This is a genomic window from Dorea chungnamensis (assembly GCF_039832125.1).
In the GTDB taxonomy this organism is placed as follows: Bacteria; Bacillota; Clostridia; order Lachnospirales; family Lachnospiraceae; genus JAFBIX01.
In genome coordinates this window covers 1-57,671 of sequence record NZ_JBDOHT010000016.1, presented here as the reverse complement: position 1 = coordinate 57,671, position 57,671 = coordinate 1, and the positions used below count along the sequence as shown (strand labels likewise).

The following is a 57,671-nucleotide window of genomic DNA, read 5'->3' as shown; positions in this document are numbered from 1 at the left end:
AAGTAATCTTGGGGCCTTTAAGGAATGTATTCAGAATAATGTGACGGGAATTTTGTGTGAGACATTGGAAGAGTGGAATGAAGCACTTGTTACTTTGATAGAAGAGCCGGACAAAAGGGAAAAAATTGCATTACAAGCATATGAGCATTGCAAAAAGAATTGTGTTTCTTATACAAATGGATATGGTTTATCCCAGTTTTTGAAAAATCATTGTAAGAAAAATATTTTGTTCGTATTGCCTTCTTTGCAGATAAGTGGGGGAGTAATGGTTGCGGTTAAACATGCTTGTGTATTACAAAAGAAAGGATATGATGTTTCTTTAGCTTGTATGAATGCTTCTGTTAATTGGGAAAAATGTGATGGACAAGAATTACCTGTATTAATGCTTAATAGAGGAATGATAAAAGGAAGTTGGGATATTGCTGTAGCCACTATGTGGACAACTCTCTCTTACTTATTGTCATACGAAAAAATAAAAAGAAGATTATATTTGGTTCAAAATTATGAAACTGATTTTTATAAAGCAGGAAATGAATTGAGGTTAAAAGCAAATGTCACGTATGCTGTAGAATCAGGTGTAAATTATATAACTATTTCGAAATGGTGCCGAAAATGGTTGAATTCACAATTTGGTCAAAATGCAAAATATGCACCCAATGGTATATCTTTTAGACAATTTAATCTTGGCTCTAATGAAAGAGAATTTAAAGGGAAAATTAAAATTTTAATTGAGGGGGACTGCGCTTCGTATTATAAAAATGTGGATGAAAGTTTTTTGATTACAAATAGACTAAATTCAGAGAATTTTGAAATTTGGTATTTATCATATAATGCTGAACCTAAGGCATGGTATCATGTTGATAAGTTTTTTCATAAAATACCATATGAAGAAGTGGCGGGAATATATCGAAAATGTGATATTTTGTTGAAAACAAGTATATTAGAGAGCTTTTCTTATCCACCATTGGAAATGATGGCTACGGGAGGGATGGTTGTAGCTGTCCAAAATGATGGGAATAGTGAATATTTAGTGAATGAAGACAATTGTTTGATATATGAGCAGGGATGTATAGATGATGCCGTCCAGAAAATTGAAAGAATATGTTCTGAAGAACAATTAAGACATAAACTATATCTTGGTGGAATAAGAACGGCTAAAATGAGAGATTGGAGTAATTTGGAGAATAAGATTGTTAATTTATATATGGAGGAAAAAGAATAATGGCACAGGTAGAATCATTAAACCAAAAGCTAGTTAGAATCATAAAAGAAGAAGGAGTAAAAACAGCAGTAGTAAAAGGGAAAAATTATATTAAAAGAGTGATTTCTGGAGATCCAATTAAATATTGTTTTAAAGATATTTTATTTATAAATGGTTGTTATTTACCACACCCAAGCAGGTATAGAGTTCAACATCAGATGGAGCAGTTACAAGCTTTTGGGTTGTATGTGGATAGTGTTTTTTATGAACGATTAAAACTAGATATGTTAAAATATTATCGTGGTTTTATTTTTTTTAGATGTCCAATTACTGGCGAGATTGAAAAGTTCATTGACCAAGCTAAATATTATAATAAACCTGTAATATTTGATATTGATGATCTTGTGATTGATAAAAAATATACAGATTTAATTCCTTATGTAAAAACAATGTCTGCAATAGATAGAAAAACTTATGATGATGGGGTGGAAAGAACTAGAAAAACTTTAGAAAAATGTGATTGTGCAATTACAACGACCAATGTATTAGCAAATGAATTAAGAAAATATGTAGCAGATGTATATGTTAATCGAAATGTAGCCTCTGAGAAAATGCTAAAATATTCTGAAAGAGCATATGGAAATATTAATAAAGATGAAACAAAGGTGATTTTGGGTTACTTTAGTGGAAGCATAACTCATAATTCGGATTTTAATATGATTCTTCCTGTTATTAAAAAAATTATGAGAAAAAATCCACAGGTATATTTAAAAGTCGTTGGGGAACTTGATATTCCAACAGAACTTCAAGATTATAAAGAACGTGTGATTTCAGTCCCTTTTGTAGAATGGAAAAAACTTCCTGAATTAATAGCATCTGTAGATATCAATCTTGCACCTTTGGAAAATAATATTTTTAATGCAGCTAAATCTGAGAATAAGTGGATGGAGGCAGGATTGGTTCATGTTCCGACTATAGCAAGTAAAGTCGGAGCATTTGAAGATGTGATTTGCCATAAAGAAGATGGTATTTTGTGCGAAACGGAGAAAGAATGGGAGAATGAACTTGAGAGTTTAATTATTGACCCTGAATATCGAAGAAGAATTGGACAAAATGCTTATGTAGTAGCTAAGAAAAAAGTTACAACATATACAGGAAGAGGATTGACAGAATATATTTTATCTAAAATGCCTAAAAATTTCGGATTTGTATTACCAACGACAAATATAAGTGGAGGAGTTAATGTAATAATAAAACATTGCAATATATTAAGAAATCATGGATATGATGTGTTTATAATTAATGAAGATCGAAATTCTAATGATATAGTAAATAAGGATGGTAGAGTGCCTGTTATACAGAAATATGATACAAGATTTGAAGCATATGTTGATACTTTAGTAGCTAGTTTGTGGAGTACGTTGGATTTTGTAAAAAGTTATTCCAATGTGTATCATCGTGCATATTTAGTTCAAAATTTTGAAACTAATTTTAATCCAGATGGATATTTTGAAAAAATATTAGCAAATGCTACATATAATGCACTCGTTCCGATTCATTATTTGACAATTTCTAAGTGGTGCCAAGAATGGCTGAGAGAAGAATTTGGAAAGAACAGTAAATATGTACCTAATGGGATTGATTTGAGTATTTTTAAATATTCTGAGAGAAAATTTGAGGGGAAAATTAAAATTTTAATTGAGGGCAATAGCGATGACCATTATAAAAATGTGGATGAAAGCTTTAAAATAGTAGAAAAGTTGGATAAAGAAAAATATGAAATATATTATTTATCATACCAAGGTGGTGCCAAGGAATGGTATTATGTTGATAAATTTCTACAAAGAGTGCCTCATGATAAGGTTGGAGAAATATATCAAAGTTGTGATATTTTGTTGAAAACCAGTATTTTAGAAAGTTTTTCTTATCCACCATTGGAGATGATGGCCACGGGAGGAATTGCTGTAGTTGCTCCAAATGGGGGGAATAAAGAATATCTAAGAGATGGGGAAAATTGCTTGTTATATAACTTAGGAGATATTGATGAGGCAGTTAATCAAATTGAAAAAGTTTCAAAAGATAAAAAATTGAGGGAGATTTTGCTAGAAGGCGGTTTGCAAACAGCAAAAAAAAGACAATGGAATGAAATTGAAGAGGATATTGTTGACATGTATATTAGTTTAAAGGAGACAGAAGATGAACAATAGTTCTATTGTAAAAAGATTTATCTATCTTTCTATAGTATTTGGAATGATTCTATTGGTGTTAACACCGCCGTTTCAAGCGCCTGATGAAGATAGCCATTTTAAAAAGGCGTATGTGATTTCAAAAGGAAATTTGTTCCCTGAAGTGCAAAACGGTAAAATAGGGTTTATGTTGCCAGAGGGATTGGTTAATTATATCGAAGAACAAACTAAAAAAGCAGGTGATTTAGATGAAACATTCGAGTATAAAGAGATATATCTTTCAGAACGATTACCTGGGGAATATGGAGCAGAAAAATTTTATAATTTTTCAACGGCAACGACAAATCCTTTAGCACATATTATCCCTGCTTCGGGAATTATATTTGGGGAGTTCATTGCAAAGATAATTCAAATTGGTTTGCCGTCTATTGTGTATTATTTATATTTCGCTAGAATGTTTAATCTGCTTTTTTATATTATAATAATTGCAATGAGTATTCATATTTCGCCTATTTTAAAAAGAACTATTGCGATGGTAGGATTAATGCCCATGGCTTTGTTTTTGGCTTCAACGGCTTCTTATGATACATTATTAATTGCTTTGGCTTTTTTGGCAACTGCAATAATATTTAGTTTATCATATGGAGAAACACAAAAAAAATTAACAATGCCATATATAGTTATTCTTGGGATAATTGCATATTTATTTATTGCAATTAAAATAGTATATTTACCATTATTTTTATTGATGCTGTTTTTGCCTAAAAGAGAATTAAGTAATATAAAAGAATATGTAAAGAAATTATTGATATTGTTTGCAATAGTTATAGGTATATATTTGGTTTTCCGTTTTATTACACCTTCTTTAGAAGCGGTAGATCCAAAAAATACGGATATTCTTGTTTCGAAGCAAATAGATTATGTTATTCATCATCCGGTACAGTATTGTAAGATCTTTTTTAATACCTTAAAGGAAACCCGACTTTATTTAGTATCATCAACAATAGGAGTATTTGGTTTATTAGATACAAATTTGTTTTGTGCATTTTTGGGCTTGTATTTAATTTGCATGCCAATATTGGGAATTTTTGAAATTAGTATTGATAAAGTAAAGGTAAAAATAATTGATAGAATGGTCGTGCTTATAAGCGTGATGGCATCAGTTTTTGGGTGTTATTTGGCTATGTATATTTACTGGACAATTAGCATAGATGGATATGGTGTAGGTGCACAGTCTATAACAGGGGTACAGGGGCGTTATTTTATTCCAATGATGCCGGTTTCTTTTTTAATATTTGCAAATTTGCGTTTACAGAAGAATGAAAAGTTAAGAAAGATAATGATAGGCATAGTTGATAATTATGCTCTGTTAAGCATTGTTATGTTAAGTGTTTCCTGTATAGTTATTTTGCTGCGATTCTGGTGTTAAATTAGTGAGAGGGAATGGGAATAGATGAAAGAAAAAGTTTGCATTTATACTTGTATAACAGGAAATTATGATGATTTACATGAAGTGGAAAAGGAAGAAGGAATAGACTATATTTGTTTTACTAATAATATTAATTTAAAATCTCAATCTTGGAAAATAGTATTTATCAAGGATGATAATGATTTGGGTAATATGATATTATCGAGGAAAATAAAGATATTAGGACATCCTTTAATTGAAAATAATTATGATATAAGTATATGGGTAGATGGAGCAATTCAAGTTAGGGGAAATATAAAGCAGTTTTTAAATGAATATTGCGCCTTGGATAAATATAGTATGGCATGTTTCAGACATCGATTGAGAGACTGTGTGTATGAAGAAGCAGCGGCATGTATTATTCATCGAAAGGAAGATGTTTGTTCTGTTAAGGAGTATTTAGAATTTATCGAGAATGAGAAGTTTCCCCATCATTATGGGTTAGCTGAATGCACAGTCTTAGTCCGTAGGCATGGTGATATAAAAGTAAAACAGACAATGCAATTATGGTTTGAGATGTTTCTTAGGTTTGCAAAACGTGATCAACTTACATTTCCATATACTTTATGGGAAACAGGATTAGGGGTCTTTTGGATTAATTTAAATGTGTTCGATAACCCATGGTTTTTTTGGCATACTCATAAACAAGAAAAAGAGACTTCGATTTGTAGAATCTTTTTTGGAGAGTACAAGGATGTATTTTTGGACAAGTATCTTGATAAAGAAATGGAATTTAATGAAGATAAAAGATGTAAAATACATTTTTTTACTCAAAAGGAATGTGACAATATAGCTATAAATCTTGGTAAACATTTTGGAAAAGTGTTAACGGATTTTCAAATTAATATATCGGATGTTTTAGTGTCTTTTTTTCCGGGAATAACAATATATGAAACGATTGTTTTTGATTATGATGATTTGGTTATTTATTTAAAAGGAAATTTTTATGAAAATCAAGAGATTATAGTATCGTTTGAAATGGATAGACCAACACAGATAGATAGTCAGGAATTTTTTGAAAGTATAATTGATAGATATTATTATGATAAACTAGTTCGGGATAATATGATTACTTATTTGAATCAAAGATGTGATTGGGCAGATAAAAAGTTCGATGAAATGAATCGGGAGTTGAAGAAGTATAATAAATTATTTGAAAAACAAGATTTGCTGACGAAAATAGTCAGAAGAATGTTCTTGAAAGTAATACATGAATAAAGATATTTCATTATAAATGTGAGGAGAAAAGAATATGTTTTCGGCGGATAAGAAATTGAAAATAATTAGGAAATTAAAAATAGAAAAGTATGTTCCTACAAGAATAATTCTTCCAATATATTATGAACACCATATGCATAGAAAATTGAATTTGAAAAATCCTAAGACTTTCAGTGAGAAATTACAGTGGTTGAAAATATATTATAAAGATCCAATTATGACTAAATTGGTCGATAAGATAGAAGTTAGAGAGTACATAAAAAAAACTTTGGGAGAAGAGTATTTGTTTCCGATTATTGGTATATATGATAAATTTGAGGATATAGACTTTAATTGTTTGCCACAAAAATTTGTAATGAAATGTAATCATGATAGTGGAAGTTATGTGATATGCGCGAATAAAGATACTTTTGATATTCAAAATGCGAAAAATAAAATTAATGAACATTTAAAACAAAATTATTATTATTATTGGAGAGAGTGGCCTTATAAAAAAATAAAACCTAAAATATTAATAGAAGAATATATGGAAGATATTTCATTGCATGATTGTACTGATTATAAATTTTTGTGTTTTGGAGGAAAAGTTGATAATGTATTAGTATGTTCAGAGCGTCAAAGAGGTGTAAAATTTCATTACTTTGATAAGCAGTGGAATTTTAAAAAATATAATTATGAGGGATTGAGGGAGACGGATGATTTTTCTATGCCAAAACCTGAAAAGTTTGATGAAATGATAGAAATTGCAGAAAAGCTGGCTGGAGATTTTCCTTGTATTCGTGTGGACTTATATTACATAAATCATAAAATATATTTTGGTGAATTAACGTTTTTTCCAAATGCAGGTTTTAATGCAGACTTGTTAGATGAGACAGATTATTTTTTTGGGGAAAAAATCAAACTAAAAAAGTACTATAAAGAAAAGTAATGTGTTAGAAAAGGGCTTTTATTAAATTATTATTTACAGGATAAGTAATTATGGGGCGGATTAATGTGTTTATGAGAAAAATGTTAAAAAAAATAAAAAAATTAGTTTTATGCATTAAACAATATGGAACAGTACAGGGATGGCGATATATTAGAAGAAAATATCAAACTATTGACAAAGAATATAAGGAGTGGTTTGAGTTCCATAAAATAGATGTTGAAATGTTAGATAATCAGAAAAAAGAGCGTTTCCTTTTCGAACCATTAATAAGTATTTTAGTACCAGTATACAATACACCGACTCTCTTCTTGAAAGAAATGTTAATGTCTGTTTGTTCACAAACATATGGTAATTGGGAGTTGTGTGTAGCAAACGCAAATCCAGATAATAGGATTGTAGAAGAAATATTGGAGAGTTTTGCAATAAAAGATGATAGAATTAAAATTTTAAAACTACAGAATAATTTAGGCATTGCCCAAAATACAAATGCTATACTTCAAATGGCAAATGGAGACTATATTGGTTTGCTGGATCATGATGATATGCTTGCTCCTGATGCATTATATCAAGTAGTTAAAGAATTGAATCAAGAAAATGTTCCGGAGATTATTTATTCTGATGAAGATAAGATAACAACAGATTCGCAAGAACATTTTCAGCCTCATTTTAAACCGGATTTTAATTTGGATTTGTTAAGGTCTAATAATTATATCTGCCACTTTTTTGTTGTAAAAAAAGGTTTGATTGATGATATCGGTGGGTTTCATGAACAATACAATGGCGCACAAGATTATGATTTAATATTACGTTGTGTTGAGAAAACTGAAAGAATATCGCATATTCCTCAAGTGTTGTATCATTGGAGAATACACGATGCTTCAACAGCTGACAACCCAGCAAGTAAGATATATGCTTATGAGGCTGGAAAAAGGGCGATTCAAGAACACTTAAATCGTTCCGGTGAAAAAGGATCTGTTGAGAATTCTTCAGATTTGGGATTTTATCATGTGAAATATGAACTAATGGGAACATCACTAATTTCAATAATTATTGTTTATGAAAATAACATGAAAGCATTAAAGAATTGTATACGTTCCCTTAAGAGTTCTATTTATCATTCATATGAGATTATACTTATGGTATCGGATAATCAAAAGGAGAATTTTTCTAAACGCTTAGAAAATGTTTCTGACAGTAATTTGAAACTATATTTCTACAAGAAGGATGAGAGTTGGTCGGAAATAATTAATCAAGCAGTTGAATTTTCAAATGGTGAATATATTTTATTGCTATCTCAAATGACAAAGATGAAAAATAAAACATGTATAGAAGAATTAATATGTAACTGTCAAAGAAAACATGTTGGAGTAGTGGGAGCGAAATTATACTATACTAACAACAAAATTCGTTATGCGGGAGTTGTCGTAAAGGGAGATGGTAGCATAGAAAGAGTTTTTAGGGGATTCCCTAATTATTATGTTGGATATATGCATAGGGAATCTCTACAGCAAAATTTAAGTGCAGTATCTGAAGAATGTATGATGATAAAAAAAGAGGTTTTTGAAGAGGTTGGTGGGATGGATGCAAGCCTTGGAGAGACCTACGCTGCTATTGATTTTTGCTTGAAAGTTAGAAGGCAGGGTTTTTTAATTGTATTCAATCCTTATGCTGAATTATATTATTTTAAGAATAGAAGTAAAGAACATTTTTTTTCACAGAATGATATTGATTTTATGAAAATACGTTGGAAAGGATTTCTTGAAAAAGGAGATCCATCCTATAATCCTAATCTGGGAGAGAATTACACGATAAAATGATATTATTTTAATAGAAAAAGGAGAAAAATCATGAAAAAAATAATGTTATCCTGTTTATTTCTGGTAGTAATGTTGTGCCTTACAGCTTGCAATAAAACTTCAGATGAAAGTCAGGCGTTGGAAACATCCATAGAGAAAGAGCAGAATGTGGAAGAAGATACGAAAAAGAATGAGGAATCGATAGAGACAAAAAAGGAAATTGATGAGGACATTTCCAATAATGAAACACAGGAATCATTACCACAACCTGTTAGTATTACGATATACTACAGTAATGATGATGCCACAGCATTTACCTCTGAGGAAGTACAGATTAACTCATTGTCTCCAGAAGAAGTATTGAATGCATTGATTGAAAAAGGAGCAATTGCAGCGGATGTTGAGATTCTGTCATTTGAGACAACGACTGTAGACGGAAAATCAACAATATTACTTGATTTCAATGACGCATTCGCTTCTTATATTTCCAGCATGGGATCTACTGGTGAATACTTTGTAATGGGAAGTATCTGTAATACATTCTTAGATGCATATGATTGTGAGCAGATTCAGGTTACAGTGGATGGAGATACTTTGTCTACCGGACATGCTGAATATCCAGGCTATATGACAACATTTTCATAGAATTTGACAGGTGAGAGGATACACTGGAAGGAGTACATGATGAAAAAAACAGGTTATTATTCTTCCGGTGAATTTGCCCGTATGGCGCATGTGACTTTGCGGACAATTCGCTATTATGACAAACAAGATATATTAAAGCCCTCCTTCGTGAGCGAAGCGGGGGCTCGTTTTTATACAGATGAGGATTTTGCAAGATTGCAGCAGATTCTTTTGTTGAAGTATCTGGGATTCTCATTAGATGATATTCGGGAGATGACCATTGATGATGCAGATTATCATTTTATGTTGAATGCATTGAATATTCAGCTGAAACTGGTGCAAGATCGTATCGAGCAGATGCAGCTGGTGGAGAAGGCTATCAAGGATACTTCAGAGGCGATTCGGGAGGAGCATACCATAGACTGGAATCAGATGTTGAATCTGATTCATCTGACTGGAATGGAGAAGAGCATGAAGAACCAATATCAGAATGCATCGAATATATCTGCCAGGATCAATCTTCACAGTCTGTATTCGCAGAATCCACAAGGATGGTTTCCGTGGATCTATGAGCAGATGGAGATGCGGTCGGATATGCAGGTGTTGGAGATTGGCTGTGGTGATGGTACATTATGGAGCAGTAATTTGAAAAAGTTACCGGAAGAAGTAGGAATAACGTTATCGGATATATCAGAAGGAATGCTTCGAGATGCAAGACGAGCTATTGGTATGGAAGATTCGCGGTTTACATTTCGGGTGTTCGATTGTCATCAGATTCCTTGTGAGGATGAGAGCTTCGATTTGGTGGTGGCGAACCATGTTCTGTTCTATTGTGATGATGTTTCGCAGGTGTGTCAGGAGGTACGGAGGGTACTTAAGCCGGGAGGATGTTTCTTGTGTAGTACCTATGGAAGAAACCATATGATAGAAGTCAGCCGTTTGGTCCAGGGATTCGATGACAGAATCGTACTTTCAGCAGATAAATTGTATGAGCGGTTTGGAAAAGAGAATGGTGCTGAGATTCTAAAAGATTACTTTTCGGAAAATGAATGGAGAGAATATGAAGATTATCTGTTGGTTCCGGAACCGGAGCCATTAATCTCTTATGTACTTTCCTGCCATGGGAATCAGGGTCAGTATATTGCGGAACGGTATAAGGAATTTCGTGCGTATGTGAGGAGAAAGACGGATGTGGGATTTCAGATTACGAAAGAAGCAGGGATATTCATTTCCCGAAAGCATATTTAAAATAATAGGGATTATTGTCAGATAATGTCGACAAAACGATGGCAAGAATTTGAATCTTTCCTTGTGATTTTTAATAGTTATTGTTATACTGAACTCAAGATGAATAAATGAAATGGGCAGAAGGTATTTTAAAATGAAATTAATTATTGATAATTTTGCGAAAATAAAGCATGCAGATATAATGATTGATGGGATTACAGTAATAGCAGGAGAAAACAATTCGGCAAAAAGTACAATTGGAAAAGTATTATATTCTTCTTTTAATTCTCTATATGATATAGAAGGAAAGATAGAAAAGCGAAGAATTGAGAATATATATGATGTATGCAATAGGGGTATGCGCAATGCATTTATGCATGAATTACGTTCACCAAGAACGATATCTGACAGAATAAGTAAAGAGTTTAGCAATATTCTTGTGAGACAGGGTACAGTTGATAAATTAAAATATCATAAGATATTAATAGATATTCTAAAAAAATATAATGTAGAATTATCAGAAGAAAGAGTTGAAGAGATTCTTGAAAATACATATGATAAAATTGTTTCGTTAAAGAAAAATGACGATTATGAGATTGCATTAGAATTAATACAGAGATTTTTCACACAGGTATTTGATTCTCAAATCCAATGTTTAAAAGGAGCTGAAAAAAAAGCAAAGGTAACATTGGTAATTAAAAATAAAGAATTATCAATTCAGTTTGAAAATAATGAATGTGTCAAATGGGAGACAGAGTATAATATTTTGCATGAAGCTTTTTTTATTGACGATCCTTTTGTTTTGGATAATTTAACAGGATTTTATTTCTTGTCTAATAATACAATTCGTAATCAATTGATTGAACGATTAAGTGACGATGATCTAATGGAAGGTATATTTGATGCAGTTAAGGCGAAAGATAGTCTAAAAGAGATATATAATATTTTGGATCAGATAACAAAAGGAAAGATATCCGTGCGAAATGGACAATGGGAATTAAGCTCAGAAGAATATCAAGAGCCAGTTCATTTTGAGAATCTTTCAGCAGGGTTAAAGTCTTTTGTATTAGTAAAGATGCTGTTGGAAAAGGGAATTCTTAAAGAAAAAGATGTACTTATTTTGGATGAGCCAGAGATTCATCTTCATCCTGAATGGCAATTGGTTTATGCAGAATTAATTGTTCTTTTGCAGAAAATGTTTGATCTGAGTATTGTAGTTACAACACATAGCCGTGATTTTTTGGAGGCTATAGAATTAAGTGTAAAAAAATATAAGTTAAATGACAAGAGTAATTTTTATTTGTCGAGAATGGAGGATGAATTAGTAGTTTTTGATAATGTTACAAATAATTTGGAAAGAATCTATAGCCAACTGGTAACTCCCAGTATGTTATTAGATAAACTTAGGTATGAAATAGGAATGGATGAGGATGAGTAATTTTGATGTATTTAAAGACACAGTAATGAGATATTTAATGAGAAATGGAATAGAATTATCATTTTTATCTTCTTTACATGAAGTGTCCCTGAATAATACAAATGATGAATCACGATATCTATGTAATAGTGGTGGAGATTTAGAAGTGGTATCTATGGATGTATTAGCAAAAGATGGGTATAGAAAAGCTAAGGCATCTTCCTTGAAGGAGAATCCTATTACTACTGTAGATGCATTTATGATTAACAAAAATAATGAATGGTATTTGATTGAATTTAAAGATTGTCCTATAAGAAGTGATAAAAAAACAACAAAGGATAATATCATTAAAAAGGCATATGAAAATTGGTATATGATATTAGACATGTTTTATACAGTGACAGAAGAAGGATATGAAATATAATGGTCTCATAAATTAAGACACTTTTTCGGACAGTTTTTAATGAATCTGATATACTTAAACCAGTATGAAAGAAAGGATCCATTATCATGTCCAGACAAAGAAGAAATTTCAATGCCAAATTCAAATCAGACCTTGTAATTGAGCTGCTTAAGGGTGAGAAAGATCTCAATACCCTTGCAACTGAAAATAACATCCAACCAAATCTGCTCCGCAACTGGAAAAAAGAGTTCTTGAACAATGCTTCGGTTGTGTTCGACGACAAGCGTGAGGAAAACCTCAAAGAAAAGCTTGCCGAAGAGCGTAAGGAGAAAGCGGAGTATGCCAAAAAGGTTGGTCAGTTAACCATGCAGGTTGACTGGCTCAAAAAAAAATCTGAAGAAATTTGTGGACCTGACTACGAGAGTAAGTTTAGTCCAAAACCTTTTGACGACTAAGGAAATTCCGGCTTCCGTAGGTGCCATGTTGCTTGACATCAACCGTACAAGCATTTATTACAAGGGCGCCCCTATTTCAGATGAGGAACTGGCCTGCAAAGAGATCATTGATCATCTCCATACAGATAATCCCACTTGGGGCGCAAGACAAATGTCTGCACAGTTAAAAGCCCGTGGTTACCAGGTTGGGCGCCGCAAGGCAAGACGCTACATGAATGAGATGGATATTTACCCGATTTATCCAAAGATGAATCTTTCCAAGCGAATGCAGCAGGCGAAAGTATGTCCATATCTTCTTCGTAATGCGGTCATAGACAAGCCAAATCAGGCATGGTCTATTGACATTACATATATCCCGATCAAGCGCGGATTTCTGTATCTGACAGCCGTGATCGACTGGTATAGCCGTTGTATTGTCGGCTGGGAAGTGGATGACACACTTGATACCAGAATGGTTATCAGTGCCCTGAAAAAAGCTTTCAAAGTGGCAAAACCTCAGATCCTGAATTCAGATCAGGGTTGTCAGTTTACAAGTCAGCAATACATTGACTTTGTAAAGGAAAACGGCATCCGTCAGAGTATGGATGGAAAAAGCCGCTGGGCAGACAACATCATGATTGAGCGCTGGTTCCGCAGCTTCAAGTATGAGGAAGCCTATCTGACACAGTACAACAACATCAGGGAAGCAAGAGCTGCTATCGGACAGTATATCCACACCTACAACTTTGAACGATGCCATTCTGCACTTGATTACCAAACACCGGCTGAATGCTACTATCCGGCAATGTTGATGCCATATGTAGCTTAGCATATATTGGATCTGGGGAGTGCTCCACTGTTCTCTCCATGTTCCTTGTAACTTGTTCACCATATCAGTTCATTATAAAAATCTTAGATTTTTGTCTTGACAACTGAGCCACTATAAAAATGCTATTTTTGACGTGGTAAATCCTGTTAAGTTTGCTAAGTTACATGTTTATTACATATTGGTGTGTAGTGCAGATAAAAATGCAAATATTTATAATCAGGTAAAGAACAAGGCATTGTTAAATCAGAATTATACACCACCTTTTATGCAGAGGTTGAAAGATTATATTTTTAAAGATGCATTTGTCTATACAGAAGATTTTTTTGAGAAAAAATTTGTGAATAATTTTGTTTATTAAAAATTAAAAAAGTACTTGAAGGTGACCCAAGGTCACCTTTTATAATGTGTTCAGACAGGATGAAATCGACTGAATTGGGAACATAATAATTACATACATTACAAAGGAGGTTCCTATTATGAAGGGAATTATATTAGCAGGAGGTTCTGGTACACGTCTGTATCCTCTGACTATGGTAACATCGAAGCAATTATTACCGATTTATGATAAACCGATGATCTATTATCCGATGTCTGTATTGATGAATGCAGGTATTCGTGATATCTTGATTATCTCCACTCCACAAGATACACCGAGATTTCAGGAACTGTTGGGAGATGGACACCAGTATGGTGTGAATCTTTCCTATGCAGTTCAGCCAAGCCCGGATGGACTGGCACAGGCATTTATTATTGGTGCAGACTTCATTGGTGACGATACCGTTGCAATGGTTCTGGGAGATAATATATTCGCAGGTCATGGCTTGAAGAAGCGTCTGAAAGCGGCCGTGGAAAATGCAGAGTCTGGAAAAGGTGCGACAGTATTCGGCTATTATGTAGATGATCCGGAACGTTTTGGTATCGTAGAATTCGACCACAACGGAAAGGCAATCTCTATTGAAGAGAAGCCAGAGCATCCAAAGAGCAATTACTGTGTAACAGGATTATACTTCTATGATAACAAGGTCGTAGAGTATGCGAAGAACCTGAAGCCTGGAAAAAGAGGCGAGTTAGAGGTCACAGACCTGAACCGCATCTATCTGGAAGATAATCAGCTGAATGTAGAGCTTCTGGGACAAGGATTTACCTGGCTGGATACCGGAACACATGAAAGTCTGGTAGATGCAACGAACTTCGTTAAGACAGTAGAGACACATCAGCATCGTAAGATCGCATGCCTGGAAGAGATCGCATATCTGAATGGCTGGATCAGCAAAGAAGAAGTCATGAAAGTCTATGAAGTACTGAAAAAGAACCAGTACGGACAGTACCTGAAAGACGTATTAGATGGAAAATATCAAGAGAGCTTATATTAAAAGGAGAATATGATTATGACAATTATTGTAACTGGCGGAGCTGGATTTATTGGAAGTAACTTTATATTTCACATGTTAGAGAAGTACCCGGATTATCGTATTGTATGTCTGGATTGCCTGACTTATGCAGGAAATTTATCCACACTGGCACCTGTCATGGATAATCCGAATTTTAGATTTGTAAAAGAAAGTATTACAGATCGTGAAGCAGTGTACAAACTATTCGAAGAAGAGCATCCGGACATCGTGGTGAACTTTGCCGCAGAGAGTCATGTAGACCGTTCTATTGAGAATCCGGAAGTATTCTTGGATACGAACATTAAGGGAACAGCAGTATTGATGGATGCTTGTAGAAAATATGGAATTACCCGTTATCATCAGGTATCTACGGATGAGGTGTACGGAGATCTTCCGCTGGACAGACCAGATCTGTTCTTTACAGAGGAAACACCAATTCACACAAGTAGCCCATATAGCTCTTCAAAGGCAGCAGCTGACCTGTTAGTGCTGGCATATCACAGAACCTATGGCCTCCCTGTGACCATTAGTAGATGTTCAAATAACTATGGCCCATATCATTTCCCAGAGAAGCTGATTCCATTGATGATTGCCAATGCACTGAATGACAAGCCGCTTCCGGTATATGGAAAGGGAGAAAATGTCCGTGACTGGCTGTATGTAGAGGATCATTGTAAGGCAATTGATCTGATCATTCATAAAGGTCGTGTTGGTGAAGTATACAATATCGGTGGACATAACGAGATGAAGAACATTGATATTGTTAAGATTATCTGTAAAGAATTAGGGAAACCAGAAAGTCTGATTACTTATGTAACAGACCGTAAAGGTCATGATATGCGTTATGCAATCGACCCAACCAAGATTCATAATGAATTGGGATGGCTTCCGGAGACAAAGTTTGCAGATGGTATCAAGAAGACGATTCAGTGGTATCTGGATCATAAAGAATGGTGGGAGACTATTATCTCTGGTGAATATCAGAATTATTATGAGAAGATGTATGCGAATCGTTAATTGTGGCAGCAGGAGGTAATCGTATGAAAGTATTAGTAACAGGCGTGGGTGGTCAGCTTGGGCATGATGTCATGAATGAACTGGCAAGGCGTGGATATGAGGGGATTGGAAGTGATATTGCTCCGGAATATAGTGGAGTGGCAGATGGTTCTGCAGTTACTACAATGCCATATATTCCGATGGATATTACAGATGCGGCTTCTGTGGAAGAGAAGATTACGGAGGTTCATCCAGATGTAGTTGTTCACTGTGCAGCATGGACTGCAGTGGATATGGCAGAAGACGATGATAAGGTTGAAAAAGTCCGTGCCATTAATGCAGGAGGTACAGTTAATATTGCCAATGTCTGCAAGAAGTTAGACTGTAAGATGGTATATATCAGTACAGACTATGTGTTTGACGGTCAGGGACTGGAGCCTTGGCAGCCGGATTGTAAGGATTACAAGCCATTGAATGTCTATGGACAGACCAAGCTGGAAGGAGAATTGGCAGTATCTGAGACTTTAGAGAAATATTTTATCGTGCGGATTGCATGGGTATTTGGTAAGAATGGAAAGAACTTTATCAAGACGATGCTGAATGTAGGAAAGACCCATGATAAATTAACGGTGGTGAATGATCAGATTGGGACACCGACTTATACGTTCGATCTTGCAAGATTATTAGTGGATATGATTGAGACAGAGAAGTATGGCTATTATCATGCAACGAATGAAGGTGGTTATATCAGCTGGTATGACTTCACAAAAGAGATCTTCCGCCAGGCAGTGGAGATGGGACATGAAGAGTACGCAGAAGACAGATTGATTGTATCTCCGGTAACGACCGAAGAATATGGAATCTCTAAGGCTGCGCGTCCATTCAACAGCAGACTTGACAAGAGCAAGTTGAAAGAGAATGGGTTTGAACCATTGCCGACATGGCAGGATGCATTGGGCAGATATCTGAAAGAGATTGAATTTTAATTCGTGTTATAATAAATATAGGAGATGACAAAGATGGGACAGATTAAAGTTGAGAAAAATGCCGGTGGCATTCCGGGACTGTGCGTGATCGAGCCGACTGTTCATGGAGATGCCAGAGGGTATTTTATGGAGACCTACAATCAGAGGGATATGGAAGAGGCAGGACTTACTATGAATTTTGTACAGGACAATCAGTCCTGCTCCACAAAAGGTGTTCTTCGGGGATTACATTTTCAGAAGGAATTTCCACAGGGGAAATTGGTGCGAGTTGTGAAAGGTTCTGTGTTTGATGTGGCAGTTGACCTCCGAAGTGATAGTGAAACTTACGGGAAATGGTTCGGGGTAGAATTGACAGAAGAGAATAAGAAGCAATTCTATATTCCAGAAGGATTCGCGCATGGATTCCTGGTATTGAGTGACATTGCAGAATTCTGTTATAAATGTACAGACTTCTATCATCCGGGGGATGAAGGTGGTCTGGCATGGAATGATCCAGAGATTGGAATTGAATGGCCACAGTTGACTGGCGTGTACCAGGGGACAGCGTCTGCTGACGGATATCAGTTGGAAGATGGAACGGCATTGAACTTAAGTGACAAAGATCAGCTCTGGGTTGGATTGAAGGATACCTTCCATTTTTAGAGACAGAACAGGCTGCCATGATGGCAGCCTGATATTGTGAAAAATTAACGCTTTAGAATCTTTCGGGTGATCCAGTCTTTCACATAAGAAAAAGTATGGATGATAAGCTCGAGTTCAATTTTTATATAATTTGCAAGATGGCGTAGTTGAAACTTTACTTTCTTCTGCGCTTTCATTGTCTGAAGACCTTCTATGATCCCTTCTTTGTAATCCTTTCCAAAGCCTTTTTTGATAAAGAAAGCATATTTGACAATATATCCTGTAAGAAGTGGAAGAAAGTTCAGAATCAGCTGAAGAATCGGCATGTTCTTATAATTCAGATAGATATTGTTCCTTGAGGATAACTTGACTTTGAAGGAGTTATATTTGGAACCGCTGGTGCCACTGCCTACATGATAGACGAGTGCAGTAGGGCAATAGGTGTTCTTGTAGCCATAGATCTTGGCACGGTATCCTACGTCAATGTCTTCCAGATAAGCAAAGTGATTCTCATCGAAATAACCGATCTTGCCAAAAGCCGAGCGTCGGTAAATAGCAGCACCTGCACAGGCGGTGAAGATCTCATCGGCTTCTGTATAGTTGCTCACTGGGCGTCCGGTGCCACGACATACACCCCAGCCGAGAAGTGTATAGAGGTCGCCGGCACTGTCAATAAGTTCTGGGTGATACATCTGAATCATCTTGCTGCTGACAGAGAAGATCCTGGGTGAGCGTTCGATTGCCTTGATCATCTCTTCTACATAATGTGGGTCTACGGTGGTGTCGTTATTCAATAGAATGACATAAGGTGTGGTGGAATGTTGGATTCCTACATTCACGGCCTTACTGAATCCGTAGTTTTTATCCAGGGCGATCACTTCAATCTCGGGATAGTGTTCCTTCATATATTCAAGGCTTCCATCAGTGGAAGCGTTATCTACAACAAGAACTTTATAATCTTGGCAAGTCTGTTCTTTTAATGATGCCAGACATGGTTCCATAAAGTGTTTCCCGTTATAGTTAGGGATTACAATCGTTACTTTCATCTTATCAAACTCCATTTTGTGTCGTTATGGGCATATTATATCAAAATTAAGAAGTATATGCCACTGAATTTTGCAAGATATAAATGAAAATATTTCAAAAGTATTAATAGAATGTTAAGAAAAAGTGCATGCCAATGGGTTGTCGATTTTGACAAATTATTGTATTATAAAGTGTAATGGTCAGAACTGTGTGTCTGAAAAACTGGAATATTTTAGAAAAACGGGTGAAAAAAGTGATTAAGGATAATCAAAAGTTATTGAATAGATTGCATGTAGTAATGGATGCTTTAGTGATTGTATTTTCATATGTAGCGGCATGGTACCTTAGATTCAAGAGTGGCATCTTCGAGCTGGATCCATGGTTCTTATCGCTACAGGAATATATGAAGGTACTGTTCTTCATTGTTCCGGGGTATCTGATTCTGTACTATGCCTTCCAATTGTATACGCCGAAGCGAGTACAGGGCAGACGTCTGGAAGCATGGCATATTATGCAGGCGAATTCCATAGGACTGATGGCATTCATCCTGCTCTTATATCTGACAAAGCAACCGGATTTCTCCAGAACCATGATTTTTATCTTCTTCTGTGTGAATGTGTTCTGTGAAGTTCTCATGAGAAATATTATCCGGGAGATTCTGCGTAATATGAGAACACAGGGGTATAACCAGAAGCATATTCTGCTGATTGGTTATAGCCGGGCAGCAGAGCAGTATATTGACCGCATTAAGAGTCATCCTGAGTGGGGATATATTGTCAGAGGAATTCTGGCAGATAATGTTCCGAGAGGAACAGAATACCGAGGGGTTAAGGTCCTTGGACGGACAGAGAATCTGACGATCATTCTACCAGAGAACAAGTTGGACGAGATTGCGATCACTCTGGGACTGGCAGAATATCATAAGTTGGAGCATATTGTAGGTATGTGTGAGAAGTCAGGTGTGCATACGAAGTTTATTCCTGACTATAATAATATTATCCCTACCAAGCCTTATACAGAGGATTTGTTAGGACTTCCGGTTATTAACATCCGTCACGTACCATTGAATAATATGCTCAATGCTGTTATGAAGCGTTGTGTGGATATATTTGGCTCGTTGGTTGCAATTATATTGTTTTCACCAATTATGGCGGTGGTAGCGATTATTATTAAAGTGACTGCTCCGGGACCGTTGATATTCAAGCAGGAGAGAATCGGGCTTCAGAATAAGCCATTTTATATGTATAAGTTCCGTTCCATGATAGTTCAGGAAGCTAAGGAGGAGAAAGCAGGATGGACGACTAAGAATGATCCCCGTGTAACTCCGATTGGAAAGTTCATCCGTAAGACGAGTATTGATGAACTCCCACAGCTCTTTAACATCCTGAAAGGTGACATGAGTCTGGTAGGACCGAGACCGGAGCGGCCGCAGTTTGTTGAGAAGTTCAGTGAGGAGATTCCAAGATATCGAGTAAAACATCAGGTGCGTCCAGGTCTTACAGGATGGGCACAGGTCAATGGATATCGTGGAGATACTTCCATCCGTAAGCGGATTGAATACGATCTCTATTATATTGAGAACTGGACTTTGGGATTTGACTTTAAGATTATATTTTTAACATTTTTTAAAGGTTTTGTTAATAAGAACGCTTATTAGTCTATACGAGGGAGATACAGTATGAGTAAAAAGAAGCGTATGAGTAAGAGGGATGAGCGTGAAGAACGCAAGAAGCGTAGACGAAGAAAGAGAAGAAAAAGAATCGCTGTCTTATTCGTTGAAGTAGTGATATTGGCTGCCTTATGTGTAGTGGCATATGGCATCTTTAAGCTTGATAAGCTGGATATGAATGTTCTGAATCTGGATAATCTAGAAGCGTATCGGGACACAGGACCGTATACCAATATTGCATTGTTTGGTCTGGATTCCAGAAATGGTGAATTAGAGGGCGGTGTACAGAGTGACTGTATCATGATCGCAAGTATCAATAATGAGACACATGATGTCAGGATTGTGTCTGTGTACCGAGATACACTTCTTCAACAGGCGGATGGAACTTATGAAAAGGCGAATTCAGCTTATAATATCGGAGGTCCGGAAGATGCAATCAGCCTGTTGAATCGGAATTTCGATCTGGATATTCAGAATTATGTGAGTGTGAACTTCAGTGCGTTGGTGGATGTGATCGATGCATTGGGCGGAATTGAGATGGATATGACTGCAGAAGAAGCATTTTACAGTAATGGATATGCCTTTGAGACGGCGCAAGTGGTAGGACAGGAGATGATTCCGATTGAAGAAAAGGCGGGAACCCAGCTGTTGGACGGTGTTCATGCGGTAGGATATGCCAGAATCCGTTATACGGAAGGAAATGATTTCAAGAGAACGGAGAGACAGAGAGTGGTATTGCAGAAAGTGGCAGAAAAGGCAAAAAAAGCGAATGTTCTTACATTGAATGAGATTGTTAATAAGGTGTTTCCGCAGATCTCTACGAATCTGACGATTAAGGATATGTTAGGATTCGCGGCACATATTCTGGATTATAATATCGTAGATACTTCTGGATTCCCATACGCGGTAACGACAGATGAGTCTGTACGAAATCATGAGGGCTCTTATGTTATACCTATTGATTTTGTAGGTAATGTGACACAATTGCATGAGAATTTATTTGGTGAGACGTCTTATCAGCCATCAGAAAAAGTACAGCAGATACATGATGATATTATCTATCTGTCAGGAGTGACAGAGGATACCAATGCCATGGAGTCTACATTTGAAGGAGATATACACGATGAGGGAACGCAGTCGGAATAATATTATATTGGAATATGGAACATATATGCTGACATTTTTCGCCAGCTATATCGCATCTCTTGCTGGGTTTTATTATCTGTCAGGAGCAATTCTCATAGGAGAAGCACTATTTCTGTATGCGCATTGGGTACGCGAGACTGGTGGTCTGGTAGAATTGCGGGCATTATTTACATTGGCCTGGGTCGGCGGTCAGGGGATTGCCTGCCTTCAGCTAAGTAAGTTACAGACAGATTGGAGTTATATTACCTGGTTATGCTTTTTCTTGATCTATGCCGGATTCGGCATTGGGTATGAGTGGGGACAGAGATATGGTAAGATAGAAGAAAAAGAGCTGGAGAAGAATGAGAAGCAGGCGAAAAGATTGTTCCAATGTATGATTGGACTGGCGGTTGCATCGGTAGTATGCTTTGCATTTGAAGCGTTGAAAGTAGGATTTATTCCATTATTTTCGAGTGAACCACATGCCTATTCTTATTTTCATGTGTCGGGGGTACATTATTTCACGATTAGTTGCATCCTGATTCCGGCGATTACTATATTGTATGTGAAGGTCAGTAATGGAATATCAATCATAAATAAGCTGATTCTGGCAGTGACGAATATAATCGCGATAGCCATTCCGTTTTTGTGTGTTTCTAGATTTCAGCTATTATTTGCAGTTGGGTTTGCGGTGGTTACATATATTATAGTCAATAAGAAGATTCGTCTGCGGACGATGGCAATACTGATTGTGGCAGTAATTCCAATCTATGTTATCCTGACGGTATTCCGACATCATGATGTGACTTATCTGAACAGTATCTTCGAGATGAAGTATGAGAAGATGCCAATCTTCGTCACCCAGCCTTATATGTATGTGGCGAATAATTTTGAGAATTTTAACTGTATGGTAGTGCAGCTGACGGAACATACCTGGGGAATCAGAATGTTGTTCCCGGTATTTGCTCTGACAGGTTTGAAATTCATATTTCCGCAGTTGACATCTTCTGCGGTCTATCTGACGAAACCAGAATTGACTACATTGACGATGTTCTATGATGCATATTATGACTTTGGGATTGTCGGAGTATTCTGTGTAGCACTGATTATCGGAATAGCTGCGAAAGTGTTGACTCGTGTTGTGAAGAACAGCAAGAATCCGGTTGCGTATCTGTTCTATGGGCAGCTGGCAATCTATCTTGGGCTGGCTTTCTTTACGACGTGGTTCAGTAATCCGACGACATGGTTCTGGCTGATATTAACAGGGATGATGTATTGGTTTGTCGGATACGATGAGAGTAAGAAAAGGAATGAGTAGTAAGATGAGCAATCAGAGAAAGGTGGATGTGGTTATTCCAACATATCGCCCGGATGAAAAGTTTGAAGAACTCTTGAGAAGGTTAGGAAAGCAGAGCTATCCGGTGCACCATATCTATGTTATTGATACAAAATCAGACCATTTTCCAGAAGAAGTGGAGCAGATGCCAGGGGTAACGGTGCATCGTATCCTGCCGGAAGAGTTCGATCATGGTGCAACACGTGACTTGGGGTTATCCATGTCGGATGCGGATGTGGTGGTATTCATGACACAGGATGCAGTGCCTGCAAACACAAGATTGATTGAGGCATTGGTACGGCCACTGGAAGAGCATGAGAAGGTAAGTGTATCTTATGCAAGACAACTTCCGGTCAGGGATTGTGATTTTATTGAGCGTTATACGCGTACATTCAACTATCCGGGAGAAAGCAGAATCAAAGGGAAGGAAGATCTCCCGGAATTGGGGATTAAGACTTACTTCTGTTCGGATGTATGTGCAGCTTATCGCAGAAAAGTGTACCTGGAATTAGGGGGATTCACGAAGAAGACGATCTTCAATGAAGATATGATCATGGCAGCACAGATGGTGCAGCATGGATATTCTGTGGCATATGCGGCAGATGCCCAGGTGATTCATTCGCACAATTATTCAGGAATCCAGCAGTTCCATCGTAACTTTGATCTGGCAGTGTCACAGGTGGATCACCCGGAAGTGTTTGAGGGGATCCGGTCCGAAAGTGAGGGGATTCGCCTGGTAAAGCAGACTGCGCTGCATCTGATAAGGAGTAAGAAGCCTTATCTGATTCCGTGTCTGGTCTATAAGAGCGGATGCAAGTATCTAGGATACAAATTAGGACAAAAGTATAAGAAATTGCCGCTGTGGCTTGTAAGGTTCTGTTCTATGAGTACGACATATTGGGAAAATCCTTAGAAAACCGCGATTTTTCATTGAAGTTTTGAGGAAAATGGAGTAATATAGTGAAGAGTGTTACCATAAGCAGGAATAGAAGAAAGGATTTTGGATAATGGCAAAAGGAAGAAAGCACTATAGACGTGGTCGCAGATCGAAGAAACGTGGATTTGCTGCCTGGTCATTAGGTAAGAAGATTGGAGCCATTCTTGGTGGAACCGTAGCGTTGGTTGCAGCGGCCGGAGCTGTGATTCTGGCAAGTAAATTGTCGAAGATTGAGACGACAGAGCTGGATAGCGAAGCGTTAAGTATATCAGAAGAAGCGAAGGAACGAGGTACGGGTTATCTGAATGTTGCACTTTTCGGTGTGGATTCCCGTGATAATGAGTTGGATGGGGATACTCGAAGCGATACAATCATGATTGCCAGTCTGAATCGGGAGACTATGGAAGTGAAGATTGTCTCTGTGTATCGTGATACCTTGATGGAGCAAAAAGATGGTACCTTGAATAAGGCCAATTCAGCGTATTCCTTTGGCGGGCCGGAAGATGCACTGGCAATGTTGAATAAGAATCTGGATCTGGATATTGAACATTATGTGACGGTGAATTTTAATGCGTTGATTGATGTGATTGATGCAGTTGGCGGCATTGAGATTGATGTCCAGGAAGAAGAGATCTCTTACATCTGTGGTTATGCGACCGAGATTATGAAGGTGACAGGAAAAGTATCTCCTGGAGTTACAGAACCTGGTCTTCAGACATTAAATGGAGTACAGGCGACCGCGTATGCCAGAATCCGATATACGGCTGGAGATGATTTCAAGCGTGCGGAACGACAGAGAGATGTCTTGACGAAGATTATAGAGAAGTTGCAGGGAGCAAGTCTTGCACAGATTAACAAGATTATTGACGAGGTATTCCCAGAAGTATCTACGAACTTTACTTTGACAGAGATTCTGGAGTATGCCAAGGATGCATTTGATTATCAATTGGGAGAGACGACAGGCTTTCCATTTGACAAATCAACGGATACATTAGCTAATGTAGGAAGTGTCGTAATTCCGGTTACTTTGAGCAGTAATGTAGAACAGCTTCATAAGTTCTTGTATGGAGAGAGTGATATGTATACGGCATCGTCGACGGTGAATTCCATCAGCAGTAAGATTGTAGCGAAAGCCGGTGACAGACAGGCAGACACCGATGAAGCGACACAAGGAATTATGGAACAGCCTGAGGAGACCTATTCTGGCAGTAGATCAGGAAATTCTTCCGGAACGACAGGTGGAAATAATAATTGGAGTGGCGGAACCGGCGGCAATGCAGGAACCGGTGGAAGCAGCGGAACCGGCGGCAATACAGGAACCGGTGGAAGCGGTGGAACCGGCGGGACTGGAGAGACCGGTGGCGGAACCGGAGAGACTGGCGGTGGAACCGGAGAGACCGGCGGAGGAACTGGAGAAACTGGCGGAGGAGAAGCCGGCAGTGGAACTGATGAATTCGGTATGTAAGAAGAAAAGTGGAGTATAGAGAAAACGAGGTAGATTACATGAGAAGAATAAGAAAAGCACTTGCTTCATTATTGTTGGTGTGTATGTTATGTCCATGCATATCCACGGTTGTGAATGCGGCATCTGCAGAATTGCGTTTTACAGACCCGTCTACGACCGTAGGCGCAGAGGTTGAGGTGACTGCAAAGTTAACGTCATCAGTGAATATACAGTCTTTGGATGCAACATTGACTTATGACAGTAGTATGTTGAAGTTTATCAGCGGTGATAATGCATCTGGAGGGGATGGAACGATTACACTGTCAGGCAGTGGAAGTGGAACAAGCATGGATTTTATCCTTAAGTTCCAGGCTCTGGAAGAAGGCACTGCGAAGGTTGAGGTGTCACAGGCATCCGGAAAGGATTCGTCCGGTTCTTCTCTGCAGATTACCAATGGTAGTTCTGCAGTAACGATTGGCCCTGGAGATCCATCTCTGATTACGGAAGATGAGGATACAGGTACAGTCAGTGGAGATGGTCCACAGGTGGAAGTGGATGGCGTACAGTATGTGGTTTCCAATGATTTTTCAGATGCTGTGATCCCGAGTGGATTCGAGAGAAGCGAGATGACCTTTGAGGGAACAACTTGTCAGGTTGTGACACAGGTAGCCAGTGGTGAATCTGCAATGTATCTGACACCGGTGGATGGCGGAGAGGCAGACTTCTTCTTATATATCAGTGACAGCGGAACCTTTATCCCATTCGAGGAAGTGGAGATTGCACAGGATCGATATCTGGTTCTTTTACGGGATGATGGATCGACAAAGCTTCCGAGTCAGTATCAGGAAACGACTCTGACCATGAATGGAAAAGAGTTCACCGCATGGCAAGATACAGACAATGCAGATTATTATATGATCTATGCGTTGAATTCAGATGGAGAGAAGGCACTGTATCGTTATGATACGGTGGATAAGACATATCAGAGATATGAGCCACAGGCATCTGCCGATGATACACAGACGAAATCATCTCCCAAGGGATTATGGGGTAAGATACTTCGGTTTATTGAAGATTTCCTGGATATTGCAGTCATTCTTGGTGGACTTCTTCTGCTCATATTATTGATTATTATCATTGTGGTTGCTGTCAAGCTGCGTCATCGGAATCTGGAATTGGACGATCTATATGATGAATATGGTATTGATCTGGATGAAGAGGAAGAAGAACAGGCAAAAGGTAAGAAGGCGTCAAAAGGGAAAAACACAGAGAAGAAGGCTTCGGGAAAGGCTAAGAATGAGCCGGCGGTTCGAGTTCCTGCGAAGACAGCTAACCTAAGAGACGAAGATGATTTTGACGATTATGGTGATGAAGACGACTTTGATGAGTTTGAAGAAGTTGATTATGAGGATGCCGATTACGATGATTTTGACGATGAAGTTGATTACGAAGAAGAATACGGCTATGATAACGATGAGCCAGAAGATATCATCGATGACCTGGATGAACTTCTGAGCAGCCAGCCTAAGAAGCGTGGTCATATGGAACCAGATGATACGTTTAAGGTTGACTTTATTGATCTTGATTAATGTTATACGAAGGGGAATGCGGGGCGCATTCCCCTTCGTTCTTTACATTTGAGTGAGAATTTGATACAATACACATTGATAATGCAAAAAAAATATTGTTTTGTACAAATACAAGAACAAAGTAAGGAGAAAAAAATATGTGTGGAATTGTAGGATACATCGGAAATCAACAGGCAGCACCAATTCTCTTGGACGGATTATCCAAACTGGAATATCGTGGATATGATTCTGCCGGCATTGCAGTATACAATGGTGAGAAGATTGATATGGTCAAGTCTAAGGGAAGACTGAAGGTACTGAATGAACTGACACATGATGGGGCAACACTTCCGGGGACAGTGGGAATCGGTCATACGAGATGGGCAACTCACGGTTCACCGTCAGATGTGAATGCACATCCACATTTCAATAGGGATAAGAGTATCGTAGTGGTACATAATGGAATCATTGAGAATTACCTGAAGCTGAAGAAGAAGTTAGAGAAGCATGGATATGAGTTCGTGTCAGAGACGGATACGGAGATTATTGCACATCTGCTGGATTATTATTATCATGGTAATCCATTAGAGGCTGTGACGAAGATCATGCATCGAATGGAAGGCTCTTATGCATTGGGAATCATCTTCCAGGATCATCCGGATGAATTATATGCTGTGCGTAAGGACAGCCCATTGATCGTAGGCCATACAGACGGAGGAAGCATTCTTGCGTCTGACGTACCGGCTGTTCTTCGTTATACCAGAGATGTGGTCTTTATTGAGAATGAAGAGATTGTCCGCATGAAAACAGATTCTATGGAATTCTTTAATGTGGATGAAGAGCCGATTGAAAAGAAGGTTACCAGAATTGAGTGGGATGTGAATGCGGCTGAGAAGGGTGGCTATGAATACTTCATGCTGAAGGAGATGTATGAACAGCCGAAGGCAATCACAGACACGTTCTCTCCAAGAATCAAGGATGGTAATATTGTGATTGAAGAATTAGGAATGACAGATGAAGAGATTCGGAAGATTCAGAAGATTATGATCGTTGCTTGCGGATCTGCTTCTCATGTGGGATATAGTAGTAAATATATCTTTGAAGATCTGACGAGGATACCGGTAGAAGTAGATCTTGCGTCTGAGTTTCGTTACAGGAATCCCATTCTGGATGAGAATACCATGGTGGTTGTCATCAGTCAGTCTGGTGAGACGGCAGATACGTTGGCCGCACTTCGAGAGTCTAAGAAGAGAGGCGCGAGGGTACTTGGTGTTGTGAATGTTGTGGGAAGTTCGATTGCAAGAGAAGCAGATAATGTTATGTATACGTGGGCTGGACCGGAGATTGCGGTTGCAACGACCAAGGCTTATTCTGCGCAGTTAATCGCGATGTATCTTCTTGCTATGAAGTTTGCACATGTAAGAGGGCAGATTGATGACAAAGAGTTGGCAGAGCTGCTGGCTGATCTGAAAGCGCTTCCGGCACAGGTTGAGATGCTGCTGAATAATAAGGAGAATATTCAGAAATTCGCGAACCGCTATCTGGCAGCAAGAGATGTCTTCTTTATTGGACGAGGAATTGATCATGCGATTTCCATGGAAGGTTCTTTGAAGTTAAAAGAGATCTCTTACATTCATTCAGAGGCTTATGCAGCAGGTGAACTGAAGCATGGTACCATATCCCTGGTGGAAGAGGGTACACTGGTGGCTGCAGTTCTTACTCAGAAGGATCTGTATAAAAAGATTATCAGTAATATGGAAGAGGTCAGAACTCGTGGTGCATTCGTTATGGCAGTGACGATAGAAGGTAATACAGATGTAGAGCGGGCAGCAGATTACGTGATCTATATTCCGGAGACTAACAAGTATTTTACCAATTCTCTGGCAATTATTCCTTTACAGCTCTTTGCATATTATATTGCAGTTGGACGTGGATGTGATGTAGATAAGCCGAGAAATCTCGCCAAATCCGTTACCGTTGAATAAGATTCGATTATGAATTGAGAAGCTTTGTAAGGGCATCTTGATAGGCAGTCAGCCTGTCGAGCTGCCCTTTTTGATATTCTTTTTTATAGTGGTATTCTAAGATGATTTCATCTGCAAGATAGTAGTCACTTCTGCAATGCAAGTCACTGACACCTTCTTCTATTAATTGGCGTGTAGTAGAACAATAGAAGAGATCCAGGGCATGTTCAGTTGAACATTGCAGCTTTTCAGCAAGTGCAATGACGATTTTGGCGTATTTCATATGAAGGAGAGTTTTATTTGCTTCCATATATTATACCTCGTAATAGGATTGAAAAATCAGATGTTGATCGAGCAGTTCCTGGCTGGTAATACATATCTGATAAGACGGTTTATGGTATTGCAATCGTCCTAGTGTTTCTTCTTCAGATATTAAGTGTTCCAGACATAATTCAATAGTATTGAATACTTTATCATTGGCAATGCCGCCGCGAATCAGATCATATTCAGAAGATGAGATATGTCCTTGTCGGTTCTGTACAACGAAGCGGAGCCATTCAGAATCATATTGCAAAAAGGTCTTGATGCGATATTCATGCAACTTATCTTCATTGAGCTGATATTGGTTAATAATTCCAGGAAGATCCTGGCGTTTGTACTTTTGTACCCATCGTACAGCCTGAGATTCTAGAGGAGTCAGATAGAATCCTTGTCCGAAGTCCAGACGCTCTCTGGAATGTTCGGTATCAGGATGTTCAATTATCTGATAGGAGCCATGGTATAGAATCATAAGACACCTCTTTCTTGCATAATGTGAATCAGATCATCTACGATATATTCTTTACTCTGCGTATGGAGGCTGTCATAGCAAGGTATGACATAGTCATAGAGAAGATTACTTTTTTGAGTGAGTGCCTGATATATTACTTTGGCGTCGGTTTTTTGTTCTTGAGCTACCGATTCAATACAGAAAATTGCAAATTCCAATTCTTGGGTTGTCATGATCATAGACCTCCTATTAATGTTATCATACGTGTTTATCATTGTGATTTCAAGCCTTTTTATCTCCTCGGAGTATGGAAGAATACTCCGAGGTATGTCTATATCTCATCTAGAGATTCGAATGTGTATCCCATCTCTTCCCATTTGCTTAAGAGTTCATCAAGAATCTGAGCATTGGTGCTGGAAGTACTGTGAAGAAGAACAATGGCACCCGGATGGATCCGGGTGAGAAGCTTATCGAAGGCTTCCTCTTTGGTTGGCTGTTTATCTTCGTACCAGTCTACGTAGGCAAGACTCCAGAAAAAAGTGCGATATCCCAGATCTTTGGCCATCTGGAGATTCTCAGTACTGTATTTACCTTGCGGGGGTCGATAGAACTTGTTCATGGTTTTACCGGTGATCTCCTGATACAAGTCTTCTACATCTTTTAATTCCTGTGCAAAGGCTTCTTTGGTTGAGATCTGGGACATGTCGGGATGATGGAAGGTGTGGTTCCCTACAATGTGCCCTTCTTCGACCATTCGTCTGATTAGATCTGGGTTGTCAGAGAGGAAGTTCCCAACTACGAAGAAGGCAGCGGGTGTGTTATGTTTCTTTAGGGCATCTAAGATAGCAACAGTATTGCCATTTTCATAACCACAGTCAAAGGTCAGATAGATGACTTTTTCATCAGTGTCCTTGGCATAATATGCGTTGTATTTTTCTAATTCATCAAAAGTTGCATTTGCGATTGGTGGCTGTCCCTCTTCCTGAAAGCTTAGTCCCCAGTTCTCTGTTGTTGGCAGGACGGATGTGGAAGAGACAGGAGAGTCGGCAGAGTCAGAGGAGATTTGCCTGGAGGCGACAAACCGACCGGCAAAAAAGCAACATATGAAGAGTAGAAGAATACCGATATATCGGATGAATTGGTGGATTGACAGCATAGATACTCCATAGAATATTGTTATCATATATATATGAGAGTTGGAAAACAATCATGAATGGAATCATATGTGCCTATTTCCTTGAAAAGAAAGTGGAAAGAGTGTAAAATACATGGAGTACGAAAGAAGGAAGAGAATATGAAGAGATTAAAGAATAGAATTGGATGGCTGGCAGCGGGAGTATTAGCAACGAATGGATGCTTATTTTGTATGATGTTTCGTGCCCCGAAGAAGTGTTGGGAGCAGGATAAATATGATTGTGCAGTTGTCTGTGGATGTCAGGTAGAAGAGGATGGAACCCCTTCTGATCTGTTGAGGAGCAGGGTGGAGAAAGCAGTGGAACTGTGGAAGGAAAAGAAAGTCCGTTATCTGATTATGTCTGGAGCTGCTGTACATAATGCATATGTGGAAGCTGAGGCAATGAAGCAGTATGCGATGGAACTGGGAGTACCGGAAGATTATATTCTGGAAGAGAAACAGGCGGTCAGTACATATCATAATCTGATGTATGCTGCAAAGTTGATGAGGCATTGTGGCTTTCGGGATTGTGTGGTAGTGACGAACGGGTGGCATCTTCGAAAGGCAGATCACTATGCCAGGAGAAGTGGCGTGCGGTATGTAATGGCTGCAGCAGAGAATCCACAGGAACAGAGCCTGAGACAGACAATCTGCCTATATATAGAGACGAATCTGCATATGTATTTGAACATGTGGAAAGGGTATTATTAATCAGAGAATATGTGGGAGAAGAGAAGTGGGCAGATCTGCCCAGAGATTCATTATAAAGATACGAATCAAGGTATTGTGATTACAAGTTGTTATGGTATCGAAGGACAAATCATCCTGCCGGATGAGATTCATGGCGTACCAATTGTTGGAATTGCCCCTTATGCGTTTGCTGAAAATCGTGAAGAGGAAGAAGGGGTATCTGTCTGGGAACATGAAGATGCAAGTCTTGTGGGAAAGCGGAATAGAATCTGTGGAACTTCTGTGACTGAGATCTGGCTTCCGGCGCAGGTAAGAGAGATTGGAAGATATGCATTCTATCGCTGCAGGAATCTGAAAAGGCTTATATTGTCAGATAGTCTGCTGGACTTGGGAGGCGGCGCACTGACGGGATGCCATCTGGAAGAAGTAGAGATTCATTTCTTCTACGGAGAACGATGCTGTCTGAAATCAATTGTAGACGAGATGCGATATGCAATCCGCACAAAGCTGTATTATGAAAATGGAATGGCGCAAGTACTATTTCCAGAGCATTATGAAGAGGCTGTGGAGAATACGCCGGCAAGAATTCTGGTGACCCATCATCATGGCGCCGGAGGATATTATCGTCAGTGCTTCTATGATCGGAAGCTGGATTATAAGAAATATGATGAACTGTTGTACCATACGGTAGCGGAGGAGCAGCCGGATGTAGCAGCGGAATTAGTGCTGAACCGGGTAAGATACCCTTATCAGTTGTCAAAAGCAGCGCAGGATGCTTATGAGGTTTATCTTAGAGAACATGTAGAGGTGGCAGCAGATGTTCTGATTACAGCAGAAGATATAGAAGGACTTCATTTTCTGTCTCTGGGGAATTATTGGACGCCGGAAGCACTGGAGCATGCAGTGAAGAAGGCGACAGAGGAGAAGAAGACGGAAGTGTTGAGTTTTCTTATGGATGAAAAGCACCGATGCTTTCCAAAGAAGAAAAAGACATTTGAATTATAGAGAAAGCTTAGTATCTATGGAGAGAGAATTAACGACAGGTGATAAATTGAATATGGTCAGCCAGAAGATTCTGAAGGTCGCCAGAAATGAGCTGTATCTGAAGATGCGATTCATGGATGTGGCCTTGAGCAGTCTGGCATATGTCATGGATGAGGGCTCAGAAGGTATGGGAACGGATGGACTCTATCTGTATTATCACCCTCAGTATCTGGGCGGACTGTATCGGGAAGACCGGATACAGGTGAATCGGATATATCTTCATCTGGTTCTTCACGGAATCTTCCGGCATATGGTCAGAAGAAGAGGGCGGGAAGAGCGGCTGTATCATCTTGCCTGTGATATTGTGACAGAATCTATGATTGATGGTATGCAGCATCGTTGTGTATTGAAGAGCCGTTCCTGGCTTCGAAGGGAGACTTATCGGAAACTTCACAAGGAGATGAAAGTTCTTACTGCAGAGAAGGTATATGGTGTACTGATAAGGTGGGGACTGTCTGAAGATGAGATGGTGCGTATGGAAGCAGAATTCCGTATGGATGACCATAGTTATTGGCCTTCCGACGATGATCAGAAGAAGCAGGAGCAGATTGAACAAAGGTGGAAGGATATCAGTGAGCAGATGGAGACTGATATGGAGACGTTTTCCAAGGAAGCATCTGCAGAGGCGGGGAATCTGGTAGAACAGGTACGAGTAGAGAACCGGGAACGGATGGATTATCGGCAGTTTCTGCGGAAGTTTTCAGTATTGAAGGAGGAGATGGCAGTCGATCAGGATTCCTTTGATTATGTCTTCTATAGTTATGGTCTGTCACTGTACGGGAATATGCCGTTGATTGAACCGCAGGAGTGGAAAGAGGTTCAGAAGGTAGAGGAATTCGCGATTGTAGTTGATACTTCTATGTCTTGTTCTGGAGAATTGGTGAAGAGATTTCTGGAAGAGACATACAGTGTACTAAGTGAAAATGACAGCTTTTTTCGAAAAGTAAATATTCACATTATTCAGTGTGATGACCAGATACAGATGGATCAGAAGGTGACTTGTGAAGAAGAATTAAAGAAATATATGGAGCATCTGGAGCTTAGAGGAGAAGGAGGAACGGATTTTCGTCCGGCATTTGCCTATGTGGAACAGCTGATGGGCCAACATGCATTTGAACGATTGAAAGGACTGCTTTATTTTACCGATGGGAAAGGTATCTATCCTTCCAAGATGCCGCCTTATGAGACAGCATTCGTGTTCCTGAAAGAAGATTATGAGGATGTAGATGTGCCGCCATGGGCGATGAAACTTATATTAGATATAGAATAATGGAAAGGTAGTCTCTTCTGTCAGCCCGGCGGTGACTGAGGGTATTGAATGGAATACCTTCAGTCATTGCAAAAGGGCTGAAAGAAGATATGAAAATTGTACGAAATTGATTAAGTTTATAATTACGGATTTGAAAATGAGGGCAGATGAAATCCGTGAAGCAAAAAATCAGATTTGTCAGAAATATTTGCTATATGAATAGCAAATTTATTAATGTAAAGAAAAGCCATACCGAAGAGATAAGTAGATTATTGGGGTTGCTTATTTCTCGGGTATGGCTTTTTTACATCCGTAAGACCAACTAGATAATCAATGCTTACATTATAGAGGGTGGATAACTTAATCAAAAAATCGATCGGAATCTGACGGGTTCCTTTTTCATATCTTCGGTATACTTCACGTTGACAGCTCAAATACTCAGCTATATCCGCCTGGGTTTTGTCGGAATCGATCCTCAGATCTTCCAATCGCTGAAAATGCATAGTACCACCTCAAAATATTATGCTACCAAAGAATTGCTTTTTTTATTCATTTATGCTACCATATGGTTGCATATATAAAAATAGAAAATGCAAATATGGAGGTGTAGAAGATATGGAAGGATATATTGATATGCACTGCCATATATTACCCGGAGTAGATGATGGGGCAAAAGATATCAAAGAGATGACGACTATGCTGAAGATTGCCTACAGTGAAGGAATCCGATGTATTATTGCCACACCGCATCATCATCCTTATAGAGGGAAGGAGAGCGCGGAGAATCTCAGGAAGCAGGCTGTCTTGCTGCGGGATGCAGCACATGCGATTGATGAGAAGTTTCGTATCTATCTGGGCACGGAGGTTTATTTTGGACAAGATGTTGTAAATGCAATCAAAGAAAAACAGATATTAACAATGAATAAAAGGAACTATGTCCTGCTGGAGTTCTCACCATCAGCTACATATGACTATATCAGGCAGGGGGTTCAGCAAGTTCAGTTTAGTGGATATCGAGTCATTCTTGCCCATGTAGAGCGATATGTATGTATTGCAGAAGATATTGAACTGGCAAAGCAGTTGCATGACATGGGAATCTATCTACAGATCAATTCCGGCAGTATTACTGGTGAAAGCAGCCGTAAAAGTAAAAAATTCGTTCGAAGTCTGATGGATAGGGATCTGGTGTTCTGCGTAGGTACAGATGCACATGATACGAAGCATCGTGCTCCACACATGAGGAAAGCTGCGAGTTATGTCAGCAAAAATTATGGCGAGGAATATATGAGGAGGATATTTTTCAGCAATGCAAAAGAAATGCTGAAGAAAGTAAAGTGAGATGAATCAAAATAATATGGTGAATCAGAATATAACTGAAGATGAAATTGAAATTGATCTGGTTGAATTGTTTATGGTATTGAAGTCAAAGCTTCATATTATACTGCTGTCAGGAATACTGGCGGCTTTATTAGCGTTTGTAGGTACGAAATTATTAATGACACCAATGTATACTTCTGTGACGAAGATGTATGTACTGTCTCGCCAGGACAGTTCATCAGGGGTGACTTACAGTGATCTGCAGACGGGCTCACAGTTGACGAAGGATTATGCAGAATTAGTTAAGAGTCGTCCGGTGCTGGAACAGGTCATTGCTGTCCTGAATCTGGATATGGAGCCGGAAGAGCTGGCGGAGAATATTACGGTTGAGACACCAACAGATACCCGAATCCTGAGTATTAGTGTGGAAAGTGATAATCCAAAAGAAGCCAAAGAAATTGCGGATACTCTGCGTGAGACAGTAAGCAGTGAGATTAAGGAAATCATGCATGCAGAATCTGTTGATACCATTGAAGATGGAAATCTGCCGAAAGAACCTTCCTCACCAAGTTTAAAAAAGAACATGGTGCTCGGCGGAGCATTGGGAGTGTTCCTTTCATTGGCGATTCTGATATTCATATTCCTAAGGGATGATACCATTAAGAATCCAGATGATGTGGAACAGTATCTGGGCCTGAATGTCCTGACTTCTATCCCAATCAAGGGAAAAGTGCAGAAGCCTAAGAAAGTAAAAGGACCAGCGCAGAAGAAGTCTGTGAAGAATGGAAAGAGATAGGAGAGAAAAAAGATGCAGGAAGTGATTCTAAGAAATATAGAACAGGATTATCGAAGCAATGAAGCGTATAAATCGCTTCGTACGAATATAGAGTTTTCCGGGTCAGACAAAAAGGTGATCATGTTCACCAGCTGTACTCCGAATGAAGGAAAAAGTACAGTGTCGTTATCTCTTGCAATGTCCTTCGCGGAAGGTGGTAAAAAGGTCCTTTTTATAGATGGGGATCTTCGAAAGTCTGTGTTAGTCGGACGCCATCATGTACATGGAGAGATAAAGGGATTGAGCCATTTCCTTTCTGGCCGTGTAGAAGTATCAGATGTCATTGTGAAGACACAGCAGGAAGGTTTATTTGTTATCTTTGCAGGAATTGTTCCCCCGAATCCGGCAGAACTGTTGGGAACGAGGCGTCTGGAAGCGCTGATTGAAGGAGCGCGCAAAGCATATGATTATGTTATTATCGATGCGCCGCCACTCGGAAGCGTCATCGACAGCGCTGTCATTGCACGTTGTTGCGATGCATCTGTTCTGGTAATCTCAGCAAACACAATCAGCCGTAAATTCGCTAAGAGTGTGAAAGACCAGCTGGAAAAGACTGGATGTCCAATTCTGGGAGTTGTCTTAAATAAAGTAGATATGAAACAAAATAAATACTACGGTAATTACTATGGAAATTACTATGGAGATTACGGTAAATAATAGAGGAAAAAAAGAATGAAACAAAAAGGACTGGTATTTGCACTTACTGCAGGCTGCATCATTCTGGTGATCATCTGTTATATGTTAGGAACAAAGCATGACGGAGAAGCACCGGTGATTCAGGTGGAAGATATGGATATAACTTTCACTGAGGGGGAAGATGAATCTATACTTCTGGAAGGTGTAACAGCAACAGACAATAAAGATGGAGATATTACGGAACAGATATTTATTGACAAGATATTACCTATAGACGATGGTCATGCGATTGTCTATTACGGAGTGCTTGATACAAGTAATAACGTCGGAAGTGCAAGAAGGACAATTCAGTATTATAAGAATGAAGATGGTTCACAGGATACGATAGGAGAGTCTGCTTCAACAGAAGAAGTTATGGAAGATACAACAGAGGAGACTTCCGCAGAAGCTACTCAAGATGGTTACGGAGTTCCGCAGGCAGAAGGAACTCCGGACATTCAGCCGGATGGAGGCCGGCCGGCTATGGCATTGGTGACAGAGAGCGTGAAGATCCGGGCAGGAGATATATTTGACCCAATCAGTGTTGTGTGGGGCGTTGTAGATGATAAAGATGGTGCAGATATATTATATCAACATATTCATGCAGAAGGAGAGTATAACACACAGGCACCAGGGACGTATGAGATTCGATATTATGTGAGTGACAGCGATGGGAATACATCAGATCCACAAATCGTAACATTAACTGTGGAATAGAGGAGATGACTAAAGATGGAACAGCATAAGAAAAAACAGCATAAGAGTAAGAACAATCATATAGCAGGAAAGCTGATTGCAGTACTTCAGCTGCTGGTATCCGTTATATTTGCCGCGGTTCTGTGGAACAGCGGCATGATTCCCGGAATCTATCTTGCCGTATTGATTGTTCTTCTTTTGGTCCTGTTCGTAATTACATTCGACCTGCAATATCTGAAACCAAAAGTAGCACATGGAATCGGAATATTGATCAGTATTCTTTTGATTATGATTCTGGGAATTGGCACGGTCTATCTTATGAAGACAACATCCATGATGAAAACGGTTGGTGGAGCTACCTATAAGACAGACAATATGGTCGTGGTAGTTAAGAAAGACAATGCAGCACAGAGTCTGAAAGATGCCAAAAATTATCGCTTCGGTTCTCAGACATCCGTGGATCAGGAGAATAATCAGTTGATGATTAAAGACATCGAGTCTTCGGTGGGCAGGGATATTAATCTGCAAGAGTATGACACGGTGGTCGAAGAAGCGGAAGCTCTGCTTGCTGGTAAGGTGGAAGCAGCTATCTATAATGAAGCATTTACCGGGATTATTGAAGAATCCATTGAAGATTATTCGGAGCAGGTAAGAATCTTATATCAGTATGGAATCGATACAGAGATTGAACAGGAAGAGACCAATATAGAAGAGCCATTCAATGTGTATATCAGTGGAATTGATGTGTCCGGTCCGATTACAACCAATAGTCGAAGCGATGTCAACATTATCATGACAGTGAATCCGAATACAAAACAAATTCTTCTGACAACGACACCAAGGGATTATTATGTCACAATTCCGAATATATCTGGTGAATCCAGAGATAAGCTGACACATGCCGGAATCTATGGTGTAGATGCGTCCATGGCAACCCTGGAAAATATATACGGAATTGATATCAGCTATTATGCAAGGGTGAACTTCACTTCTCTGATCAAGATTGTAGATGCTCTTGGTGGTGTAGATGTGAACTCGGAGTATACATTTACAACCACACATGGAAAATACCAGATTCAACAGGGCATCAATCACATGGATGGAGAGACAGCTCTTGGATTCTCGAGAGAACGTTACAGCTTCGAAGACGGAGATAATCAGAGAGGGAAGAATCAGGAGGCAGTCTTAACCGCTATCCTGAAGAAAGCAATGTCTCCGGCGATACTGATGAACGCAAGCCAAATCATAGATACAGTTGGTGACAGTGTGGAAACCAATATGACGCAGGATGAGATGGCGAAATTCATTAACATGCAGTTATCAGATGGTGCGGACTGGACCATAGAGTCTCAGGCAGCAACCGGCACAGGCGATAATCAGGCATGCTTCTCATCAGGCTCACAGTTATTGTATGTCATGTGGCCAGACGATGCCGTGGATGCGGCATTGTCTAAGAAGATGCAGCAGGTGCTTGAAGGAAAATAAAGGAATATAAGAGAAGAAGTTTTAGAGAAAGAGTGATACATAAGAGGGTGTATGAATGTACAAGGAGATCGTAAAAGGCTGGATAAAACATCTTGATTTTATGCTGATCGATATCCTGTCTTTGGAGATTAGTTTTTTAATTGCATATGCGGTTCGAAATAATATTGAGGGTGGAATCTTCCTTCCGGAAATCTACAGGACTCTGACGGTGATGATTATCATCATGAATATCTGTGTTGTATTCTTCAGTAATAGCTACGAGTCAATCATACGGAGAGGCTATCTTGTAGAATTGAAAAAGGTAATGATTCATTGCATGTGGATAGTTGTAGGCCTTATTGTGTGGATGTTCGCAATCAAGCAGTCCCGTGAATATTCCCGAATCGTAATTCTATCTATGTATCCGATCAGTGTATGCATTATGACAGCAGCCAGATTAATCTGGAAAAGAATCCTTCGTATCCGAATCCGTGAAAACAAAGATTCTCGCAAGATTATGGTAGTAACCACCGATGAAAGAGCAAAAGATGTCGTGGAAGGATTACTTCAGCCATACCGTGATTATCGCATTGAAGCAGTTGTTTTATACGATAACGCGGACAAGACAGGGCAGACAATCTACAAAATACCAATCGTCGCAGGAAAAAATCAGATTGTGCAGTATGTACGCGAACATGTGATTGATGAAGTGTTCATAGATCTGAAAGGTTATGAAGAAAGTGCTGAAAAACTTGCGAATCTTCTGGTAAGTATGGGATTCGTCGTACATGTGAATCTGGCACAGTTTACATCCAGTATGGAGAATAAAAAAGTACATTCCTTTGCGAAATATGTAGTATTGTCTTCCAGTATGAAATTCGCCAGCCCGTGGCAGACAATGATGAAAAGACTTATGGATATCTGTGGGGCGTTGGTAGGACTTGTTATAACGGGGATTGCATTCCTTATCTTTGGACCAATTATCAAGCATCAATCGCCCGGACCTGTCTTCTTCTCACAAGAAAGAGTAGGGCGCAATGGAAGAACCTTTAAAATCTATAAATTCCGTACCATGTACCCGGATGCGGAAGAGAGAAAGAAAGAACTGATGGCACAGAATAAGATGCATGGCTTGATGTTCAAAATGGATAATGATCCAAGAATTATTCCAATCGGACACTTCCTAAGAAAGAGCAGTATCGACGAATTGCCGCAATTCTGGAATGTCTTAAAAGGAGAGATGAGCCTTGTAGGTACCAGACCTCCAACGGTGGATGAATATATGCAATACGGAATCCGACACCGGAAGCGCCTCGCAATGAAACCAGGGATTACCGGAATGTGGCAGGTAAGTGGCCGAAGCGATATTGTGGACTTTGAAGAAGTCGTTGCCCTGGATGCGAAATATATCGAAGAATGGACATTGAGTATGGATATCAAGATACTCTGGCAGACAGTGAAGATTGTGGGAGCTGGAAAAGGGGCAGTGTGATCTTAGAAAGTCTGATGATTTTGTCATGTTGATTGATGAAGATGAATTGATGAATGCAAAGTTGAGTGCTGAAAATGGGAATGAAGAGAGGTGCGTAAATCTCTACCCTATAAAATCAGTGGCGTGAAGAGGACTGGGTGATACATTGAATTTTAGCGTGTGAGTGTAGCAATAGATGGGGTCTACCCTATAATTTCAGTTTTTGAAAGTATAGCAGTCGATGAGGTTTACATGACAGATTCAGTGGATTTTTACATGAGTTGTAGAAGATACGAGGTTTGCACTTTGAAATCAGTGGATTTTGTGAGGGCGGCGAGGGTATCTATAGATGTGATGAAGTCCTACACAGGCTGTGTTTGGGAGAAAAGTTGCACAGTAGCGCGAATGTTCTTAACATTGTAGCGCGAATGACACCAACATCACAGAGCGAATGATGAACACAGGAATTATTAAGGAAGATTTTCTGCTGTGGGAGTTGTTAGGAGAATGATGACCACAGTGAGTTATAAAAATACAGGTTTTCCGGTGTTTTGCCGGATGAAAAGAGGAGTAGATTATGGATTATTTAGAAGCATATAATTTCTGGAAAACGAATGAGTTCTTTGATTCATCAATTCGGACTGAACTTAACGCGCTTGATCCAGAAAAAGATGCAAAAGAAATTGAAGATAGATTTTACCGTAATCTGGAGTTTGGTACAGGTGGTCTGCGGGGAATCATGGGTGCGGGAACGAACCGCATGAATAAATATACGGTTGGTAAAGCCACAAAAGGACATGGAAATTATCTCCTTGATACTTATGGAGCAGATGCTTGCAAAGAGCGTGGCGTAGTAATTGGTTACGACACCCGTAATAATAGTGAATTCTTCTCCCGTACTGCCGCAAATGTGCTGAGCGGTATGGGGATTCGTGTTTATCTCCATGCACATGCTTGTCCTACACCACAGCTCAGTTTTTCTGTGAAATTCTGGAATGCACTGGCTGGTGTGGTTGTAACTGCAAGCCACAATCCGAAAGAGTACAACGGTTACAAAGTATATGACGAGTTTGGATGCCAGCTTGTTCCCTGGCAGGCGAAACAGGTAATAGAGTATGTAAATGCTGTGACGGATTACCGTTCTATAGATTTTACCAGTGATGACTCCCTTATCAGCATGGTCGATGTGACAGACAATTTTGTGAATGCAGTTTTGAAGCAGAGCCGGTATGAGAATACCGCGGCAAAAGCAGATTTAAAAATCGTTTACACACCACTCCACGGTACAGGAAATGTGCCGGTACAGAAAGCACTGCGTCTGGATGGATTCACACAGGTTGAAGCTGTAGCGGAACAGGTGGTTCCTGATGGAAACTTCCCGACTGTTGTTTCTCCAAACCCAGAAGACCGCCGGGCATTGGAGCTTGGCATCGCAAAGGCGAAAAGAGTAGATGCGGATATAGTACTTGGAACTGATCCGGATTGTGACCGTGTAGGAATTGCCGTGAAAGTGGCGGATGGCGAGTATCAGTTAATGACTGGGAATCAGGTTGGCGCACTTCTGATGAATTTTGTCCTGAACCATATGGATGCGAACATGTACTCCTATCCGGCTGTAGTAAAGACTGTTGTGACTTCAGAACTTGGTGCAGACATAGCTCATAAACAAGGCATTAGAGTGTTCTCTACTTTAACCGGTTTCAAGTTTATTGGTGAGAAGATTACACAGTTTGAACAGGCGAAAATCAAAGGCAATAGGGAGCAGGATTACGATTTCCTGTTTGGCTATGAGGAATCTTATGGCTATCTTGCAGGAACACATGCCCGTGATAAGGATGCGGTTGTTTCCAGCTTGCTGATCTGTGAGATGGCTGCGGAAGTAAAAGCAAATGGTAAGAGACTGTTGGATGAGATGAATGAAATCTATACCGAATACGGTTATTACCGTGATGCACTGGATAGCTTCACTCTGAAAGGGAAGGACGGTCTTGAGAAGATCGGATCGATGATGACTGAACTTCGTGCTTCCGGCTCTCCGTTTGCGGGGACGAAATCTGTTACAGATTTCAGCACTCCAGTTGCAGCAGAAGAAGGATTCGGAACTTTGCCGACTTCTAATGTTCTGAAATATGTTCTGGAAGATGGTTCATGGATTGCGGTTCGCCCTTCCGGCACAGAGCCAAAGATCAAGATTTATTACAGCATCAAGGGTCCAGATAAGGCTGAGGCAGAAAAGAAACTGATAGAGATTCAGGATACGATTCAGGCAAAGCTGGGATTGAAATGAGGAGGATAAGACGTATGAATATTATTTTACTTTCCGGTGGTTCAGGCAAGCGTCTGTGGCCTCTTTCCAATGATGTCCGCAGCAAACAGTTTATCAAGCTGTTCCAAAATGATGGAGAGTATGAGTCTATGGTGCAGCGAGTTTACCGACAGATTACAACGGTAGACGCAGATGCCAAAATTACGATTGCGACCAGTAAATCGCAGGTAAGCACCATTAAGAATCAGTTGGGTGAAAGGGCTTCTATCTGTATAGAGCCATGTCGCCGTGACACTTTTCCGGCCATTGCATTGGCCGCGACTTATCTCCATGATGAACTGGGGGTTGGGGCAGATGAGGCGGTTGTGGTTTGCCCGGTCGATCCGTATGTGGACAACACCTATTACGAAGCAGTTAAGAAGTTGCAGGAGCTGGCGGAACAGGGCGGCGCAAACTTGACTCTGATGGGCATTGAGCCAACCTATCCGAGCGAGAAGTATGGTTACATTATCCCGGAGAATGGCGAGAACGTCAGCAAGGTCAAGGAGTTTAAAGAAAAGCCGGATACGGAAACCGCTAAGAAGTATCTTGCGCAGAGTGCCCTTTGGAACGCAGGCATCTTCGCTTTTAAGCTGGGCTATCTGCTGAACAAAGCCCACAGCATGATTGAATTCGAGGATTACCGTGATCTGTTCAATAAATATGATACGCTGACAAAAATCAGTTTCGATTACGCAGTGGTTGAGAAGGAGCCAAGCATTCAGGTTCTGCGTTACAGCGGAGACTGGAAGGATGTCGGCACCTGGAACATGATGGCCGAGGTTATGGCGGACAAGACCAAAGGCAAGGTCATTCTGGATGAAACCTGTGAAAACACCAACGTGGTGAATAAACTGAACATTCCGATCCTCTGCATGGGCTGTAAGGACATGATCATTGCGGCCAGCGGCGACGGTATCCTGATTTCGGATAAGGAACGAAGCGGATACATGAAACCGTATGTGGAAAAAATCGAGACAGAAGCAATGTATGCGGAGAAGTCCTGGGGTACATATACGGTCATGGATGTGCAGCCTGGTTCTATGACTGTCAAGGTGTCCATGAAAGCTGGGGAGAGCATGACCTACCATATGCATAACTACCGGGAAGAAGTCTGGACGGTTGTCTCCGGTAAGGGTAAGGCAGTAGTGGATGGCATGGAACAGATGCTGCGCACTGGCGATGTGATCACTATTGCGGCGGGCTGCAGGCACAGAGTGGAAGCTATTACTGCTCTGGACATCATAGAGGTGCAGATAGGCGATGAAATCAGCGCCGGAGACAAAATCAAATTTCCAATGAAATGACAGGCGGTATAGCAGATGGAGATATTGAAATTACTGCCTGCCGGAAAAGACTATCTGTGGGGCGGCACAAGACTTCGGGATGAATATGGGAAGAGAATTGACCTGACTCCGCTTGCGGAGACCTGGGAATGTTCCGTCCATTCAGATGGGCCAAGTGTTGTAGGCAATGGTGAGTTCAAGGGGAAGAATTTAGCTGAAGTGCTGGAACAGCACCCGGAATATATAGGAACAAAAGTTGCAGATGGAAAGCTGCCGGTACTGGTTAAATTTATCGACGCGAAACAGGATCTGTCCGTCCAGGTGCATCCTGATGACGAGTATGCAAGGAAATATGAGCATCAGAACGGCAAAACGGAAATGTGGTACGTCATTGATGCAGACGAAGGCGCAGAGCTGATTTACGGATTCCGGCATAAGGTGACCCCTGAGATATTAAGAGAGGCGGTTGTGACCGGAACTTTAGACAAGCACCTGCAGAAAGCGGAAGTCCACAAAGGCGATGTATTTTACGTCCCAGCAGGGACGGTACATGGTATAGGTGCAGGGATACTGATTGCAGAGATACAGGAAAGCTCAAATGTGACTTATCGTGTTTATGATTATGACAGAGTCGATAAAAACGGTAAGAAACGCGAATTACATTTTGACAAGGCTGTCCAGGTCATGAATATGGGAGTCGCGCCGGACGTAAAGCAGAAGCCGAGGATGGTGAAATATTACGCCGGATGCTCAAGAGAACTGCTATGCCGCTGCAAATATTTTGAAGCGGAGCGGATTCAGGTAACGAAAGGATTTTCATTTTCTGTGAGGGAAGAATCATTTCAGATTCTAATGTGCCTGGATGGATATGGTCAGGTGGAAACAATGGATGCGGAGTTGAAACCGTTAAGGTTCAGTAAAGGAGAGACCGTGTTTATCCCGGCCGGGATCGGGAGATGCATGGTGATTGGGGAAGCTGGATTGATAAAAATACGTTGTTAATAATCTTTTGGGAGGAAAAGCACAAAATGGCGAGAATGAAATTTATGAATACAGAAATTGATAACCTGACGATGAAAGAAACGTTGCAGGCTATTGATGGCTTAATAAAAGAAAATAAGAGCGCTTATGTGGTAACTCCCAATGTAGATCATATTGTACAGCTCGAAACAAACAAGGAATTGCAGGCTGTCTATAAGAATGCTTCTTTAATTCTGACAGATGGTAAGCCGCTCCTTTGGATAGCAAAATGGTATGGTACACCGATCAAAGAGAAAATATCCGGGTCGGATCTGTTTCCGCTTCTATGCGATTTGGCAGCAAGGAAAGGGCATAGAATGTTTTTTCTCGGTGCAGCCGAGGGAGTTGCTGCAAAAGCGGCCGAGAATCTTACGAAAAGATATAAAGGACTTCAAGTGGTAGGTACATATTCCCCGCCGTTCGGGTTTGAAAATAACCCGGCAGAGATGGAGAAAATTAAGGCAATGATCAAAGAGGCAGAGCCACATATCCTGATTGTTGGCCTGGGCTGCCCAAAGCAGGAAAAGTTTATGTACCATCACTGCAAAGATCTAGAAGTTCCTATTTCCCTCGGTCTTGGCGCAAGTTTTGACTTTGAGGCTGGGAATATTAAGCGTGCGCCGCGTTGGATGTCTGACCACGGGCTGGAATGGTTATTTAGAATTACTCAAGATCCGAAACGGATGGCAAAGCGATATCTAGTAGATGACAGGAAAATTTTGGGAATGGCATTAAAATATCAAAAGAGGAATAAAAATGGAACCTAAAGTATCAATTCTAATATTAAATTATCTGACCTATCAGGATACATTAAATTTAATAGATATGGCTAAGATGAAGATAGGCTATAGGAATTATGACATAATTGTAGTTGATAATGCTTCTCCAAATGAATCGGCTCAAATACTAGAAGAAAAATCTCATGAAAAGGGATATTTTTTTATTGCTAATCCGATAAATTCTGGCTATGCAGCTGGAAATAACTTAGGAATTAAGCAGGCGATTAAACTGAAATCAAAGTATATACTTGTCATGAATAATGATATTCTTATTACAGATAATGAGTTCATCGACAAGATGGTCAATCTTTGCGAAGGTAATAAAAAAATAGGAGCTGTTTCTCCTAAAATTATAAAGCCTTTAGGTAATGAAGAGTTACAATTTTTTGAAAGACCAACGATGTGGGATTTATCGTTCGGTTATGTACAGTTTCATAAACGGCGAAAAACATTAAATTCTGATCAAATTGTGAAAATATATCGTCCCCAAGGTTGCTGCATGCTGTTAAGTGCTAAAGCAGTTCAGGATGTGAATTATATGGATGAAAGAACTTTTTTGTATGGAGAGGAAGATATTCTGGCAGAAAGGTTATTAAATCAAGGTTATGAATGCTGGCTTTATGGCAAATCGAAGGTAATTCACAACCATTCGGTAACTGTGTCTTCAACAATGAGCAAAATAAGAAAAGCATCCATAAGTTTAGGTGGATTTAGAATATATTTAAAAGAGTATAGAAACATTCATAATATAGTTTTATTGAAATTATTAGAAATATTTAAATTTCTTGTGGTTGTTATAAGAGATTAACTGGAGGTTCCTATGAAGCGTAAATTGTTATTTATTTCAATGAGTCTACCTTTTGCAAAAGTATCACATGCAGGTGGACAGATATTCAATTATTACATTAACCGTTTTATAGAAGATAAAAATAATGAGATTACGCTGATTGCCAAGGTCCTTCCAGACGAAAAAAAATATTTGGATACGGTAAATCCTAATATGACTCTATATACAGTATCAACGCCAGAAAATACAGTAGCTAAGTATTTTTCTTATTTGAAAAGTATGAATTCAAAAGTAAATCCGTTTTATAAATATGGAAATGTGTTGACAAAAGAGATATATGATCAGATAAGAGAAATCTTAAAAAAACTGAAAGCGTCAGGCTATAAGCCGGATGTTATTAGTTTAGAGTGGACGTGGATACTTTTATACATCGATACTATTAAAAATTATTTTCCAGATGCAAAATACATTGCAACAGAACATGATGTTACTTTTTTAGGCTTGGAGCGGAGATATAAAACAGACAATAATCCGATTAAGAAGATGTATGATTTTATCCGATTTAAGAGTATTAAAAAAAATGAACTGAAAGCGGCCAGACAGTGTGATGTTATATTTGTCTTAAATGAAAAAGATAAAAATCTCCTTCTTAAGGAATCTTTTGAAGATAGTAAGATTGGAATTCTGCCCCCCTATTTTTCAAAGCCGCAAAAAGTAAACAGAATTCCGGAAATGAAAGACCTGTTATTTTATGGTGCAATGAATCGTGATGAGAATTCAAAAAGCGCATTATGGTTTATTGATAATGTTATGCCAAGAATACAGGATTTGGGATTGCGATTTGTTATTGTAGGCAATAAACCACAGGAAGAAATTTTAAAACGTGAATCAGATCAAATTGTGGTAACAGGTTTTATAGATGATGTAACTCCTTATTTTGAAAAATCTATTTGCTTGGTTGCAAGTTTAGTTTTAGGGGCCGGAATAAAAATCAAGGTTCTTGAGGCAATGGCAATGGGTATACCAGTACTTACGAATAACGTGGGTATTGAAGGGATTGATGCGGTAGATGGAGAATCCTATTTGCACTGCGAAACTCCGGAAGATTATGAAAAAGCAATTCGGGCTATTGTGAAAGGCGAGATAGATATAAGAGCTATCTCAAGAAATTCTTTAAATATGATTTCTCAAAAGTATGATTTTGATCGGGCATTTGAAGAGTATAGTGGTATAGTTTATGCATTAGCTGAAGAAATAGGATGACGGCAGTATGAAAAATGACAAGATAGCTATAATTTTGGTAAATTATAACGGATTTGCGGACACACGAGAGTGTGTGGAAAGTATTCTAAAAATTAAGACATTATATAATTATCACATTATTGTTGTGGATAATGCGTCTTCAAATAGAAATACAGAGACGGATACAATAGATTATCTGAAGCAACATGCTACATATTTAGAAGCAGGCGATAATTTGGGCTTTTCTTCCGGCAATAACATTGGGATTCAGTATGCAATGAAGAATGGATATGATTATGTTCTGCTGCTAAATAATGATACAATCGTAACTGAAAATTTTCTTGATGAACTCATGCAAAGTTATATGGATCACCCAAATTGTGGTTTAGCAATAGGTAAAATTTTATATTATGACAATCCGGATACGTTGTGGTATGCAGGCGGGTTTATCAAGCGTAGTATTGGAAAAGTAATTCAGCGTGGTAATGAGGTTAAGGACAAAGGACAATATGAGAATAATGAAGAAGTTACGTTTGTTACTGGCTGTATGATGCTAATATCTTCTGAGGTGATAAAAAATGTAGGGCTTCTTGATGAAGATTTTTTTCTGTATTCCGAAGATTTGGAATATTGCTTAAGAGTTATGAAACATGGTTATAAGATGTATTATTATCCTTCATCTGTGATATATCATAAAGTCGGAGCATCAACAGGTAATGTAAAGGTTAGTGAAAATACTCAGTATTATATGATTAGAAACGATTATAAAGCTTTCTTTAAATATCAGACAGGGGTACAGAAAACTACCAGTGTAATATATAACACGTTAAGATATACAAAGTATATAATACAAAAAAGATTCACCATAAAAATTGTACTAGAAGCATATTGTGACCTGATTGCTGGAAAGACTGGAAAAAGGAGATAAACTGTGAGATCTATAAACATTGCACTCTTTGGATGTGAACTTGATAATCCTAACATGGGATGCATGGCCTTAACATATTCTTTACTTAGTGTCATGGAGAAAATAGGGAAAAAAAATAAGGTTATGATTACATATAATTTTTTCGTTACGTTGAATAGTGAAGAAAAAATTGTTGAAATATCTAATAATTTAGACATAGATATAGAGAGAATTTTATGCTTTCCAGAACCTGTGTTGCAATTCAATAATTTTTATAAGACTTTACGGACTATTAAATGGGGACAAAAAACATATGGCTCTATTTTACAACTAAAGAAGTGTGCTTTTGCCATAGATTTGACACAGGGTGATAGCTTTTCTGATATCTATGGGAAAGATAGATTTTATATGTGGTCAACAGTGAAGAAGGCGATAGAAAAGCTGGGAGTTCCACTTGTATTAGGACCTCAGACATATGGGCCATTTGAAGACGAAAAAGTAAAAGCGTATGCCAAGGAAATTATTGAACATGCCTTTTTGGTGATGACCCGAGATAAATTATCATTACAATATGTAAAATCTTTCTGTGAAAAGGATATTATCCTTACAACAGATCTCGCATTTTTACTTCCTTATAATAAGGCTGATATTAAAAGCAACAAAATTAAAATTGGTATTAATCCGTCAGGTTTGCTTTGTAAGAGGAAAAACGATGATAGTGATTTTTCAAATAAGTTGAAAACAAATTATGATGAATATCTTATGAGATTAATTGACTGGATTAAAAAACAAAACAAATATGAAATACATTTGATTTCGCATGTCGGAAATGAAGCAATTGATTGTCTGAGTGGCATTGATGGAGCTATTTATCACAGCCAATGCCATACTCCTGTTGAAGCTAAAACATTGATTTCTGGGATGGATATATTCATCGGTGCAAGAATGCATGCAACAATCGGTGCTTTGTCTAGTGGGGTAGCTACAATTCCAAGTGCCTATAGTCGGAAATTTACTGGATTGTTCCAAAGTATTGGATATAACTATATTGTTGATTTATGTTGCTTGTCAACAGAACAGGCAATAAATTTAACCATACAATACATCAATGACTATAAAAGATTAAGCAAATGTGCGGTTGAATCAATAAAAAATGCGGATATGATGAATTGTAAGATGGAAGCAGAATTAGAGAAACTGTTGCGATGAGGTGGAGTGTGTGAGTTACAAAAAGTTATTGATTTCAAAAAAAGAATTAATAATGATGGTTTTGATATTGATTCAATTTCTTCCCACAAATGGCACGAGTGTTCGACCGTATCTTTTTGTTTTAATATTAATGCTGTTTTCTTCATTAAAGAAAACTGAAATGAGGTTGGACATATTTTGTTGTATATACGCAATTACAACAGTATTAAGCTATATTATACATTATTATGCTGGTACGTTAGGGTTATTAATTGCTTTTATTGCTTTTTTTATCGCAGCGCCTTTTATAGTGAAATGTAATGTGAATTCGATGGTGATCTTTGAAAAAACTATTAGATTTATAGTAATATGTTTCACTGTTTATGCGTTACTTTGTATTATAGAGTCTTTCGCAGGAATTAATGTTTATGACTTATTATTTCAAAGATCGGTATCTTTAACCGGAGCGAATGAGCCGAGATATGGTTTTTATAGGAGTCATGGATTGTCTACTGTTTCGATTAACAATGCAATGTTCCTTAATATGGCTTGGCTTTTGGCAGCGTATAGAATGTATACTGGTAGAAAGAAAGTGGGCAGGGTATTTCAATTTTGGATAATTGGTGCCGCGATGTTATTAACAATGTCCCGCGCCGCAATAGTTGTTGGTGTTGTATCACAGTTAATCTTAGCGAGAAAAAAAGGAATTGCATGGGCATCAAAAAAATTACTATTGGCAATAATAATAGCTGTGATGGGAGCAATATTCTACTCGAAAGAAGTTTTTTCTTTGGTTAATTTTGTAGAAGATATGTTTGCTCCGATTATTGCGAATATTACAGGCAAAGATAATAATACCGTGGGAGGAGTGGGAGAGCGGTTACTTCTCTGGTCTTGGGTTTATGAAAAGGTAAAGGATAATTTATTGTTTGGTATGGGATATGATACACCTTTTCGATACTCTTATTCTGGAACAAGCGGTATATATTCTTGGACAGCGATAAAGAGTTCTATTGAAAATCAGTGGTTATATATTTTGTATCAATCAGGGATTATAGGTCTTTCTGGATTTATTGTTTTTGTTTTAGGTTGTATAAAAAATGTTTCAGAGAAAATAAATACCCTTTTTGAATCGGGGAGGGGTATTACGTTCAAAGACACTATGCAGGTGTTGACAATAGGATATATCATTGAATTGTTTTCATGCGCCGCAGCAGAAGAAATACAATTCTTTTATATTCTATTAGCCCTGTTTTCAGTTTATAAGAAACTCACTAATGGGTATTTGAGAAAATAATTTTTCTGAAGCGTATGGACAATTCACATGAGTCTACTAGGTTTAATGAGGTGACTGGTGTGAAAATTGGAAAACATGAAAGAATAAAAATATTATATTTATTTGTGCGATTTTGGATTTGCATTTTTTTATGTGTTTCAGTATCCAGATTCTCTGCAAAATGTATTGCATAGAAGATTAGTACCTGGAACGGTAGCGTTGTTATTATTTGTTCTACTAAGATGCATTTACACAAGTAGGAAAATCAACCGTTTTAGAAGACTAAAAAATTTTAATATGTATGTGATTATTGTATTTATTACATTGTTTGTTTTTACAATTATTAAATATAGTAATCAGCCAATAAATGTTACATATTTAAGTTGCTACAATATATTAGTTCTTTTATGGACATTACCGTTAGCTATTTCAATTAATGATATGGAAGGAATGGAATGTTTTTTAAGGCGAGTTAACTGGATTCTTCTGGTTTGGCTTGTAATTGTTGCCGCTCAGGGTATTGCTTATATGATGAATGAAAATCTTATTTTAGGCTTTCAGGATATGTTATCAGGAGCTATTAGAAGTCGAAATTCCAGAATTCGTTTGAATTAGGGAGCATGGCAAATAAGATGATATTATATAATTTTGATATGGTGTATACGAAGAAAGTTACGCGAAAAATACTTCCTTGCTTAGTTCTTTTTATCGGACTATTTGATGTAGTATTTGTCCAGCAAACAAGAATGCAATTAATTGCGTTGGCTTGTGGTTTGGTTGTAACATTATTAATTTGGTCCTGATAATTCTAAAAAAAGGTAATAAGCGTAGGAGTTCTTGGAATACTTCTATTGGTTTTGGTAAGTAACAATTCGATTAGTTACCTAATAGAATCCTTTAGTATAACAGGCAGCGAAAGCGGCAGTACTGTCATAAGAATACAGGAAGTATCTTATTATTGGGAACAGTTTACTTCAAGTGTTTTCTGGGGAATGGGAGGCCTTAGTGATGCTATTAATTCACCCTATTCTTCCATAGTGCATTCAAAGATAGGTATATATTACTTGGATGACATAGGATATTTGGGAACGTTAGTCAATGGAGGGCTGTTGTTAATTGGTATTTTGCTATGGATGTATAGGAGAATGTTAAAAGTAACGTCATGTGTTATTAAAGCTGCTCAGGCATCCAGATATAGTTATGCATTAGCTATTATGGTATATTTGCTTGTTTCAGATGTGACACTGTCTTTAGTATTAACGCAAAAGACAAGCATATTTTTACCAGTCATTATTGTGATATTCGAATTAATCAGCGATGAAATTAGCAATAAAAAATTGGTAAAAATATAAATGTATAAAAACTGAATAAGTTGTTATGAGAAAAATGTAAAGGAGAGAGAAACAATGGATTTTTATTATTCTTCGAACGAGAATGTTCAGATTTTAGTGGCTTTATTAAAAGCTCATGGAATAAAACGCGTGATTGCTTCTCCGGGTACCACAAATCTTGAATTAATGGTAAGTTTGCAGCACGATGATTTTTTTGAAATGTACTCTTGTGTTGATGAGAGAAGTGCTGCATATATGGCATGTGGATTGGCTACTGAAACAAATGAACCTGTTGTGATCACATGCACTGAGGCGACTGCATCAAGGGATTATTATCCGGGATTGACGGAGGCTTTTCATCGTAAATTACCCATTCTTGCTGTTACGGGACTCCATGACTACAAATACATTGGACAACTTGAACCGCAGGTTATTGACAGGCGTGTTTCTCCGCTTGATACGATGAAAAAGAAAATAAATTTACCTGTCATTAAGGATGAGAATGATTGGAAGGAAAGTGAATTGAGAATCAATGAGGCCATTCTTGAACTGAAGAGAAAAGATTATGGACCAGTTCATATTAATATGCCTTGGAATGCTGGAAAATTTGATTTTTCTGTAAAAACACTTCCTTATGTGAGAAAAATCGACAGGTATTTTGCCGAAGAAGATATTCCTAGTATTACGGCAAAGAAAATTGCAGTTCTAATTGGCGGACATAGCGATTGGAATAAAATGCAGACTGAAATGCTAGATGCGTTTTGCAAAGCTTATGATGCGATTGTTATTTGTGATCATACGAGTAAATATTATGGAAAATATAGAGCACAATGTACGTTGCTAGCGATTCAAAAAGCTAAAACCGAATTGCTTCAGAACATAGATTTACTTATACATATTGGTGAAGAATTTGGTGATGACGAAACAAAAAGAAACCTTGTTGGTATAAAAGAAGTGTGGAGAGTTAGTCCGGATGGAGAATTAAGGGATACTTTTGGTAAGTTAACTAAAGTATTTGAAATGCAAGAAGAAACTTTCTTTCGGAGACAGATAAGAGATGGGAGAGTAGGAACTGATTCTTATATAAATCAATATAAAAATGAGATATGTAGATTAGAAAAGCATATTCCAGACTTGCCTTTTTCGAGTGTTTATGTAGCATCGAGGATTTCACAAGTTTTGCCGAATGGCTCAATGATACATTTAGGTGTCAGTGATACAATACGTGCATGGAATATGTTTAGATTGCCCGAAGGTGTAAAATCCAGATGTAATTCTGGATGTCGGGGAATAGATGGATGCGTGTCTGCGCTTATGGGAGCTTCTCTTGCGGATAAAAACAGAATTTTCTTTGGCGTTTTTGGAGATTTAACATTCTTTTATGATATGAATGTATTGGGAAATAGATATGTACAAAACAATGTGCGAATTATTGTTGTTAACAATAATGGTGGAAATATATTTAGGCATAATGGCCATACTACACAAAAATGGTTAGGACTTGAAAAAACAAATTTATATGTTGCGGCAGGTGGTCATTTTGGAAACCAATCTCCTGCGTTGTTGAAGCATTTTGCAGAAGATTTAGGGTTTGAATATCTGTCTGCATCGAGTAAAGAAGAATTTTCGAAGATTGTTGATAGATTCACTGTGAAAGAATTAACTGAAAAACCAATGGTACTTGAAATTTTCACTGAGACAGTTAATGACAGCAATGCGTTTGATATCATGGGAAACATTTTACTTGATTCAAAAGGTCTGGTGAAAGAGGCTGTAAAGTCTCTTCTTGGAGAGCAGGGTACAGCATTTATGAAGAGGTTTATCAAGAAATAATTTCGAAGTGCTACATTACATAGAGGAGATAAAGAAATTTGAAAAGTAAAAGTTCAAAATTTAAAAGTAATGGAAATATAGCTTTTCAAGCAGGTATATGGTACGTGATTTCGTCAATAATGGTAAAAATGGTTTCAGTTATAACAACGCCGATTTTTACGAGAATTTTATCGACTGACGATTACGGTACTGTAGCGACTTTTTCGTCTTGGTATTCGATGTTTCTGGTAATATATAGTCTGAATTTATCAGTAAGTATTGGCAGGGCTAAAATTGACTATCCAGACAAATTAGATGAATATATTGGCTCCATCCAGACGCTATCATTCATAGTATCTCTAGGATTGTCTGCTATAATTGTAATCTTTATTTCACCGCTTTCGCGTTTCTTTGAATTGAGTGTTTCGGGGACATTTGTATTACTGTTATATTTAATTTCAGCTCCAACAATTAGTTTTGTACAAAGCGGATACAGATATAAATATAAGTATAAACAAAACATTGCGATTGCTTGGTATATTACTCTTTCAACAGTTTTCGTATCCTTACTATTGATAAAACTAGATCCTGATAATAAAGCGTTGATGAGGATGCTTGGTATTGCAATTCCATCAATACTATTGTCCCTTTATTTTTGGGTTATAACAATAAAAAAGCATTGCTTTATTATCAATCTTGAGTATTGGCGTTATGGATTAAATATTTCTGTTCCAATGATACTACATGCTGTGTCAATGAACATCTTGGCTCAATCTGACAGAATAGTGATTTCGAAATTTGATGGTCCAACACAAGTTGCCTTTTATAGCTTAATTAGAAATTATGCGCTACTACTTTTTGTTATAACAGATGCGATAAATCAAGCATGGTTACCATGGTTCCATGATAATTACCATTTAGGTAATGTTAACGAAATTAGAGAAAATACCAAGTCGCTTGTTATATTAACTTGTTATATTGGATTAGCATGCATTTCAATCGGTCCAGAGGCGATTCTACTGTTAGGAGGGGAACAATATTCTGAGGCAATTGTTTGTTTAATGCCAATGGTTCTTGGTGTAGTTTGTCAATGTATCTATACACACTATATAAATATTGAATTGCATAAAAAAAAGACAAAATATGCATCTCAGGGTACAGTTATTGCAGCAACAACAAATATTGTGCTTAATTTAATATTTGTTCCTCTGATAGGATATCAGGCAGCAGCTTATACTACATTCGCCAGCTATTTGCTGTTATTAGTTCTACATTGTTACATTACACATAAGAAATTGGGAATTTCTCTTTATGATGATAAATTCCTTTTTGGGGCCATAATCATAACCTCGGTAATTTCTTTTGGCGTATCTCTAACTTATGAAACGTTGGTGCTTCGTTATATTATTATATGTATTGGATTTATTAGTTTTTTATTTGTTTTTAGAAATCATATATTTGTATATATAAAAAAAATAGAGAGGAAAAAATGAAGATTTTAATTTTTGGAGGAACAGGTGCAATGGGGGTCCCTTAGTAGAACTCTTGGCTCAAAATTCCTATAATGATGTATATGTAACATCCAGAAGCAAGAGACAAAGTAAATACGAAAATGTACAGTTCGTACTGGGGGATGTATGCGATGAGAATTTTATTGCATCTTTGCTTATAAATAAAGAATATGATGCTGTTGCGGATTTTATGACTTATAAAATGTCGGCATTCACAAGCATCGCGGATATCATTTTGAAAAACACAAAACAATATATTTTTATTAGCACAGCAAGAGTATATGTTGAGTCAAAAACTTATTGACAGAAGAATCTCCGAGACTTTTGGATGTATGTAGGGATGCTGACTATCTTAAGACAGAAGAATATGCTCTGAAAAAAGCGAAGGAAGAAGATTTTTTAAAACAAAAAGGGAAAAATTGGACAATCGTAAGACCTAGTATTACATACAATTCGGAACGCCTTCGTAAATGGTAAATAGCCGATACCATGTCACTTGCTAGTTTTTGTGAGATAATTACTCTAAAAAATCTAAGGTTTTTTAAGGGGGTTATCTCATAGATAAAATTACTCATAAAGTTCGCTGCGAACAATGGACTAAGATCATAAAAGAATGCCTGGCTAGCGGAATGAATAAAATCGCCTGGTGTAGGGAACATGGCATTTCCGACAAGTCATTCTTCTATTGGCAACGTCGGCTTCGTGAAGAAGCTTATATTTCTACAATAGAATCATCTTCACCTCCAGCAGTCAAATCTGTAAGTTTAAAAGCAGAGTATCTGTTACCAACACATATCGGTGGATTGTTAAGAGATGGAAAATGTTCGGTGAAAGTACTGGAGACAAAAGACAAGTGGTTTGGTGTTACATACAAAGAAGATAAAGAAGCGGTTGTCCAGAGCTTTAAGAAGTTGATTGAAGATGGTGTATATCAGAAAGAATTATATAGTGATTTATATTAATATATAGTATCACTTGATTTCATATGCTATAATCAACTCATAGAATTCCTTTGCATATGTGGAGGAAATATTATGAAGCAAAGGAAACAATTAAAGGAACTTACGATCAAGGACAATTTCATGTTCGGCGCAGTGATGATGGAAGAAGATAATTGTAAGAGTTTTCTGGAACTTGCGTTAGGGTTTCCAATTGACCGGGTAGAAGTCAGTAAAGAAAAAAGTATCGTGTATCATCCGGAATATAAAGGGGTTCGTTTGGATGTCTATGCTAAGGATGAGAAAAATACGCGTTATAACGTGGAGATGCAGGTCGCAAAGAAGTCAGAACTGGGAAAGCGATCCCGTTATTATCATGGACAAATTGATATGGAGTTGTTGCTAAGTGGCAGTGATTACGCGGAACTGCCAGATGTGTACGTTATTTTCATTTGTGATTTTGACCCATTTGGCAAGCAAAGGTATCGTTATACTTTTGAATGGCGCTGTGCAGAAGATGCAGATGTAATGCTTCGGGAAGGCTGTAAAAGTATTTTTCTGAGTACACGTGGGGAAAATGAAGAAGAAGTCCCGGAAGAGCTTGTGAAGTTCCTGCACTTTGTTAAAGCAGATCTTGACGAAAGTGAAATCGATTTTAAAGATGATTTTGTAAGAAAACTTCAGAATACCATCTATAGGGTAAAATCGAATCGTGAAATGGAGGAGCGTTTTATGATCTTTGAAGAAATGTTGAGAGATGAACGCGCAGAGGGAAAAGCAGAGGGAAAAGCGGAAGCCAAAATAGAAGATATATTGGATATATTGGAAGATAAATGCCAGCTTCCAGCAGATCTTCGAAGCAGAATCGAAGATGAGAAGAATCTGCAGACACTGACAAGATGGTTGAAACTAGCAGCCAAAGCAGATTCCCTGGAGGAGTTCCTGAGTCAGATGTAAAGAGCGGATTCCATATTCAGTAATATCATATCTGGTGCTAGAATATAAATAGTACAAGTCAAAATGAGAATTCCTAATCTAATATTTCATGGTACAATGTAGGTACCGCACTGAAGGAGGATCTCATTATGGCAAAGCACTATGACAAACAGTT

At 38.4% G+C, this 57,671-nt stretch carries 52 protein-coding genes and 2 pseudogenes (1 of these 54 running past the window's edge); 48 read left to right on the top strand and 6 right to left on the bottom strand.

Annotated features, from left to right (window positions below):
* From ABE613_RS12710 to rfbC, 16 genes are all read left to right on the top strand, one after another.
* Nucleotides 1-1,222, top strand: partial view of a glycosyltransferase gene (locus tag ABE613_RS12710; RefSeq protein ID WP_347376559.1) — the 3' portion only. Its footprint begins 959 nt before the window's first position; only the last 1,222 of its 2,181 coding nucleotides appear in the window; its start codon lies off the left edge, out of view; the stop codon is at nt 1,220-1,222.
* Entirely contained in the window at nt 1,222-3,408 is a 2,187-nt protein-coding gene (locus ABE613_RS12705) for a glycosyltransferase (protein ID WP_347376558.1), read from the top strand. Before ABE613_RS12710 ends, ABE613_RS12705 begins: the two co-directional genes overlap by 1 nt.
* The gene (locus ABE613_RS12700) at nt 3,398-4,816 is read left to right on the top strand and encodes a DUF2142 domain-containing protein (protein ID WP_347376557.1); all 1,419 of its coding nucleotides are present in this window, start codon (nt 3,398-3,400) and stop codon (nt 4,814-4,816) included. The genes ABE613_RS12705 and ABE613_RS12700 overlap by 11 nt, the downstream gene beginning before the upstream one ends.
* Nucleotides 4,817-4,840: 24 nt before the next feature.
* The gene (locus tag ABE613_RS12695) at nt 4,841-6,073 is read left to right on the top strand and encodes a glycosyltransferase domain-containing protein (protein ID WP_347376556.1); all 1,233 of its coding nucleotides are present in this window, start codon (nt 4,841-4,843) and stop codon (nt 6,071-6,073) included.
* A gap of 34 nt (nt 6,074-6,107) precedes the next feature.
* Entirely contained in the window at nt 6,108-7,001 is an 894-nt protein-coding gene (locus tag ABE613_RS12690) for an ATP-grasp fold amidoligase family protein (protein ID WP_347376555.1), read from the top strand.
* A gap of 50 nt (nt 7,002-7,051) precedes the next feature.
* On the top strand, nt 7,052-8,818 hold the full coding sequence (locus ABE613_RS12685; RefSeq protein WP_347376554.1) for a glycosyltransferase family 2 protein: 1,767 nt from the start codon (nt 7,052-7,054) through the stop codon (nt 8,816-8,818).
* Between the two features lie 30 nt (nt 8,819-8,848).
* Entirely contained in the window at nt 8,849-9,442 is a 594-nt protein-coding gene (locus ABE613_RS12680; RefSeq protein ID WP_347376553.1) for a GerMN domain-containing protein, read from the top strand.
* Nucleotides 9,443-9,481: 39 nt separating this feature from the next.
* Nucleotides 9,482-10,669 carry a MerR family transcriptional regulator gene (locus tag ABE613_RS12675; RefSeq protein ID WP_347376566.1) on the top strand — a complete coding sequence of 396 codons (1,188 nt, stop codon included), beginning with the start codon at nt 9,482-9,484 and terminating at the stop codon, nt 10,667-10,669.
* A 133-nt stretch (nt 10,670-10,802) separates the two neighbouring features.
* Entirely contained in the window at nt 10,803-12,086 is a 1,284-nt protein-coding gene (locus tag ABE613_RS12670) for an AAA family ATPase (RefSeq protein ID WP_347376552.1), read from the top strand.
* Nucleotides 12,079-12,489: a hypothetical protein gene (locus ABE613_RS12665; protein WP_347376551.1), complete on the top strand. Its 411-nt coding sequence runs from the start codon at nt 12,079-12,081 to the stop codon at nt 12,487-12,489. Before ABE613_RS12670 ends, ABE613_RS12665 begins: the two co-directional genes overlap by 8 nt.
* 86 nt (nt 12,490-12,575) lie before the next feature.
* On the top strand, nt 12,576-12,923 hold the full coding sequence (locus ABE613_RS12660) for a transposase (protein ID WP_229097941.1): 348 nt from the start codon (nt 12,576-12,578) through the stop codon (nt 12,921-12,923).
* Complete coding sequence (locus ABE613_RS12655) at nt 12,913-13,731, top strand: IS3 family transposase (protein ID WP_235234332.1); 819 nt, start codon at nt 12,913-12,915, stop codon at nt 13,729-13,731. The genes ABE613_RS12660 and ABE613_RS12655 overlap by 11 nt, the downstream gene beginning before the upstream one ends.
* 476 nt (nt 13,732-14,207) lie before the next feature.
* On the top strand, nt 14,208-15,104 hold the full coding sequence (rfbA, locus tag ABE613_RS12650; RefSeq protein ID WP_347376550.1) for a glucose-1-phosphate thymidylyltransferase RfbA: 897 nt from the start codon (nt 14,208-14,210) through the stop codon (nt 15,102-15,104).
* Between the two features lie 15 nt (nt 15,105-15,119).
* Nucleotides 15,120-16,139: a dTDP-glucose 4,6-dehydratase gene (rfbB, locus tag ABE613_RS12645; RefSeq protein ID WP_347376549.1), complete on the top strand. Its 1,020-nt coding sequence runs from the start codon at nt 15,120-15,122 to the stop codon at nt 16,137-16,139.
* 23 nt (nt 16,140-16,162) lie between these two features.
* Complete coding sequence (gene rfbD / locus ABE613_RS12640; protein ID WP_347376548.1) at nt 16,163-17,104, top strand: dTDP-4-dehydrorhamnose reductase; 942 nt, start codon at nt 16,163-16,165, stop codon at nt 17,102-17,104.
* A gap of 33 nt (nt 17,105-17,137) precedes the next feature.
* The gene (gene rfbC / locus ABE613_RS12635; RefSeq protein WP_347376547.1) at nt 17,138-17,746 is read left to right on the top strand and encodes a dTDP-4-dehydrorhamnose 3,5-epimerase; all 609 of its coding nucleotides are present in this window, start codon (nt 17,138-17,140) and stop codon (nt 17,744-17,746) included.
* A 44-nt stretch (nt 17,747-17,790) separates the two neighbouring features.
* Here rfbC and ABE613_RS12630 read toward each other — a convergent pair whose 3' ends face one another.
* On the bottom strand, nt 17,791-18,771 hold the full coding sequence (locus tag ABE613_RS12630) for a glycosyltransferase family 2 protein (protein ID WP_347376546.1): 981 nt from the start codon (nt 18,769-18,771) through the stop codon (nt 17,791-17,793).
* Nucleotides 18,772-19,004: 233 nt separating this feature from the next.
* On the opposite strand from ABE613_RS12630, the gene ABE613_RS12625 reads away from it, so the two are divergent.
* From ABE613_RS12625 to glmS, 7 genes are all read left to right on the top strand, one after another.
* Nucleotides 19,005-20,408, top strand: coding sequence for an undecaprenyl-phosphate glucose phosphotransferase (locus tag ABE613_RS12625; RefSeq protein ID WP_347376565.1), 1,404 nt, complete (start codon nt 19,005-19,007; stop codon nt 20,406-20,408).
* 21 nt (nt 20,409-20,429) lie between these two features.
* Nucleotides 20,430-21,566 carry an LCP family protein gene (locus tag ABE613_RS12620; RefSeq protein ID WP_347376545.1) on the top strand — a complete coding sequence of 379 codons (1,137 nt, stop codon included), beginning with the start codon at nt 20,430-20,432 and terminating at the stop codon, nt 21,564-21,566.
* Nucleotides 21,544-22,863 (top strand): O-antigen polymerase, encoded by a 1,320-nt coding sequence (locus tag ABE613_RS12615; RefSeq protein WP_347376544.1) that lies wholly within the window; start codon nt 21,544-21,546, stop codon nt 22,861-22,863. The genes ABE613_RS12620 and ABE613_RS12615 overlap by 23 nt, the downstream gene beginning before the upstream one ends.
* The gene (locus tag ABE613_RS12610; RefSeq protein WP_347376543.1) at nt 22,856-23,794 is read left to right on the top strand and encodes a glycosyltransferase family 2 protein; all 939 of its coding nucleotides are present in this window, start codon (nt 22,856-22,858) and stop codon (nt 23,792-23,794) included. The genes ABE613_RS12615 and ABE613_RS12610 overlap by 8 nt, the downstream gene beginning before the upstream one ends.
* Before the next feature lie 94 nt (nt 23,795-23,888).
* Nucleotides 23,889-25,283, top strand: a complete 1,395-nt coding sequence (locus tag ABE613_RS12605) for an LCP family protein (protein ID WP_347376542.1) — start codon at nt 23,889-23,891, stop codon at nt 25,281-25,283.
* A 38-nt stretch (nt 25,284-25,321) separates the two neighbouring features.
* Nucleotides 25,322-26,851, top strand: coding sequence for a cohesin domain-containing protein (locus ABE613_RS12600; RefSeq protein ID WP_347376541.1), 1,530 nt, complete (start codon nt 25,322-25,324; stop codon nt 26,849-26,851).
* Between the two features lie 137 nt (nt 26,852-26,988).
* Nucleotides 26,989-28,815 (top strand): glutamine--fructose-6-phosphate transaminase (isomerizing), encoded by a 1,827-nt coding sequence (glmS, locus tag ABE613_RS12595; RefSeq protein WP_347376540.1) that lies wholly within the window; start codon nt 26,989-26,991, stop codon nt 28,813-28,815.
* Nucleotides 28,816-28,822: 7 nt separating this feature from the next.
* Here the strand turns inward: glmS and ABE613_RS12590 are convergent, their stop codons facing one another.
* The 4 genes from ABE613_RS12590 to pdaA all read right to left on the bottom strand — a co-directional run bounded on the left by ABE613_RS12590 (nt 28,823) and on the right by pdaA (nt 30,719).
* Nucleotides 28,823-29,104 (bottom strand): DUF3791 domain-containing protein, encoded by a 282-nt coding sequence (locus tag ABE613_RS12590; protein ID WP_235232133.1) that lies wholly within the window; start codon nt 29,102-29,104, stop codon nt 28,823-28,825.
* 3 nt (nt 29,105-29,107) lie between these two features.
* Nucleotides 29,108-29,584: a DUF3990 domain-containing protein gene (locus ABE613_RS12585; protein WP_347376539.1), complete on the bottom strand. Its 477-nt coding sequence runs from the start codon at nt 29,582-29,584 to the stop codon at nt 29,108-29,110.
* A complete protein-coding gene (locus ABE613_RS12580) occupies nt 29,581-29,796 on the bottom strand; it encodes a DUF3791 domain-containing protein (RefSeq protein ID WP_235232135.1) in 216 nt (71 codons plus the stop codon). The genes ABE613_RS12585 and ABE613_RS12580 overlap by 4 nt, the downstream gene beginning before the upstream one ends.
* Before the next feature lie 98 nt (nt 29,797-29,894).
* Nucleotides 29,895-30,719, bottom strand: a complete 825-nt coding sequence (pdaA, locus tag ABE613_RS12575; protein ID WP_347376538.1) for a delta-lactam-biosynthetic de-N-acetylase — start codon at nt 30,717-30,719, stop codon at nt 29,895-29,897.
* Nucleotides 30,720-30,857: 138 nt separating this feature from the next.
* Here pdaA and ABE613_RS12570 point away from each other — a divergent pair, with 138 nt between their 5' ends.
* From ABE613_RS12570 to ABE613_RS12560, 3 genes are read left to right on the top strand one after another with little or no spacing between them, the layout of a single operon-like run.
* Nucleotides 30,858-31,448 (top strand): YdcF family protein, encoded by a 591-nt coding sequence (locus ABE613_RS12570; RefSeq protein WP_235232138.1) that lies wholly within the window; start codon nt 30,858-30,860, stop codon nt 31,446-31,448.
* Between the two features lie 9 nt (nt 31,449-31,457).
* Nucleotides 31,458-32,432 (top strand): leucine-rich repeat protein, encoded by a 975-nt coding sequence (locus ABE613_RS12565; RefSeq protein WP_235232139.1) that lies wholly within the window; start codon nt 31,458-31,460, stop codon nt 32,430-32,432.
* 16 nt (nt 32,433-32,448) lie between these two features.
* Nucleotides 32,449-33,741, top strand: coding sequence for a vWA domain-containing protein (locus ABE613_RS12560; protein WP_347376564.1), 1,293 nt, complete (start codon nt 32,449-32,451; stop codon nt 33,739-33,741).
* 248 nt (nt 33,742-33,989) lie between these two features.
* On the opposite strand, the gene ABE613_RS12555 is transcribed toward ABE613_RS12560, so the two are convergent.
* Nucleotides 33,990-34,223, bottom strand: coding sequence for a helix-turn-helix domain-containing protein (locus ABE613_RS12555; protein WP_347376537.1), 234 nt, complete (start codon nt 34,221-34,223; stop codon nt 33,990-33,992).
* 112 nt (nt 34,224-34,335) lie between these two features.
* Between ABE613_RS12555 and ABE613_RS12550 the strand changes: the two genes are divergently transcribed.
* The 22 genes and pseudogenes from ABE613_RS12550 to ABE613_RS12450 all read left to right on the top strand — a co-directional run bounded on the left by ABE613_RS12550 (nt 34,336) and on the right by ABE613_RS12450 (nt 57,517).
* Entirely contained in the window at nt 34,336-35,058 is a 723-nt protein-coding gene (locus tag ABE613_RS12550) for a CpsB/CapC family capsule biosynthesis tyrosine phosphatase (RefSeq protein ID WP_347376536.1), read from the top strand.
* Between the two features lies 1 nt (nt 35,059).
* On the top strand, nt 35,060-35,833 hold the full coding sequence (locus ABE613_RS12545; RefSeq protein ID WP_347376535.1) for a YveK family protein: 774 nt from the start codon (nt 35,060-35,062) through the stop codon (nt 35,831-35,833).
* Between the two features lie 12 nt (nt 35,834-35,845).
* Complete coding sequence (locus tag ABE613_RS12540; RefSeq protein WP_347376534.1) at nt 35,846-36,529, top strand: polysaccharide biosynthesis tyrosine autokinase; 684 nt, start codon at nt 35,846-35,848, stop codon at nt 36,527-36,529.
* A 15-nt stretch (nt 36,530-36,544) separates the two neighbouring features.
* A complete protein-coding gene (locus ABE613_RS12535) occupies nt 36,545-37,264 on the top strand; it encodes an immunoglobulin-like domain-containing protein (RefSeq protein WP_347376533.1) in 720 nt (239 codons plus the stop codon).
* Nucleotides 37,265-37,279: 15 nt separating this feature from the next.
* Nucleotides 37,280-38,728 (top strand): LCP family protein, encoded by a 1,449-nt coding sequence (locus tag ABE613_RS12530; RefSeq protein ID WP_347376532.1) that lies wholly within the window; start codon nt 37,280-37,282, stop codon nt 38,726-38,728.
* A gap of 55 nt (nt 38,729-38,783) precedes the next feature.
* Nucleotides 38,784-40,199 (top strand): sugar transferase, encoded by a 1,416-nt coding sequence (locus tag ABE613_RS12525; protein ID WP_347376531.1) that lies wholly within the window; start codon nt 38,784-38,786, stop codon nt 40,197-40,199.
* Nucleotides 40,200-40,755: 556 nt separating this feature from the next.
* The gene (locus tag ABE613_RS12520; protein ID WP_347376530.1) at nt 40,756-42,465 is read left to right on the top strand and encodes a phospho-sugar mutase; all 1,710 of its coding nucleotides are present in this window, start codon (nt 40,756-40,758) and stop codon (nt 42,463-42,465) included.
* The gene (locus ABE613_RS12515; protein ID WP_510182359.1) at nt 42,462-43,790 is read left to right on the top strand and encodes a sugar phosphate nucleotidyltransferase; all 1,329 of its coding nucleotides are present in this window, start codon (nt 42,462-42,464) and stop codon (nt 43,788-43,790) included. The genes ABE613_RS12520 and ABE613_RS12515 overlap by 4 nt, the downstream gene beginning before the upstream one ends.
* A gap of 15 nt (nt 43,791-43,805) precedes the next feature.
* Nucleotides 43,806-44,771 (top strand): type I phosphomannose isomerase catalytic subunit, encoded by a 966-nt coding sequence (locus tag ABE613_RS12510; protein ID WP_347376529.1) that lies wholly within the window; start codon nt 43,806-43,808, stop codon nt 44,769-44,771.
* 26 nt (nt 44,772-44,797) lie between these two features.
* The gene (locus ABE613_RS12505; protein WP_347376528.1) at nt 44,798-45,556 is read left to right on the top strand and encodes a WecB/TagA/CpsF family glycosyltransferase; all 759 of its coding nucleotides are present in this window, start codon (nt 44,798-44,800) and stop codon (nt 45,554-45,556) included.
* The gene (locus ABE613_RS12500; RefSeq protein ID WP_347376527.1) at nt 45,546-46,376 is read left to right on the top strand and encodes a glycosyltransferase; all 831 of its coding nucleotides are present in this window, start codon (nt 45,546-45,548) and stop codon (nt 46,374-46,376) included. Before ABE613_RS12505 ends, ABE613_RS12500 begins: the two co-directional genes overlap by 11 nt.
* Before the next feature lie 12 nt (nt 46,377-46,388).
* Nucleotides 46,389-47,618, top strand: a complete 1,230-nt coding sequence (locus ABE613_RS12495) for a glycosyltransferase (protein ID WP_347376526.1) — start codon at nt 46,389-46,391, stop codon at nt 47,616-47,618.
* Between the two features lie 7 nt (nt 47,619-47,625).
* Nucleotides 47,626-48,525 (top strand): glycosyltransferase family 2 protein, encoded by a 900-nt coding sequence (locus ABE613_RS12490; protein WP_347376525.1) that lies wholly within the window; start codon nt 47,626-47,628, stop codon nt 48,523-48,525.
* 3 nt (nt 48,526-48,528) lie between these two features.
* Entirely contained in the window at nt 48,529-49,713 is a 1,185-nt protein-coding gene (locus ABE613_RS12485) for a polysaccharide pyruvyl transferase family protein (protein ID WP_347376524.1), read from the top strand.
* 10 nt (nt 49,714-49,723) lie between these two features.
* Complete coding sequence (locus ABE613_RS12480) at nt 49,724-50,989, top strand: O-antigen ligase family protein (RefSeq protein ID WP_347376523.1); 1,266 nt, start codon at nt 49,724-49,726, stop codon at nt 50,987-50,989.
* Nucleotides 50,990-52,113: 1,124 nt separating this feature from the next.
* The gene (locus tag ABE613_RS12475; protein WP_347376522.1) at nt 52,114-52,320 is read left to right on the top strand and encodes a hypothetical protein; all 207 of its coding nucleotides are present in this window, start codon (nt 52,114-52,116) and stop codon (nt 52,318-52,320) included.
* A gap of 54 nt (nt 52,321-52,374) precedes the next feature.
* Nucleotides 52,375-54,132 carry a thiamine pyrophosphate-binding protein gene (locus ABE613_RS12470; RefSeq protein ID WP_347376521.1) on the top strand — a complete coding sequence of 586 codons (1,758 nt, stop codon included), beginning with the start codon at nt 52,375-52,377 and terminating at the stop codon, nt 54,130-54,132.
* Between the two features lie 38 nt (nt 54,133-54,170).
* The gene (locus tag ABE613_RS12465; protein ID WP_347376520.1) at nt 54,171-55,604 is read left to right on the top strand and encodes a lipopolysaccharide biosynthesis protein; all 1,434 of its coding nucleotides are present in this window, start codon (nt 54,171-54,173) and stop codon (nt 55,602-55,604) included.
* 318 nt (nt 55,605-55,922) lie between these two features.
* On the top strand, nt 55,923-56,099 hold the full coding sequence (locus ABE613_RS12460; RefSeq protein ID WP_347376519.1) for a hypothetical protein: 177 nt from the start codon (nt 55,923-55,925) through the stop codon (nt 56,097-56,099).
* An 80-nt stretch (nt 56,100-56,179) separates the two neighbouring features.
* Nucleotides 56,180-56,326: pseudogene (tnpA, locus tag ABE613_RS15210) on the top strand (IS66 family insertion sequence element accessory protein TnpA); the annotation flags it as partial.
* 45 nt (nt 56,327-56,371) lie between these two features.
* Nucleotides 56,372-56,584, top strand: a pseudogene (locus ABE613_RS12455) (nucleotidyltransferase); the annotation flags it as partial.
* 72 nt (nt 56,585-56,656) lie between these two features.
* A complete protein-coding gene (locus tag ABE613_RS12450; protein WP_235232141.1) occupies nt 56,657-57,517 on the top strand; it encodes an Rpn family recombination-promoting nuclease/putative transposase in 861 nt (286 codons plus the stop codon).
* Nucleotides 57,518-57,671: the final 154 nt, after the last annotated feature.

Coding starts and splice junctions, on each gene's coding strand:
- ABE613_RS12550 (WP_347376536.1), top strand. CDS start 34,336: ATGGAAGGATATATTGATATGCACTGCCATATATTACCCGGAGTAGAT.
- ABE613_RS12630 (WP_347376546.1), bottom strand. CDS start 18,771: ATGAAAGTAACGATTGTAATCCCTAACTATAACGGGAAACACTTTATG.
- ABE613_RS12525 (WP_347376531.1), top strand. CDS start 38,784: ATGTACAAGGAGATCGTAAAAGGCTGGATAAAACATCTTGATTTTATG.
- rfbC (WP_347376547.1), top strand. CDS start 17,138: ATGGGACAGATTAAAGTTGAGAAAAATGCCGGTGGCATTCCGGGACTG.
- ABE613_RS12500 (WP_347376527.1), top strand. CDS start 45,546: ATGGAACCTAAAGTATCAATTCTAATATTAAATTATCTGACCTATCAG.
- ABE613_RS12590 (WP_235232133.1), bottom strand. CDS start 29,104: ATGGAAGCAAATAAAACTCTCCTTCATATGAAATACGCCAAAATCGTC.
- glmS (WP_347376540.1), top strand. CDS start 26,989: ATGTGTGGAATTGTAGGATACATCGGAAATCAACAGGCAGCACCAATT.
- rfbB (WP_347376549.1), top strand. CDS start 15,120: ATGACAATTATTGTAACTGGCGGAGCTGGATTTATTGGAAGTAACTTT.
- ABE613_RS12610 (WP_347376543.1), top strand. CDS start 22,856: ATGAGTAGTAAGATGAGCAATCAGAGAAAGGTGGATGTGGTTATTCCA.
- ABE613_RS12530 (WP_347376532.1), top strand. CDS start 37,280: ATGGAACAGCATAAGAAAAAACAGCATAAGAGTAAGAACAATCATATA.
- ABE613_RS12700 (WP_347376557.1), top strand. CDS start 3,398: ATGAACAATAGTTCTATTGTAAAAAGATTTATCTATCTTTCTATAGTA.
- ABE613_RS12540 (WP_347376534.1), top strand. CDS start 35,846: ATGCAGGAAGTGATTCTAAGAAATATAGAACAGGATTATCGAAGCAAT.
- ABE613_RS12690 (WP_347376555.1), top strand. CDS start 6,108: ATGTTTTCGGCGGATAAGAAATTGAAAATAATTAGGAAATTAAAAATA.
- ABE613_RS12495 (WP_347376526.1), top strand. CDS start 46,389: ATGAAGCGTAAATTGTTATTTATTTCAATGAGTCTACCTTTTGCAAAA.
- ABE613_RS12510 (WP_347376529.1), top strand. CDS start 43,806: ATGGAGATATTGAAATTACTGCCTGCCGGAAAAGACTATCTGTGGGGC.
- ABE613_RS12555 (WP_347376537.1), bottom strand. CDS start 34,223: ATGCATTTTCAGCGATTGGAAGATCTGAGGATCGATTCCGACAAAACC.
- ABE613_RS12615 (WP_347376544.1), top strand. CDS start 21,544: ATGAGGGAACGCAGTCGGAATAATATTATATTGGAATATGGAACATAT.
- ABE613_RS12565 (WP_235232139.1), top strand. CDS start 31,458: ATGTGGGAGAAGAGAAGTGGGCAGATCTGCCCAGAGATTCATTATAAA.
- ABE613_RS12695 (WP_347376556.1), top strand. CDS start 4,841: ATGAAAGAAAAAGTTTGCATTTATACTTGTATAACAGGAAATTATGAT.
- ABE613_RS12505 (WP_347376528.1), top strand. CDS start 44,798: ATGGCGAGAATGAAATTTATGAATACAGAAATTGATAACCTGACGATG.
- ABE613_RS12620 (WP_347376545.1), top strand. CDS start 20,430: ATGAGTAAAAAGAAGCGTATGAGTAAGAGGGATGAGCGTGAAGAACGC.
- ABE613_RS12705 (WP_347376558.1), top strand. CDS start 1,222: ATGGCACAGGTAGAATCATTAAACCAAAAGCTAGTTAGAATCATAAAA.
- ABE613_RS12605 (WP_347376542.1), top strand. CDS start 23,889: ATGGCAAAAGGAAGAAAGCACTATAGACGTGGTCGCAGATCGAAGAAA.
- ABE613_RS12680 (WP_347376553.1), top strand. CDS start 8,849: ATGAAAAAAATAATGTTATCCTGTTTATTTCTGGTAGTAATGTTGTGC.
- ABE613_RS12600 (WP_347376541.1), top strand. CDS start 25,322: ATGAGAAGAATAAGAAAAGCACTTGCTTCATTATTGTTGGTGTGTATG.
- ABE613_RS12665 (WP_347376551.1), top strand. CDS start 12,079: ATGAGTAATTTTGATGTATTTAAAGACACAGTAATGAGATATTTAATG.
- rfbD (WP_347376548.1), top strand. CDS start 16,163: ATGAAAGTATTAGTAACAGGCGTGGGTGGTCAGCTTGGGCATGATGTC.
- ABE613_RS12490 (WP_347376525.1), top strand. CDS start 47,626: ATGAAAAATGACAAGATAGCTATAATTTTGGTAAATTATAACGGATTT.
- ABE613_RS12580 (WP_235232135.1), bottom strand. CDS start 29,796: ATGACAACCCAAGAATTGGAATTTGCAATTTTCTGTATTGAATCGGTA.
- ABE613_RS12545 (WP_347376535.1), top strand. CDS start 35,060: ATGAATCAAAATAATATGGTGAATCAGAATATAACTGAAGATGAAATT.
- ABE613_RS12570 (WP_235232138.1), top strand. CDS start 30,858: ATGAAGAGATTAAAGAATAGAATTGGATGGCTGGCAGCGGGAGTATTA.
- rfbA (WP_347376550.1), top strand. CDS start 14,208: ATGAAGGGAATTATATTAGCAGGAGGTTCTGGTACACGTCTGTATCCT.
- ABE613_RS12660 (WP_229097941.1), top strand. CDS start 12,576: ATGTCCAGACAAAGAAGAAATTTCAATGCCAAATTCAAATCAGACCTT.
- ABE613_RS12515 (WP_510182359.1), top strand. CDS start 42,462: ATGAGGAGGATAAGACGTATGAATATTATTTTACTTTCCGGTGGTTCA.
- ABE613_RS12670 (WP_347376552.1), top strand. CDS start 10,803: ATGAAATTAATTATTGATAATTTTGCGAAAATAAAGCATGCAGATATA.
- ABE613_RS12470 (WP_347376521.1), top strand. CDS start 52,375: ATGGATTTTTATTATTCTTCGAACGAGAATGTTCAGATTTTAGTGGCT.
- ABE613_RS12475 (WP_347376522.1), top strand. CDS start 52,114: ATGTTAAAAGTAACGTCATGTGTTATTAAAGCTGCTCAGGCATCCAGA.
- ABE613_RS12535 (WP_347376533.1), top strand. CDS start 36,545: ATGAAACAAAAAGGACTGGTATTTGCACTTACTGCAGGCTGCATCATT.
- ABE613_RS12585 (WP_347376539.1), bottom strand. CDS start 29,584: ATGATTCTATACCATGGCTCCTATCAGATAATTGAACATCCTGATACC.
- ABE613_RS12675 (WP_347376566.1), top strand. CDS start 9,482: ATGAAAAAAACAGGTTATTATTCTTCCGGTGAATTTGCCCGTATGGCG.
- pdaA (WP_347376538.1), bottom strand. CDS start 30,719: ATGCTGTCAATCCACCAATTCATCCGATATATCGGTATTCTTCTACTC.
- ABE613_RS12450 (WP_235232141.1), top strand. CDS start 56,657: ATGAAGCAAAGGAAACAATTAAAGGAACTTACGATCAAGGACAATTTC.
- ABE613_RS12685 (WP_347376554.1), top strand. CDS start 7,052: ATGGGGCGGATTAATGTGTTTATGAGAAAAATGTTAAAAAAAATAAAA.
- ABE613_RS12560 (WP_347376564.1), top strand. CDS start 32,449: ATGGAGAGAGAATTAACGACAGGTGATAAATTGAATATGGTCAGCCAG.
- ABE613_RS12520 (WP_347376530.1), top strand. CDS start 40,756: ATGGATTATTTAGAAGCATATAATTTCTGGAAAACGAATGAGTTCTTT.